At 70.8% G+C, this 56,064-nt stretch carries 55 protein-coding genes, 1 pseudogene and 1 riboswitch (1 of these 57 only partly in view); of the genes and pseudogenes, 34 read left to right on the forward strand and 22 right to left on the reverse strand.

Features of this window, described 5'->3' with window-relative positions; all coding sequences use genetic code 11:
* Positions 1-283: 283 nt before the first annotated feature.
* From ACIBHX_RS18595 to ACIBHX_RS18605, 3 genes are read left to right on the forward strand one after another with little or no spacing between them, the layout of a single operon-like run.
* Positions 284-2,320 (forward strand): N-acetylneuraminate synthase family protein, encoded by a 2,037-nt coding sequence (locus ACIBHX_RS18595; protein WP_397068341.1) that lies wholly within the window; start codon positions 284-286, stop codon positions 2,318-2,320.
* A complete protein-coding gene (locus ACIBHX_RS18600) occupies positions 2,317-3,297 on the forward strand; it encodes a glycosyltransferase family 2 protein (protein ID WP_397068342.1) in 981 nt (326 codons plus the stop codon). The genes ACIBHX_RS18595 and ACIBHX_RS18600 overlap by 4 nt, the downstream gene beginning before the upstream one ends.
* A 28-nt stretch (positions 3,298-3,325) precedes the next feature.
* On the forward strand, positions 3,326-4,567 hold the full coding sequence (locus tag ACIBHX_RS18605; protein ID WP_397068343.1) for an alpha-2,8-polysialyltransferase family protein: 1,242 nt from the start codon (positions 3,326-3,328) through the stop codon (positions 4,565-4,567).
* Positions 4,568-4,646: 79 nt separating this feature from the next.
* Here the strand turns inward: ACIBHX_RS18605 and ACIBHX_RS18610 are convergent, their stop codons facing one another.
* Entirely contained in the window at positions 4,647-5,807 is a 1,161-nt protein-coding gene (locus ACIBHX_RS18610) for a DUF6716 putative glycosyltransferase (protein ID WP_397068344.1), read from the reverse strand.
* Complete coding sequence (locus ACIBHX_RS18615) at positions 5,804-6,757, reverse strand: hypothetical protein (RefSeq protein ID WP_397068770.1); 954 nt, start codon at positions 6,755-6,757, stop codon at positions 5,804-5,806. The genes ACIBHX_RS18610 and ACIBHX_RS18615 overlap by 4 nt, the downstream gene beginning before the upstream one ends.
* 116 nt (positions 6,758-6,873) lie before the next feature.
* Here ACIBHX_RS18615 and ACIBHX_RS18620 point away from each other — a divergent pair.
* The 12 genes and pseudogenes from ACIBHX_RS18620 to ACIBHX_RS18675 all read left to right on the forward strand — a co-directional run.
* A pseudogene (locus ACIBHX_RS18620) lies at positions 6,874-7,359 on the forward strand (aldo/keto reductase); the annotation flags it as partial.
* 10 nt (positions 7,360-7,369) lie between these two features.
* Positions 7,370-8,326 carry a Gfo/Idh/MocA family protein gene (locus tag ACIBHX_RS18625; protein WP_397068345.1) on the forward strand — a complete coding sequence of 319 codons (957 nt, stop codon included), beginning with the start codon at positions 7,370-7,372 and terminating at the stop codon, positions 8,324-8,326.
* A gap of 76 nt (positions 8,327-8,402) precedes the next feature.
* A riboswitch (cyclic di-AMP (ydaO/yuaA leader) is annotated at positions 8,403-8,538 on the forward strand.
* Between the two features lie 13 nt (positions 8,539-8,551).
* Complete coding sequence (locus ACIBHX_RS18630; RefSeq protein WP_397068346.1) at positions 8,552-9,253, forward strand: CHAP domain-containing protein; 702 nt, start codon at positions 8,552-8,554, stop codon at positions 9,251-9,253.
* Positions 9,254-9,378: 125 nt separating this feature from the next.
* A complete protein-coding gene (locus tag ACIBHX_RS18635) occupies positions 9,379-10,617 on the forward strand; it encodes an RNA polymerase sigma factor (protein WP_397068347.1) in 1,239 nt (412 codons plus the stop codon).
* A gap of 324 nt (positions 10,618-10,941) precedes the next feature.
* Positions 10,942-12,258: an ABC transporter substrate-binding protein gene (locus tag ACIBHX_RS18640; RefSeq protein WP_397068348.1), complete on the forward strand. Its 1,317-nt coding sequence runs from the start codon at positions 10,942-10,944 to the stop codon at positions 12,256-12,258.
* A gap of 72 nt (positions 12,259-12,330) precedes the next feature.
* Positions 12,331-13,269, forward strand: coding sequence for a carbohydrate ABC transporter permease (locus ACIBHX_RS18645; protein ID WP_397068349.1), 939 nt, complete (start codon positions 12,331-12,333; stop codon positions 13,267-13,269).
* Positions 13,266-14,096: a carbohydrate ABC transporter permease gene (locus tag ACIBHX_RS18650; RefSeq protein ID WP_397068350.1), complete on the forward strand. Its 831-nt coding sequence runs from the start codon at positions 13,266-13,268 to the stop codon at positions 14,094-14,096. Before ACIBHX_RS18645 ends, ACIBHX_RS18650 begins: the two co-directional genes overlap by 4 nt.
* The gene (locus tag ACIBHX_RS18655) at positions 14,093-15,454 is read left to right on the forward strand and encodes a GH1 family beta-glucosidase (RefSeq protein WP_397068351.1); all 1,362 of its coding nucleotides are present in this window, start codon (positions 14,093-14,095) and stop codon (positions 15,452-15,454) included. Before ACIBHX_RS18650 ends, ACIBHX_RS18655 begins: the two co-directional genes overlap by 4 nt.
* On the forward strand, positions 15,426-16,433 hold the full coding sequence (locus ACIBHX_RS18660; protein ID WP_397068352.1) for a LacI family DNA-binding transcriptional regulator: 1,008 nt from the start codon (positions 15,426-15,428) through the stop codon (positions 16,431-16,433). The genes ACIBHX_RS18655 and ACIBHX_RS18660 overlap by 29 nt, the downstream gene beginning before the upstream one ends.
* Before the next feature lie 42 nt (positions 16,434-16,475).
* Entirely contained in the window at positions 16,476-17,318 is an 843-nt protein-coding gene (locus ACIBHX_RS18665; protein ID WP_397068353.1) for an aldose 1-epimerase family protein, read from the forward strand.
* A 17-nt stretch (positions 17,319-17,335) separates the two neighbouring features.
* Positions 17,336-18,295, forward strand: a complete 960-nt coding sequence (locus tag ACIBHX_RS18670) for a phosphotransferase family protein (protein WP_397068354.1) — start codon at positions 17,336-17,338, stop codon at positions 18,293-18,295.
* Positions 18,296-18,306: 11 nt separating this feature from the next.
* On the forward strand, positions 18,307-19,101 hold the full coding sequence (locus ACIBHX_RS18675; RefSeq protein ID WP_397068355.1) for a glycerophosphodiester phosphodiesterase: 795 nt from the start codon (positions 18,307-18,309) through the stop codon (positions 19,099-19,101).
* Here ACIBHX_RS18675 and ACIBHX_RS18680 read toward each other — a convergent pair.
* Entirely contained in the window at positions 19,082-21,262 is a 2,181-nt protein-coding gene (locus ACIBHX_RS18680; protein WP_397068356.1) for a M64 family metallopeptidase, read from the reverse strand. The two genes, ACIBHX_RS18675 and ACIBHX_RS18680, sit on opposite strands and share 20 nt — an antisense overlap.
* Before the next feature lie 77 nt (positions 21,263-21,339).
* Here ACIBHX_RS18680 and ACIBHX_RS18685 point away from each other — a divergent pair, with 77 nt between their 5' ends.
* Positions 21,340-22,311, forward strand: a complete 972-nt coding sequence (locus tag ACIBHX_RS18685; protein WP_397068357.1) for a LysR family transcriptional regulator — start codon at positions 21,340-21,342, stop codon at positions 22,309-22,311.
* On the opposite strand, the gene ACIBHX_RS18690 is transcribed toward ACIBHX_RS18685, so the two are convergent.
* The gene (locus ACIBHX_RS18690) at positions 22,258-23,082 is read right to left on the reverse strand and encodes an anti-sigma factor domain-containing protein (RefSeq protein WP_397068358.1); all 825 of its coding nucleotides are present in this window, start codon (positions 23,080-23,082) and stop codon (positions 22,258-22,260) included. The two genes, ACIBHX_RS18685 and ACIBHX_RS18690, sit on opposite strands and share 54 nt — an antisense overlap.
* A 171-nt stretch (positions 23,083-23,253) precedes the next feature.
* On the opposite strand from ACIBHX_RS18690, the gene ACIBHX_RS18695 reads away from it, so the two are divergent.
* The gene (locus ACIBHX_RS18695) at positions 23,254-24,459 is read left to right on the forward strand and encodes an FAD-dependent oxidoreductase (protein ID WP_397068359.1); all 1,206 of its coding nucleotides are present in this window, start codon (positions 23,254-23,256) and stop codon (positions 24,457-24,459) included.
* A 172-nt stretch (positions 24,460-24,631) separates the two neighbouring features.
* Here the strand turns inward: ACIBHX_RS18695 and ACIBHX_RS18700 are convergent, their stop codons facing one another.
* Together ACIBHX_RS18700 and ACIBHX_RS18705 are read right to left on the reverse strand one after the other, a co-directional pair.
* Entirely contained in the window at positions 24,632-25,873 is a 1,242-nt protein-coding gene (locus tag ACIBHX_RS18700; protein WP_397068360.1) for a S8 family serine peptidase, read from the reverse strand.
* 118 nt (positions 25,874-25,991) lie between these two features.
* The gene (locus tag ACIBHX_RS18705; protein WP_397068361.1) at positions 25,992-26,390 is read right to left on the reverse strand and encodes a carboxymuconolactone decarboxylase family protein; all 399 of its coding nucleotides are present in this window, start codon (positions 26,388-26,390) and stop codon (positions 25,992-25,994) included.
* A 92-nt stretch (positions 26,391-26,482) separates the two neighbouring features.
* Here ACIBHX_RS18705 and ACIBHX_RS18710 point away from each other — a divergent pair, with 92 nt between their 5' ends.
* Genes ACIBHX_RS18710 through ACIBHX_RS18720 form a run of 3 tightly spaced genes read left to right on the forward strand, consistent with a single transcriptional unit; the run spans position 26,483 to position 28,136 of the window.
* The gene (locus ACIBHX_RS18710; RefSeq protein WP_397068362.1) at positions 26,483-26,653 is read left to right on the forward strand and encodes a hypothetical protein; all 171 of its coding nucleotides are present in this window, start codon (positions 26,483-26,485) and stop codon (positions 26,651-26,653) included.
* Positions 26,654-26,683: 30 nt separating this feature from the next.
* Complete coding sequence (locus tag ACIBHX_RS18715) at positions 26,684-27,274, forward strand: TetR family transcriptional regulator (RefSeq protein WP_397068363.1); 591 nt, start codon at positions 26,684-26,686, stop codon at positions 27,272-27,274.
* Positions 27,207-28,136, forward strand: a complete 930-nt coding sequence (locus tag ACIBHX_RS18720) for an NAD(P)-dependent oxidoreductase (RefSeq protein ID WP_397068364.1) — start codon at positions 27,207-27,209, stop codon at positions 28,134-28,136. Before ACIBHX_RS18715 ends, ACIBHX_RS18720 begins: the two co-directional genes overlap by 68 nt.
* A gap of 19 nt (positions 28,137-28,155) precedes the next feature.
* Here ACIBHX_RS18720 and ACIBHX_RS18725 read toward each other — a convergent pair whose 3' ends face one another.
* Positions 28,156-29,538, reverse strand: a complete 1,383-nt coding sequence (locus ACIBHX_RS18725) for a pentapeptide repeat-containing protein (RefSeq protein ID WP_397068365.1) — start codon at positions 29,536-29,538, stop codon at positions 28,156-28,158.
* Positions 29,539-29,644: 106 nt separating this feature from the next.
* On the opposite strand from ACIBHX_RS18725, the gene ACIBHX_RS18730 reads away from it, so the two are divergent.
* Together ACIBHX_RS18730 and trxA are read left to right on the forward strand one after the other, a co-directional pair.
* Positions 29,645-31,294, forward strand: a complete 1,650-nt coding sequence (locus ACIBHX_RS18730; RefSeq protein ID WP_397068366.1) for an ExeM/NucH family extracellular endonuclease — start codon at positions 29,645-29,647, stop codon at positions 31,292-31,294.
* Between the two features lie 634 nt (positions 31,295-31,928).
* A complete protein-coding gene (gene trxA, locus ACIBHX_RS18735) occupies positions 31,929-32,312 on the forward strand; it encodes a thioredoxin (RefSeq protein WP_397068367.1) in 384 nt (127 codons plus the stop codon).
* A gap of 119 nt (positions 32,313-32,431) precedes the next feature.
* On the opposite strand, the gene ACIBHX_RS18740 is transcribed toward trxA, so the two are convergent.
* The 6 genes from ACIBHX_RS18740 to ACIBHX_RS18765 all read right to left on the reverse strand — a co-directional run bounded on the left by ACIBHX_RS18740 (position 32,432) and on the right by ACIBHX_RS18765 (position 35,680).
* Complete coding sequence (locus tag ACIBHX_RS18740) at positions 32,432-32,686, reverse strand: hypothetical protein (RefSeq protein WP_397068368.1); 255 nt, start codon at positions 32,684-32,686, stop codon at positions 32,432-32,434.
* Positions 32,644-33,042, reverse strand: coding sequence for a hypothetical protein (locus ACIBHX_RS18745; protein ID WP_397068369.1), 399 nt, complete (start codon positions 33,040-33,042; stop codon positions 32,644-32,646). Before ACIBHX_RS18745 ends, ACIBHX_RS18740 begins: the two co-directional genes overlap by 43 nt.
* Before the next feature lie 12 nt (positions 33,043-33,054).
* Positions 33,055-34,380 (reverse strand): class II 3-deoxy-7-phosphoheptulonate synthase, encoded by a 1,326-nt coding sequence (locus ACIBHX_RS18750; protein ID WP_397068370.1) that lies wholly within the window; start codon positions 34,378-34,380, stop codon positions 33,055-33,057.
* Positions 34,381-34,571: 191 nt separating this feature from the next.
* Complete coding sequence (locus ACIBHX_RS18755) at positions 34,572-35,006, reverse strand: SRPBCC domain-containing protein (RefSeq protein ID WP_397068371.1); 435 nt, start codon at positions 35,004-35,006, stop codon at positions 34,572-34,574.
* Positions 34,999-35,316: an ArsR/SmtB family transcription factor gene (locus ACIBHX_RS18760; RefSeq protein WP_397068372.1), complete on the reverse strand. Its 318-nt coding sequence runs from the start codon at positions 35,314-35,316 to the stop codon at positions 34,999-35,001. The genes ACIBHX_RS18755 and ACIBHX_RS18760 overlap by 8 nt, the downstream gene beginning before the upstream one ends.
* Positions 35,317-35,326: 10 nt before the next feature.
* The gene (locus ACIBHX_RS18765) at positions 35,327-35,680 is read right to left on the reverse strand and encodes a VOC family protein (RefSeq protein ID WP_397068373.1); all 354 of its coding nucleotides are present in this window, start codon (positions 35,678-35,680) and stop codon (positions 35,327-35,329) included.
* 94 nt (positions 35,681-35,774) lie between these two features.
* Here ACIBHX_RS18765 and ACIBHX_RS18770 point away from each other — a divergent pair, with 94 nt between their 5' ends.
* Positions 35,775-36,434 carry a permease prefix domain 1-containing protein gene (locus tag ACIBHX_RS18770; protein WP_397068374.1) on the forward strand — a complete coding sequence of 220 codons (660 nt, stop codon included), beginning with the start codon at positions 35,775-35,777 and terminating at the stop codon, positions 36,432-36,434.
* Here ACIBHX_RS18770 and ACIBHX_RS18775 read toward each other — a convergent pair.
* On the reverse strand, positions 36,418-36,753 hold the full coding sequence (locus tag ACIBHX_RS18775; RefSeq protein WP_397068375.1) for a PadR family transcriptional regulator: 336 nt from the start codon (positions 36,751-36,753) through the stop codon (positions 36,418-36,420). The genes ACIBHX_RS18770 and ACIBHX_RS18775 overlap by 17 nt on opposite strands.
* A gap of 73 nt (positions 36,754-36,826) precedes the next feature.
* Here ACIBHX_RS18775 and ACIBHX_RS18780 point away from each other — a divergent pair, with 73 nt between their 5' ends.
* From ACIBHX_RS18780 to ACIBHX_RS18815, 8 genes are all read left to right on the forward strand, one after another.
* Positions 36,827-37,993, forward strand: coding sequence for a cytochrome ubiquinol oxidase subunit I (locus ACIBHX_RS18780; protein ID WP_397068376.1), 1,167 nt, complete (start codon positions 36,827-36,829; stop codon positions 37,991-37,993).
* A 10-nt stretch (positions 37,994-38,003) separates the two neighbouring features.
* Positions 38,004-38,759 (forward strand): cytochrome d ubiquinol oxidase subunit II, encoded by a 756-nt coding sequence (locus tag ACIBHX_RS18785; RefSeq protein ID WP_397068377.1) that lies wholly within the window; start codon positions 38,004-38,006, stop codon positions 38,757-38,759.
* Positions 38,760-38,765: 6 nt separating this feature from the next.
* On the forward strand, positions 38,766-40,421 hold the full coding sequence (cydD, locus tag ACIBHX_RS18790) for a thiol reductant ABC exporter subunit CydD (RefSeq protein ID WP_397068378.1): 1,656 nt from the start codon (positions 38,766-38,768) through the stop codon (positions 40,419-40,421).
* Positions 40,418-42,100 carry a thiol reductant ABC exporter subunit CydC gene (gene cydC, locus ACIBHX_RS18795; RefSeq protein ID WP_397068379.1) on the forward strand — a complete coding sequence of 561 codons (1,683 nt, stop codon included), beginning with the start codon at positions 40,418-40,420 and terminating at the stop codon, positions 42,098-42,100. The genes cydD and cydC overlap by 4 nt, the downstream gene beginning before the upstream one ends.
* A 73-nt stretch (positions 42,101-42,173) precedes the next feature.
* Positions 42,174-42,776, forward strand: a complete 603-nt coding sequence (locus ACIBHX_RS18800) for a hypothetical protein (RefSeq protein WP_397068380.1) — start codon at positions 42,174-42,176, stop codon at positions 42,774-42,776.
* On the forward strand, positions 42,773-43,081 hold the full coding sequence (locus ACIBHX_RS18805) for a transcriptional regulator (protein WP_397068381.1): 309 nt from the start codon (positions 42,773-42,775) through the stop codon (positions 43,079-43,081). Before ACIBHX_RS18800 ends, ACIBHX_RS18805 begins: the two co-directional genes overlap by 4 nt.
* Positions 43,078-43,971: an ABC transporter ATP-binding protein gene (locus ACIBHX_RS18810; RefSeq protein WP_397068382.1), complete on the forward strand. Its 894-nt coding sequence runs from the start codon at positions 43,078-43,080 to the stop codon at positions 43,969-43,971. The genes ACIBHX_RS18805 and ACIBHX_RS18810 overlap by 4 nt, the downstream gene beginning before the upstream one ends.
* Positions 43,964-44,704, forward strand: coding sequence for an ABC transporter permease (locus ACIBHX_RS18815; protein WP_397068383.1), 741 nt, complete (start codon positions 43,964-43,966; stop codon positions 44,702-44,704). The genes ACIBHX_RS18810 and ACIBHX_RS18815 overlap by 8 nt, the downstream gene beginning before the upstream one ends.
* A gap of 72 nt (positions 44,705-44,776) precedes the next feature.
* On the opposite strand, the gene ACIBHX_RS18820 is transcribed toward ACIBHX_RS18815, so the two are convergent.
* From ACIBHX_RS18820 to ACIBHX_RS18855, 8 genes are all read right to left on the reverse strand, one after another.
* Positions 44,777-46,021, reverse strand: a complete 1,245-nt coding sequence (locus tag ACIBHX_RS18820) for a S1C family serine protease (protein WP_397068384.1) — start codon at positions 46,019-46,021, stop codon at positions 44,777-44,779.
* 147 nt (positions 46,022-46,168) lie between these two features.
* Entirely contained in the window at positions 46,169-47,698 is a 1,530-nt protein-coding gene (locus ACIBHX_RS18825) for an acyl-CoA synthetase (protein ID WP_397068385.1), read from the reverse strand.
* A gap of 114 nt (positions 47,699-47,812) precedes the next feature.
* On the reverse strand, positions 47,813-48,322 hold the full coding sequence (locus ACIBHX_RS18830; protein WP_397068386.1) for a hypothetical protein: 510 nt from the start codon (positions 48,320-48,322) through the stop codon (positions 47,813-47,815).
* A 184-nt stretch (positions 48,323-48,506) separates the two neighbouring features.
* Entirely contained in the window at positions 48,507-49,337 is an 831-nt protein-coding gene (locus ACIBHX_RS18835) for a MetQ/NlpA family ABC transporter substrate-binding protein (RefSeq protein WP_397068387.1), read from the reverse strand.
* Between the two features lie 9 nt (positions 49,338-49,346).
* Positions 49,347-50,003, reverse strand: a complete 657-nt coding sequence (locus tag ACIBHX_RS18840; RefSeq protein ID WP_397068388.1) for a methionine ABC transporter permease — start codon at positions 50,001-50,003, stop codon at positions 49,347-49,349.
* 37 nt (positions 50,004-50,040) lie between these two features.
* Positions 50,041-50,991: a methionine ABC transporter ATP-binding protein gene (locus ACIBHX_RS18845; RefSeq protein ID WP_397068389.1), complete on the reverse strand. Its 951-nt coding sequence runs from the start codon at positions 50,989-50,991 to the stop codon at positions 50,041-50,043.
* A gap of 263 nt (positions 50,992-51,254) precedes the next feature.
* Complete coding sequence (locus ACIBHX_RS18850; RefSeq protein WP_397068390.1) at positions 51,255-52,403, reverse strand: alpha-amylase family protein; 1,149 nt, start codon at positions 52,401-52,403, stop codon at positions 51,255-51,257.
* Positions 52,387-53,367, reverse strand: a complete 981-nt coding sequence (locus ACIBHX_RS18855) for an FUSC family protein (protein WP_397068391.1) — start codon at positions 53,365-53,367, stop codon at positions 52,387-52,389. The genes ACIBHX_RS18850 and ACIBHX_RS18855 overlap by 17 nt, the downstream gene beginning before the upstream one ends.
* A gap of 86 nt (positions 53,368-53,453) precedes the next feature.
* Here ACIBHX_RS18855 and ACIBHX_RS18860 point away from each other — a divergent pair, with 86 nt between their 5' ends.
* The 3 genes from ACIBHX_RS18860 to ACIBHX_RS18870 form a co-directional block, all read left to right on the forward strand.
* The gene (locus tag ACIBHX_RS18860) at positions 53,454-53,894 is read left to right on the forward strand and encodes a MarR family winged helix-turn-helix transcriptional regulator (protein ID WP_397068392.1); all 441 of its coding nucleotides are present in this window, start codon (positions 53,454-53,456) and stop codon (positions 53,892-53,894) included.
* A gap of 94 nt (positions 53,895-53,988) precedes the next feature.
* Entirely contained in the window at positions 53,989-54,681 is a 693-nt protein-coding gene (locus tag ACIBHX_RS18865; protein WP_397068393.1) for a hypothetical protein, read from the forward strand.
* Between the two features lie 88 nt (positions 54,682-54,769).
* A protein-coding gene (locus tag ACIBHX_RS18870; protein WP_397068394.1) for a histidine kinase crosses the window boundary here: on the forward strand, positions 54,770-56,064 show its start. It continues 1,594 nt past the right edge of the window; the window shows 1,295 of its 2,889 coding nt (coding positions 1-1,295); its start codon is at positions 54,770-54,772; its stop codon lies beyond the right edge, outside the window.

Raw genomic sequence — 56,064 nt, forward strand, 5'->3', positions numbered from 1 at the left:
CACCCCGAGCCCACTCCCGCAGACACTTACCGCTTAACCTGCAGAAACAGGATCACGCGAAGATCGACTCATACACCACGTCCGTGGACGTGACCCCTTTCCTGTACGAACGTGATCTACGGTAGCCCCGCGATCGCACGGACCGCCACGCATTTATCGCGCGGAGGTGGTGAGGTGTGCAGGACGGCCAGAACTGCTCTACCGGATGCCCACGCACAGTTAAGCCGCAGTTCAAGTCGGGCCGTTAGCTTCCCAGTGCACGTAACGCACTTGAGGAGTCACATTGCGAGTCCTGGCCGTAGTTCCCGCCCGCGGAGGTTCGGCGGGCGTACCCCTGAAGAACCTCGCCCCGGTCGGCGGGATCCCGCTGGTGGCCCGCGCGGTTCGGGCGTGCCTGCGGGCCGAGCTGATCGACCGGGTCGTCGTCTCGACCGACCACGCGGGGATCGCCGAGGTGGCCCGGGAGGCGGGGGCCGAAGTCGTGGAGCGGCCCGCGGAGCTGAGCGGCGCGACCGCCTCCAGCGAGTCCGCCGTGCTGCACGCGCTCGACGCGATGGACGAGGAGCCCGAGGTCGTCCTGCTGGTGCAGTGCACCAGCGCGTTCATCAACCCGGCCGACCTGTCGGCGGCCGTGCGCACCGTCCTGGACGGCGAGGCCGACTCCGTGGTGTCGGGGCTGCCGACGCACGAGTTCCTGTGGACCGCCGCGGGCGCCGGGATCAACCACGACCCGGCGTTCCGCCCGCGCAGGCAGGACCGGGAGGCCCAGTTCAGGGAGAACGGCGCCTTCTACGTGATGCGCACCGCCGGCCTGCGCGAGTCGGGTCACCGATTCTTCGGCAAGGTCGCCGTCCAGCCGGTGCCCGCCCAGCACGCCATCGAGGTGGACGACCCCGAGGACCTGGAGCTGGTGCGCGCCCTGGCGCCGTTCATCGACGAGCCCGAGCCCATCGACGTCGACGCCGTCATCACCGACTTCGACGGCGTGCACACCGACGACCGCGCCTACGTCGACTCCGACGGGCGCGAGATGGTGCTGGTCAGCCGCTCCGACGGGATGGGCATCGCGCTGCTGCGCCGCTCCGGCGTGAAGCTGCTGGTCATGTCGACCGAGCACAACCCGGTGGTGGCCGCGCGCGCCCGCAAGCTGGGCGTGCCCGTGCTGCAGGGCCTGGCCGAGAAGCGGACCGTGCTGCGCGACTGGCTGACCATCGAGGGCCTCGACCCCGCGCGGGTGGCCTACGTCGGCAACGACGTCAACGACCTGGGCCCGATGGCCGAGGTGGGCTGGCCGATCGCCGTGCCCGACGCGCACCCCAGGGTCCGGGCCGCCGCACGCGTGGTGCTGTCCAAGCCCGGCGGCGCGGGAGCCGTACGCGAGCTGTGCGACCGGGTGATCGCGGCGCGGCCCGAGCCGCCCGTGGCGGAGGTCAAGACGCGGCCCAGGCTGGGCCCGGTCGAGATCGGCGACGTGCGCGTCGGCGACGGCGAGCCCGTCTACATGATCGGCGAGATCGGCATCAACCACAACGGCGACCTGGACATCGCCCGCAGGCTGATCGACGTGGCAGCCGACGCCGGCTGCCAGGCGGTCAAGTTCCAGAAGCGCACCCCGGAGATCTGCGTGCCGCTGGAGCAGCGCGACCAGATCAGGCAGACGCCGTGGGGCGAGATGACCTACCTGGAGTACAAGAAGCGGACCGAGTTCGGCCGCGACGAGTACCGCCAGATCGCCAAGTACGCCGACGAGCGCGGGCTGCACTGGTTCGCCTCGCCCTGGGACGTGCCCTCGGTGGAGTTCCTGGAGGAGATGGACGTCCTGGTGCACAAGGTGGCCTCGGCCAGCGTCGCCGACCACGAGCTGCTCCGGGCGCTGGCCGCCACCGGCAAGCCGATCATCCTGTCGACCGGCATGTCCACGCTGTCGGAGATCGACGCGGCGGTCGAGATCCTCGGCACCGACAAGCTGATCATGATGCACTCGACCTCCACCTACCCACTGCCTCCCGAGGAGGCCAACCTGCGCACGATCACCACGCTCAAGGAGCGGTACGGCGTGCCGGTCGGCTACTCCGGGCACGAGCGCGGCCTGCAGATCTCGCTGGCCGCGGTCACGCTGGGCGCGGTGTGCGTCGAGCGGCACATCACGCTGGACAGGACCATGTGGGGCTCCGACCACGCGGCCTCGCTCGAGCCGGCCGGACTGGAGCACCTGGTGCGCGACGTCCGGATCATCGAGCAGGCGCTCGGTGACGGGGTGAAGCGGGTCTTCCCCGGCGAGGAGGCGCCCAAGGCCCGGCTGCGCAGGGTCACGGTGTGACCGCTCTGTCGGTCATCGTCCCGGTGCGGGACGGGGAGCGGTTCATCGCCGACGCGCTCGGCTCGCTCTGCCGCAACACGCGCCGGGACTTCGAGTTCATCGTGGTGGACGACGGGTCGGTCGACGCGACCCCGGCGATCGTGGAGGACTTCCGCGCCGACCTGCCGGGGCTGTCCCTGGTCCGCAACCCGGCCCCGGTGGGGCTGGCCGACGCCCGCAACGTGGGCCTGGCGGCCGCCACCGGCCGGTACGTGACGTTCATGGACGGCGACGACTGGCTCGCCCCCGGCTACCTGCACGAGCTGGTCGGGGCCATCGACGGCCTCGGGTGCGACTTCGTCCGCGCCGACCACGTGCAGGTGGAGGGCCGCAAGCGGGTCGTGCACCGCGCTCCGCTGGCGCGGCGGGGCGTGGTGCTCGACCCACGCGAGGCGATCCTGCCCGCCGGGGTGCGGACCATGGTCGACTACCCCTACGCCTGGGCGGGGGTCTACCGCCGCTCGCTGCGCGACCTGCTGCAGTTCCCCGGCTCGCTGCACACGGCCGAGGACCGGCCGTGGATCTGGCGGCTGCACAGGGAGGCGGCCACGTTCGCCGTGGTGTCGCTGGCCGGGGTGTTCTACCGCAGGCAGGTGGCCGGGTCGCTGACCCAGGTGGGCGACGAGCGGCAACTGCACTTCTTCGACGCGTTCGAGCTGGTGTTCAAGGACGTGGAGCCGGAGTTCCTGCCGAAGGCGGCACGGAACTTCCTGGCGCTGCTCGGCCACCACCTGGAGATCGCCGACCGGTTCGCACCGCCGCTGCGTGCCCGCTTCGCCGAGCGCGGCGCGGCGATGGTGCGCGACCTGCCGGTGGCGCTGGTGGTGGAGGCGGTCTCGCGGATGGCGGTGGAACGCGAGGAGGCGATCCGCGCGCTGGTCCCCGACCTGCCGCCGGGCCCGTCCGTGCGGGTGCGCCGCGACAAGGAGGAGCCGTGAGCGGCACGGCGACGACGAGGGGGGCCTCATGACGCAGGTGTTCTACGCCTCGACGCTGTTCGGGGCGATGTCGCTGGCGGCCGCGATCGACGCGGGCGAGTTCGGGCCGCCCGAGCGGCGGCTGCTGATCGTGTCGACGAACTCGTCGATCCCCGAGGTGACGGTTCCGCTGGACCACACGCCCGGCTTCGCGGTGCTGCGGTCCCGCTTCGCCGAGGTGCACTCGTGGAACGACCTGATCGCGCCGCTGCACCCGTCGGACTGGAAGGCGCGGATCATCGAGGTGCCGATGCTGGAGCGCCTGATCCGTTCCCATCTGAAGCTCGACGAGGTCGACGAGCTGGTCCTGGAGTCGATCGCGGTGCCTCCCGCCCGGACGATCGCCGGGCTGGTGCGCGACTGCCCGATCACGGTCTACTCCGACGGGCTGATGAGCTACGGCCCGACGCGCGATCCGCTGCCCGCCGAGATCTTCCGCCGCATCACCCGCCTGCTCCATCTGGACCTGGTGCCGGGGCTCAAGCCGCTGCTGCTCAGCGAGTACGGCGTGCCCGCCGCACCGCTTCCCGACCGGGCCTTCCTCGAGGTGGTCGGCCAGGTGACGGCGACGGCGCCGGACATGATGTCAGGCCAGGCGATGATCCTGGGCCAGTACCTGTCGGCGCTGGAGATCGTCACGCCGGAGGAGGAGGCAGGCCTGCACGAGGCGATGCTGCGCGGCCTGGCGGCCCGGGGGCACTCGAGCGTGGTGTTCAAGCCGCATCCGGCCGCCGGTCGCCGCCACGCCCAGCTGCTCCGTGGGGTGGCCGACGAGCTGCGCGTGAAGCTGGTCGTGGCGGGCGAGAGCGTACCCGCCGAGGTGTGCTTCGCCGCGCTGCGGCCCGAGCTGGTGGTGGGCTGCTTCTCGACCGCGCTGGTCACCGCCCGTCGGCTGTTCGGGCTCGAGGTGGCCTCGCTGGGCACGGAGATGGTGCTCGAGCGGCTCGCGCCGTACGAGAACAGCAACCGCGTACCGGTCACCATCGTGGACGCGACGCTGCCGCGGCTGGCGGACGACGGGTCGATCAAACAGCCGCCGCCCGTCGACCTGGCGCGGCTGGTACGCGCGGTCGGCTACTGCATGCAGGCCGAGGCGTATCCGGAGCTGCGTCCGGAGGGGATGGAGCTGGATCCCCGCTACTTCAAGCGTAAGCGGCTCGAAACGCTCGGCCTGGCGCCCAAGCCGTCAACGATCACCCGGCTGCGCAGGAAGCTCACCTCGACGCGCTGAGCAGCCGCGCACATGCCGACGGCGGCGACCGGATCGGTCGCCGCCGTCGGCATTGCCAGGCCACTGGCCCGGTGGGGGTTCAGCGCCTGACGATGTACCGCGTGAGCCTGCGCTTGGCCCGGTAGCCGACGCGCAGCAGATCCGGGCGAACCTCCACCCGCAGCCGGGCTCTGCGCCGGGCCGCGGCGTGCTCGGGGCCGTCCATGAGCGACCGCGCGGGCGAGAACGGCCCGATGACCAGCGCGGTCAGCAGCGCCACCCAGCTGTCGCGGCCGGCGGGGTGGAAGTAGTTGGCCGCGCACCAGGCCGGCGAGGCGGTCCTGAAGTCGCCCTGCTCCAGGTCGCCGAGCGTGCCGAGGACGCTGCTGCCCTCGAACACCAGGTTGATCATCTCGGCGCTGACGCCGAAGTCCTCCAGGACCAGCAGCGGCACGTCCTGGGCGATGGCCTCGAGCGCGGCCGTGGAGCTGACGGTGACGAAGCCCTCCGCCCTGGCCAGCTGCTCGTGCATGGGACCGGCCGCGAAGCTCAGCCTGCCCGGCTCGCCGAGCTCGCGCCAGAGCCGCTGGTAGTGGTGGCGCTCGTTGTGGGTCTGCCGCTCGTCCTCCAGGGCGCGCAGCTTCACCACGACCTCCAGGTCAGGCCTGCGCTCGGCCAGCGCCGCCAGCGACAGCAGGATGCGCTCGCGCTCCTCCCGCTCGCGCGGCACCTTCGCCTGGGTGGCGAAGACCACCCGCTCCTTGGTCCGGCCGCCGGCCGCGGCGCGCAGGAACGGCAGGCGGGCCAGCCCCACCGCCCCTCCCCCGCCGAGCCTGGCCGCGATCTCGCCGAACTCGGCCACCTCCCGCTCGCTGTGCACCACGAACAGGTCGCAGCCGCTGCGGTAGAGCCAGGCCTTCTCGGTGGCGGGCACGGAGATGCCGGGCAGCCCGGTCACGAACACCGGCCGCGGCCGCAGCCCGGCCAGCACGTCCGCGGCCAGCACGTCCACCACGGGTCCCGTGCAGGCCAGGATGATCACCTCGGGCTTGTCGCGCTCCGCCGCACGCCTGAGCGCGCGCGCCGACAGCACCGGCGGCACGGGCCTGTCGCCCACCGCGGCGGCCAGCTGGGCGGGCGAGGGCGCGATCGGGGTGCGCACGACGGCCAGGTCGGTCACGCACCCGTCGGGCAGATCGTCGAGCAGGCTGGCCACCCACTTCAGATACGAGTCCGAGTCGGCCACGGCCAGCACTTTCACCTGGGTACTCCTGTCAAATGCGAGCGGAGGGCCGGGGCGGCCCTGCTGGTCCACCATTCGTCGGGTACGTCCACCGGCTCGACGGCCACGCCGCGCGGTCCGAGCAGGACCCGCAGCGAGGTGATCGCGGTGGACGGCAGGCTCACCACCCGCTGGCCCGCCTCGAGCCCGCGCAGGGTCAGCTCGGCCGGGGCGCCCGCCTCGTGCACGGTGATGCCGGGCCGTTCGCGGATGATCGCCACGTCGCCGGGATCCTCGCGCCGGTGCGGGAAGTAGGCCAGCGGCTCGCTGTCGGCCAGCTCGGCCAGCCAGCGCAGGTAGTTCTCGCGGTGCACCAGGCCGTTGCGGACCAGCGAGGTACCCAGCACCACGGTCCGCTCGGGCGGCGTCGGCGTGCTCTGCGGCTGCTCGCGCAGCCAGCCGAAGTCGTGCCTGACCAGGTTCACCCCGGCGGCCGCGACGCCCTCGGCCAGCTGGGCGGGGACCGGCAGCGCGGTGAAGACGGACACCCGGCTGGCGTGCAGCCGGATCGCCGCGGCCAGGCCGAGCAGCTCGCGCAGCCGTCCCGGCTGGGCGCGCGCCCGCAGCAGCGGCTTGTACGGCCCGGCCGCCAGCAGCTCGAGCAGCCGCAGCGTGGCCAGCCCGTCGTCGACGATCACGATGGGACCCGGGCCGGAGACGAGCCAGCGCAGCTGCACCCGCCCGGAGAACGCGTCGCCCACCGCCTGCACCTTGCGCGGCATCCGCTCGCGCGGCTCGGCCAGCTCCAGCCCCTTGGGCAGGGCGAGCTTGGCCAGCTCCCGGCGGGTCACCCTGAGCGGGCGCAGCCCGGCGCGGGGCACCAGCCTGGTCTCCGGGCCGAGCAGTCCGGCGTGGTGGGCCTCGACGGCGCACAGCATTTGCAGCGGCGACTCCACCCAGGCCGAGGCCGCCTTGCCCCATTGGTTCATCACGACGGCCCCCAAGTTAGCCAGGTCACCTGAAGCGACAGGTAACGCCGCGTGAACAATGGATCGCATGAACTCGCTCATGCTCAACACCGACGGCGTGCAGATTCCGCAGCTGGGACAGATATGTGCAGGCTTGGCAAAGTCTCGAGAAGATCTACCGCGAGGGCCGGGTCAAGGCCATCGGTGTGTCGAATTTCACTCTCGACCATCTGGAGAGGCTCGACCGGGAGGCCGAGATCACCCCGTCGATCAACCAGATCGAGCTGCACCCGTACTTCCCGCAGAAGCAGCTGCGCGCCTATCACGCCGCCAACGGCATCCTCACCGAGGCGTGGAGCCCACTCGGCCAGGGCCGCGGCCTGCTGGAGGACCCCGCGCTGGCCGTGTTCGGCGACAAGCACGGCAAATCGCCCGCCCAGATCGTGCTGCGCTGGCACATCCAGCTCGGCAACGTGGTGATCCCCAAGTCCGTCACGCCGGCGCGGATACGGGAGAACATCGACGTCTTCGACTTCCTCCTCGACGCCGAGGACATGGCGGCCATCGGCGCGCTGAGCAGGGGCACGCGACTGGGCCCCGATCCGGCGACCTTCAACCGATAGGGTGATCGGCATGGCGGACTTAGGGTGGGGCATCGCGGCGACCGGCGGCATCGCCAGGACCGTCGCCGCGGTCATCGCGGCAGAGCCCGGGATGCGGGTCGCGGCTGTCGCATCGCGCTCTCCGGAGCGGGCGGCCGCCTTCGCGGCCGAGTTCGGCGGCACGCCGTACGGCTCCTACGACGAGCTGTGCGCCGACCCCGAGGTGGACGCCGTCTACGTGGCCACCCCGCACGCCCAGCACCTGGAGGTGGCCGAGGCCGCGTTCGCGCACGGTAAGGCGGTGCTGTGCGAGAAGCCGCTGACCGCCTCCGTCGCCGACACCGAGCGCATGGTCCGGCTGGCCCGCCAGACCGGGGTCTTCCTGATGGAGGCCATGTGGATGCGCTTCAACCCGCTGATCCGCATGGTCAAGGAGTCCGTGACGGACGTCCGGTCGGTGCAGGCGTCCTTCGGCTTCGCGCAGCCCTTCGATCCCGCCCATCGGCTCTTCGCCCCTGCGCTGGGCGGCGGAGGGCTGCTCGACCTGGGCATCTACCCGTTCGGGCTGGCCCAGCTGCTGCTCGGCCAGCCTGCGTCGTTGCACGTGACGGGCTCGCTCGCGCCCACCGGGGTGGACGCTGAAGCGGGCGGCGTGTTGATCTACCCGTCCGGCGCCCGGGCGCTCGTGGACGTCTCTTTACTCGCCGCCTACCCGAACACGGCCACCGTGGTGGGCTCCTCGCTGCGTGCCGACATCGACGCGCCCTTCTGGGCGCCGCGCCGGGTCGTGCTGTCAGGACCCGGTGTGAGCCCCTCCGAGCACCTGCTCGATCCGGCCGAAAACGGCTACGCGGGCGAGCTTCGTGAGGTGCGCGACGCCCTGGCCGAGGGGCGCACGGAAAGCCCTGTCATGCCGCTGGATGAGAGCCTCGCGATGGCCGGGTTGCTGGACGAAGCACGGGGGCAGATCACCAAACTTTACCTTTAGGGATTTGTCACCCTCTTGCCGCATGTATTACTTTCTCCATGTCCGGGCAACCTTTTCGTTGCCACATCACAGGAAAACCCTGTGACCGCTGAGTCCGCCTCGCGCGGAGCCGGGGACCCACGTCCTTGGGGTGAATCGGCACCACGGTGCCGTAGGGCAGCTTCCACGCCCGAACCCGTCAGCTAACTCGGTAAGCGGCATGGAAGCAAGGAGATCTCCCACCCGATGGTCAAGCATCGTCTTACTCGTGCGCCCAAGATCGGTTACGCTCACGCCGTCCTCGGATTGACGGTCCTCACCACCGCCTTCGGCTCCCACGCGGCCCAGGCCGCCACCGCCGACACCGCCTCGGTGAAGGCGCCCGCCGCGCAGGTGATCACCGACGAGACCTACACGAAGACGCACACCGTCAAGGCGCACACTGTCAAGGCGAGGGTCACCGCGGCCCAGGTCCTGACGCTGGCCGCCAGGCAGATCGGCACCAGGGAAGACGCCAGCGGCGGTGGGACCAAGTTCCAGAAGTGGTACATGAACTCCCCGCGCGCCACGGAGACCGTCAGGCGCGACGGCGGCAGCAAGGCGGAGTACCGGAACGCCGCGTGGTGCGCCATGTTCGTCTCCTGGGTGGGCGAGCAGACCGGCGCCCGCTCCACCGTCGGCTGGGACGCCTACACCGTCACTTACGCCAAGTGGTTCAAGAACAACAAGCGCTGGGGCAACACCCCCAAGCCCGGCGCGGTCGTCTACTACGCCTGGGACGGCAGCAAGAGCCTCGACGACATCGACCACGTCGGCTTCGTCGTCAAGGACAACCACAACGGGACCATCACCACGATCGAGGGCAACACCGGCAACGGTGAGGTCGAGAAGCGCGTCCGCCCCAAGTCCCAGGTCGTCGGCTACGGCTACCCCGAGTACGCCTCCTGACCCCTCCCCGCCGTTGCGTGTCCTGCCGGTCATGATCGATCCCCCATTCGTGAAGTTCACGATCGTGGACAAGACCGGCCGGGACACCGTTGTCAGCGGGACGGGTGAGCTGCTGTGATGGCCCGGTGACCGACGCTCATCGCACGGTTGAGACCGTCTGGCGGATCGAGGCGGCCCGGCTGATCGCCGGGCTGACGGGCCTCGTCCGCGACCTGGGCCTGGCCGAGGAGCTGGCGCAGGACGCCCTGGTAGCCGCGCTGGAGCAGTGGCCGGAGACGGGCGTGCCGCGCAACCCGGGCGCCTGGCTGATGACGGTGGCCAAGCGGCGGGCGATCGACCTGATCAGGCGCCAGCAGAACTACGAGCGCAAGCTCGCCGAGATCGGTCACGCTCTGGACGACACCGAGCACCTGCCCGAGGTCGACGAGATCGAGGACGACCTGCTGCGGCTGGTGTTCACCGCCTGCCATCCGGTGCTGTCCACCGAGGCAAGGGTGGCGCTCACGCTCAAGGTGCTCGGCGGGCTGACCACCGACGAGATCGCCCGGGCTTTCCTGGTGCCGGAGCCGACGGTGGCCCAGCGGATCGTCCGCGCGAAGCGGACGCTGGCCGACAAGGGCGTGCCGTTCGAGGTACCGCAGGGCGCGGAGCTGGCGGGACGGCTCACGTCCGTCCTCGAGGTCATCTACCTGATCTTCAACGAAGGCTACTCGGCGACCGCCGGTGACGACTGGATGCGCCCGGGGCTGTGCGAGGACGCGCTGCGCCTGGGCCGCGTCCTGGCCGGGCTGATGCCCGCGGAGCCCGAGGTGCACGGGCTGGTCGCGCTGATGGAGATCCAGCAGTCGCGCTCGGCCGCCCGGGTGGGCCCGTCGGGCGAGCCCGTGCTGCTGCTCGAGCAGGACCGCGCCCGCTGGGACCGGCCGCACATCACCCGCGGCCTGGAGTCGCTGGAGCGCGCCGGGACGCTCAGCGCCGCGCGCGGCCCCTACACGCTGCAGGCCGCCATCGCTGCCTGCCATGCCAGGGCGCTGACGCCGGAGTCGACCGACTGGCCGCGGATCGCCGCCCTCTACGAGGAGCTGGCCCACCTGTCGCCCTCCCCCGTCATCGAGCTGAACCGCGCCGTCGCGCTGTCGATGGCGTACGGCCCGGCGGTCGGGCTCGAGCTGATCGACCAGCTCGTCGACGACCCCTCGCTCAAGGCCTACCACCTGCTGCCGAGCGTCCGCGGCGACCTGCTGTTCAAGCTCGGCCGCCGGGAGGAGGCGCGCGCGGAGTTCGAGCGCGCCGCCACGCTCACGCGCAACGAGCGCGAGCGCGTCCTGCTCGCCGCCCGCGCCCAGGCCTGCGATCCCGCCTGACCCTGGCGCCAGGCCCACAGGGCGGCGTTACGGCGGGCACCACGCACGCGTTCAGCCCTGCCGCCGTGCACCCACGCGAGCCCGCGACGGTGAGAGGCGGTCCCCAGGCTTGCCGTAAAAGCGCGGAAACGACGTGGATGGGATGGGAGCGCTCCCAACAGCATGTTTGGGGCGTTCGTCCGTGAAAGTCCTGCTCGATGGCACGCCCGGTAACGGTTGCGTTTCGGTGGATTGACGGGAATGGGCGCTGCAGGCACTCTTGCTGGGAGCGCTCCCAACTCCTCCCACCTCCCACCCACGACCCACCCAGAGGGGCAAGGAATCATGACCAACAAGCGCTTTGCCGCGGCAGGAGCCGTGGTCGCCGTGCTGGCCACCACCGTCTCGTGCAGCAGCGGCTCCACCTCCGCTCCCAAGACGTCGGCGGCCGCGCAGCCGGTCACGATCCGGGTGCAGACCTTCGGCGGCGGCAGCAACTTCGGCTACAAGAACGCCATCACCAGGTGGAACGCCGAGCACAAGGACATCCAGATCAAGGAAGAGCACCTGACCGACCAGTTCGAGCAGCAGTACTGGCCGCAGATGATCCAGTGGCTGCAGGCCGGCAACGGCGCCGGCGACGTGATCGGCATCGACGAGGGCGGCATGGGCCTGGCCAAAGCGCACCCCGAGTGGTGGGCCGATCTGAAGCAGTACGGCCTGGACGGCCGCAAGGCCGACTTCCCCGCCTGGAAGTGGGAGAACGGCGTCACCGCCGACGGCAAGCTGTTCGGCCTGGGCACCGACATCGGCGGCATGAGCCTGTGCTATCGCGCCGACCTGTTCAAGAAGGCGGGCCTGCCCACCGACCGCGAGAAGGTGAGCGCGCTCTGGCCCACCTGGGACGACTTCATCAAGGTCGGCCAGCAGTTCCAGGCGAAGGTCAAGGACAGCAGGTTCACCGACGGCACCAACACCCTCTACCAGGTGGTGCTCTACCAGGAGGCCGCGAAGAACGGCAACGTCATGTACTTCGACACCTCCAACAACCTCATCGTCGACAAGAACCCGGCGGTCAAGACGGCCTTCGACTTCGCCACGAAGATGAGCAAGCTGGGCCTGACCGCCAAGCTGCGCAACTTCACCGACGAGTGGGCCGCGGGCACGCAGAAGGGCGCTTTCGCCACGCTCGGCTGCCCGTCCTGGATGCTCGGCGTGGTCAGCGGCAACGCCGGTGAGGGCGGCAAGGGCAAGTGGGACGTGGCCGCGGTCCCCGGCGGCGGCGGCAACTGGGGCGGCTCGTGGCTGGCCGTACCCAAGCAGTCCAAGCACCCGAAAGAGGCCGCGCAGGTCGCCGACTACCTGACCAGCGCGCAGACCGAGGCGAGCATCTTCAGCGACTTCGGCAACATGCCCAGCAACGTCAAGGCCCAGCAGGACCCGGCCGTGCAGAGCGCGAAGAACGAGTTCTTCAACAGCGCTCCCATGGGCGACATCTTCGCCAAGTCGGCGGCCTCGCTGCAGCCGGTGTTCCTCGGCGTCAAGCAGGCCCAGGTCAAGAACGCCATCGAGTCGGTGATCCAGGGCATGGACGACGGCTCGGTCGGCTACGACAAGGCCTGGCAGCAGCTCGTGGACGACGCGGTCAAGGCCGCGGGCTGACGGGTACGGCGGACCGCTCCCCATCGTGGGAGCGGTCCCACCCGGTTCCCACCCCGCACCGAAAGGTCTCCCATGAGCCTCGACACCCTTCCCGGGGTCGCACGGCAGCGCCGCCACACCCCGCCTCGCTCCTGGCGGTCGACGCTGGACCTCAAGGCCATGCCGTACGCCCTGGTATCCCCCTACTTCCTGCTGTTCGCCGCGTTCGGGCTGTTTCCACTGGCCTTCACGCTCTGGTACTCCCTCTACGACTACGACCTGGCGGGCACGGTCAAGTGGGCCGGGCTCGGCAACTACGCCAAGCTGCTCGCCGACGAGGACTTCTGGAACGCCGTGGCCAACACGGTCGGCATGTTCTTCCTGGCCACGGTGCCCCAGCTGCTGCTCGCGCTGCTGCTGGCCAACGCGCTGAACAAGCGGCTCAGGCTGCGCCTGGCCATCCGGATGAGCGTGCTGCTGCCGCTGGTCACCTCGGTGGTCGCGGTGGCGGTGGTGTTCACCCAGCTCTATGCCCGCGACTGGGGGCTGGCGAACTGGGTCCTGAGCTGGTTCGGCGTCGACAGGCTCAACTGGCGGGCCGAGCGGATCCCATCCTGGATCGCGATCGCCACGATGGTCGACTGGCGCTGGACCGGCTACAACGCGATCATCTTCCTGGCCGGGATGCAGACGATCCCGCGCGACCTGTACGAGGCGGCGGCCATCGACGGGGCCTCCCGGCGCAGGCAGTTCTGGCAGATCACGCTGCCGATGCTGCGCCCGACGATGATCTTCGTGGTGCTGAACTCGACCATCGGCGGGCTGACGCTCTTCTCCGAGCCGACCACGTTCTACAACGGCAACGTCGACGGCGGCTCGCAGGGCCAGTTCCAGACGGTCGCGATGTTCATCGTCAAGCAGGGCTTCCGCGAGTTCGACTACGGCTACGCGGCCGCGGCGGCGTGGCTGCTCTTCCTCCTCATCCTGATCGGCGCGCTGATCAACTTCCTTCTCGTCAGGGGCAGGCGATGAACACCTGGTCTCCCACGCTCATCACCCGGGTCATGCTGGCGGTCGCGGTCGTGCTGTCGGCGTTCCCGCTGTACTGGATGCTGGTGATCGCCTCGCGCGGCAACGCCGACGCGGTGGCGATGCCGCCGCCGCTCCTGCCGGGCGGCAACCTCGGCGAGAACATCGTGGCGGTGCTGAACAACGAGGACGCGCACTTCCTGCTCGGCCTGACGAACTCCTTCGTGGTCTCGTCGATCGTCACGGTCTCCGTGGTGGTCATCTCGACGCTGGCCGGGTTCTCCTTCGCCGCGCTGCGTTTCCGCGGGCGCAACGTGCTGCTGGTGGCGGTCCTGCTGACGATGGCGGTTCCGCTGCAGCAGATGGGCGTGGTGCCGCTCTACCGGCTGATGGTGGCGCTGGGCTGGACGGGCACGCTCAAGGCGGTCATCCTGCCGTTCCTGCTCAACGGGTTCGGCGTGTTCCTGATGACGCAGTACACGCGGCAGGCCGTACCGTCCGAACTGGTCGAGGCGGCCAGGGTGGACGGCGCGGCGACGCTGCGCATCTGGTGGAACGTGGTGCTGCCGGCGGTGCGGCCCGGCATGGCGGTGCTCGGGATCAACACGTTCATGCTCATGTGGAACGACTTCATGTGGCCGCTGATCGTGCTGACTCCGGACAACCCGACCGTGCAGCTCGCGATCACGTCGCTCAACGCCCGTTTCTCCACCAACTACACGCTGATCTTCGCGGGGACGGCGCTGTCGATCATCCCGCTCATCGCGGTTTTCATCGCATTCGGCCGCCAGATCGTCGGCGGACTCATGGAAGGTGCTGTCAAAGCGTGAGGACACAGTTTCCCGCCGGCTTCGTGCTCGGTGCGGCCACATCGGCCTACCAGATCGAGGGCGCGGTGGACGAGGACGGCAGGGGGCCGTCCATCTGGGACACGTTCGTCAGGCGGCCGGGACGGGTGGTCGGAGGGCACCACGGGGACGTGGCCATCGACCACTACCACCGTTTCGCGGAGGACGTCGCGATCATGGCCGATCTGGGGCTGACTGCCTACAGGTTCTCGGTGTCGTGGCCGCGCATCCAGCCGGACGGGTCAGGAAACATCAATCCGAAGGGGCTCGACTTCTACAAACGCCTGATGGATGAGCTGCTGTCGAAAGACATCCAGCCGTGGCTCACGCTCTACCACTGGGATCTGCCCCAGACGCTGGAGGACAGGGGCGGCTGGCCCGAGCGCGACACCGCCTACCGCTTCGCCGACTACGCGGCGGCCGTGCACGAGGCGCTGCACGACCGGGTGCACACGTGGGCGACGGTCAACGAGCCGTGGTGCGCGGCGTTCCTCGGGTACGCCTCGGGCGAGCACGCGCCGGGGCGCAGGGAGCCGGAGAACGCGCTGAAGGCCGCTCATCACCTCAACCTGGCGCACGGGCTGGCCGTCCAGGCGATCAGGCCGTCGCGGGTCGGCGGCTGCGTCAACCTCTACGCCATCACGCCCGCCACCGACGACCCCAGGGACGTCGCGGCCGCGAAGAAGATCGACGGCCTGCAGAACCGGCTCTTCCTGGATGCCCTCCTCAAAGGCACATATCCGGACGACATCCCGATAAATCCGGTGTCAGGCGATATGGAGGTCATCAGCGCGCCCATCGACGTGCTGCTGGTCAACTACTACAGCCGCTACATCGTCTCGGGCACCGAGCCGGGCAGGGCGTCGGCCTCCGCCGCCCCCACCGATTCGGGCTCCCCCTGGGTGGGAGCCGAGGACGTGGCGTTCCTCGACGGCGGGCGGCCCGTCACCGCGATGGGCTGGGAGATCGACGCCGACGGCCTGCGCGAGGTGCTGACCAGGGTGGCGCGCGACTATCCGCCGATCCCGCTGGTCGTCTCCGAGAACGGCGCCGCCTTCGACGACGTCCTCGACGACGGCCGGGTCCGCGACGCCGACCGCATCGCCTACCTGGACGCGCACCTCGAGGCCTGCCGCGCGGCGATCGACGAGGGCGTCCCGCTCGAGGGCTACTTCGCCTGGTCGCTGATGGACAACTTCGAGTGGGCCTGGGGGTACGGCAAGCGGTTCGGACTGGTACATGTGGACTTCGAAACCCAGCGGCGCCTGCCCAAGGACAGCGCCCTCTGGTATGCGGACATCATCCGGCAGAATGAGCGCCATGAACCGACCGACTCTTGAGGCCGTGGCCGCCCTGGCCGGGGTGGGCCGGGGGACCGTTTCGAGGGTCATCAACGGCTCGCCGAACGTCAGCCAGAAGGCCCGCCAAGCGGTCCAGCAGGCCATCGAGGAACTGGGCTACGTCCCCAACCGGGCGGCCAGAGCGCTGGTCACCCGCCGCACCGACACGGTCGCGCTGGTCGTGTCGGAGTCCGAGCTGCGCGTCTTCGACGAGCCGTACTTCGCGGGCACGATCCGCGGCATCGGCTCGGCGCTGTCGGAGACCGGGCTCCAGCTCATCCTGGCCATGGCGCAGTCGCGCGAGGAGCACGAGCGGCTGGAGCACTACCTGACCAGCCAGCACGTCGACGGGGTGCTGCTGCTGTCGCTGCACGGCGCCGACCCGCTGCCGGGCAGGCTGGAGGCGATGGGCGTGCCGACCGTGCTGGGCGGCCGCCCCGTCGGCCTCGACCCCTACAGCTACGTGGACATGGACAACAGGGCCGGCGCCCGGCAGGCGGTCAAGCACCTGGTGGGTCTGGGCCGCACCGGGATCGCCGCGATCGCCGGCCCGCAGGACATGGCCGCGGGTGTCGACCGGCTCGCGGGCTACCGCGACGTGGTGCTGCCCGCCGGCCTGCCGGAGATCGTGGCCTACGGCGACTTCTCCGAGGACAGCGGACTCGCCGCCACGCGGGAGCTGCTGGAGGCGCATCCCGGGCTGGACGCGGTGTTCGCCGCCTCCGACCCGATGGCGATGGGCGCGATGCGGGCGCTGCGGGCGGCGGGCCTGGCCATCCCCGGCGACGTGGCCGTGGTCGGCTTCGACGACTCCAAGGCCGCCGCGCACACCGAGCCGCCGCTGACCACGGTCCACCAGCCGACCGAGCTGATGGGCCGGCAGATGGCGCAGCTGCTCGTGGCCCGCATCAACGGCGAGGAGCTGCGCCAGCCCGTCGTCATCCTGGACACTCACCTGGTGCGCCGAGAGTCGGCTTGACCAGCGGATATGCTGGTCTTGACCTGTCGAAAGGATTCCCCCGTGCCCCAGCTCGTCGGCGGCGGCTACACCGCGCGCATCAGCGAGCGCGGCGCCGCGCTGAGCATGCTCAGGCACGGCGACCGTGACCTGATCACGTCCTGGCCCGATGACGGGCCGATCCCCTTCTTCGCCGGCACGATCCTGGCCCCCTGGCCCAACCGGGTGGCCCGGGCCCGCTACAGCTTCGACGGGCGGGCTCACGAGCTGGCCGTCTCCGAGCCGGCGCGCGGCCACGCCCTGCACGGGCTGGTCTCCTCGGCCGAGTGGCGGGTGGTGGAGTGGCTGGCCGCCGAGGACGACCACGCCTTCGTACGGCTGGCCCACACCCTCACCGGCGCTCCCGGCTACCCGTTCCCGCTGGCCCTGCAGGTCACCTACCGGCTCGACCGGCACGGCCTGACCACGACGGTCACCGCCGAGAACATCGGTGACCACCCCGCCCCCTACGGCTGCGGCCCGCACCCGTGGCTGCTGGGCGAGCTCGTCCAGGTGCCCGCCTCCAAGGTGCTGCTGACCGACGACGACCTGGTCCCGGCCGAGGTGGCCGACGCCGCGGGCACGCCGTACGACCTGCGGGAAGCCCGCCAGGTGGCGGGGCTGGAGGTCGACCATGCCTTCACCGGCCTGTCGGAGGGGTGGGCGCGGGTGGGCGACGTGCGGATCTCGTGGGATCCGCACGTGCTGCCGTGGGTGCAGGTGTGCGCCGGGGAACCGCTGGGATACCGCGGCGTGGCGGTGGAGCCGATGACGTGCCCGCCCGACGCGTTCAACTCCGGAGTCGATCTGGTGACGCTCAAGCCGGGCGGCCGCCACGAGGCCCGCTGGACGATCTCCGTCGACTGACGACAGAATGCCGTTCCGTGGATAGCAGGACGAAGCGCCGCTTATCGCCAGGGCAGCTGGACGACCTGGCGCGCCGCGCGCTCGGGACCGGCGTCGGGGCCATCGAGGAGCTGACCGACGGCTTCGCCAACGCGGTCTGGCGGCTCGAGCTGGACGACGGCCGGGCCGTGGTGCTGAAGCTGGCGCCGCCGCCGCAGCTGAAGCAGCTCAGCTATGAGCGCAACCTGCTGCGCACGGAGGCCGCCGCGCTCGAACTGGCCGGGCAGGCGGGCGTGCCGGTGCCGCGGCTGCTGCGTGCCGGGTTCGACGATCCGGTGCTGGGCGGCGACTACCTGGTGCTCGAGGCGCTCGACGGCGTGCCGTGGAACCGCGCCCAGCCCGCCGACCAGGACGCGCTGCGCAGGCAGCTGGGCGGGCTGCTGGCCGCGCTGCACTCGGTGACCGGCCCGACCTTCGGCTACCCGCACGCCGGGATCACCGGCTCCACCTGGCGCGAGGCCTACCTGGCGATGGTGGGCGCGCTGCTGGACGACACCGAGCGCTATCCCACGCCGCTCCCCCGGCCGGCGGACGAGATCCGCGCCGTCATCGAGGCCGCCTCCCCCGTGCTCGACGAGGTGGCCGAGCCGCGACTGGTGCACTTCGACGTGTGGCCGGGCAACGTGTTCCTCGATCTGTCGGGCACGCCGAGGATCCAGGCGGTCATCGACCACGAGCGGGCCTTCTGGGGAGATCCGCTGGCCGAGCTGATCACGCCCACCATCTTCGGGGAGCTGACGGAGGACGACCCGCTGCTCGCCGGGTACCGGGAGGTGCGGCCGCTGGAGCTCTCCCCCGTGCGGCTCGACCTCTACCGGGCCTACCTGTATCTGATCCTGCTTGTGGAGAACGGTCCCCGGCAGTATCCGGAAGACGACTACGCCCCCTTGCGCGACCTCGCCACGGCTTCGCTGGTGAAGGCGCTCGACCAACTCTGAAAGGCCGGCTCTTGGCTCTCCCCCACGCGGTGGCCGCGATGGCCCTGCTGACCTCGCTCGCCCCCGCGACGTCCGCCCAGCTGCCGAGCTGCCCGCAGATCTTCGGGCACGGCGGCTACCCCACCGGCCCGGACGGCTGGCAGCGCGACCAGGTGCGCCAGACCAACAACCCCACCGCGATCAGCCGGTACCGGGGGTGGGGCGCGGCGGGCGTCGAGGCCGACCTGCAGCTGACCAAGGACGGGACCAAGGCCGTCATGTGGCACAACACCTCGACCTGGGGACTGAGCGGCCCCAAGCGGGACGTCACCGCCATCTGGTGGGCCGCAGGCGCCGACCAGCTCAAGGGCCGCACGATCACCAGAGGGATCTTCAAGGGCGAAACCGTCTACACCTTCCGCGACTGGCTGACCGCGATGAAGGCGGACGGCATGGCCGGTCTGGTGGAGATCAAGCCGGAGACGCGGCAGTCGCTGCTCAACGCGGACGCCTCGATCAAGTCGCGCGCCTGGTCGGAGGTGCTCGGCCCGGTCAAGGAGCACTACCAGGGCCAGGAGATCATCCTCTACTCGCACGACGCGGGCATCGCCGCCGAGCTCAGGCGGCAGGTGCAGGCTGCGGGCCTGCCGTCCAAGCTGCTGACCGGTGGGCCCGTCTGGCCCGAGGTGACCAAGTGGGAGGAGCCGCCGCCCTCGTGGACCCTCAACAAGGGCGCGTGGGCGACGGCTCTCAACAGCGGCGCCAAGCGGATCGCGACCGACTACACGCCGCAGCTCGCCGCCTGGCTCAAGGGGAAGTGCCGCTGACCACGGCCGCGTAGTCCTGCTGCTTCTTCTCGGCCTTCGGTACGGCGCAGCCGCCCGTGCCGGCCGTGTTCGGCACACCGAGGTCGTCGGCCCCGGCGGTGCACGACAGGGCGCCGCTGACCGCTGTGCCCGACAGGATCCCCGGACCGGTGAAGGCCGCCGCGCCCTGGATCCTGGCGCCGACCACGGTGTAGGAGCCGCCGGCGAGCAGGGCGCCGGTGACCGTGGCCTGGAGCAGCTGCACCTCGCCCTGGGCCGTCAGCGCACCGGAGATCGAGCCGCCCTTCACCACCAGGGTTCCGCCCTTCTTGACCGTGACAGCGCCGCGGACCTGGGCGTTGTCCAGGCAGGTGACCCCGTTCGCCACGGTCAGAGGTCCCGCGTGCGCGCCGGTGACGGTCTGCGAGCAGGCCGGCGGGGGCGCGATGGTCGTGACCTTGAACGTGCCCGCCTCTCCGCGGTTGCCCGCGGCGTCGATCGAGCGGTACTCGATGGCGTGGCGGCCGCGGGGCAGCTTGCCGTACACGAGATGGTCGATCTCGGTGCCGCTCTCGCTGAACGTCCAGGGCAGGGCGGAGGAGGTCGGCCAGCCGAAGTAGTCGAACCAGCCGTCGCCGTCTACCCGCGACTCGGAGACGACGTAGCCGGGACGGTCGTCGGTGCCGGTCAGGCGCATGGTGAACGGGCCGTTGTAGACGTAGGTGTCGCCGGAGCGGGCCAGCGGCTCGGACAGCTCGTATCCGGTCCTGGGCGGTGCGCCGTCGATCGTCCACGTGAGCGTCCTGCCGCCGAGCGAAGCGGTCAGCGTGGTGCCGGTGAGCGTGGACAGGTCCAGGTCGCTGCCGGTGTCGCCGACCTGCTTGCCGTCCAGCCGCCAGGTGACCGCGGGGATGCTCGCGGCCGGGTGGGTGGTCTCCACGTAGACGACGCCGCCCCTGCCGACGGGCCGGTCGGCCGGGGTCGAGGAGACGAACCCCTCGGTGACGCCGTCGGGCGGCGTGGTGAGCGAGGTGTCGACCGTCCACGTGCGGGTCCTGGTCATCGCCGCGCGGACCGCCGGGTCCCTGACGAAGTCCGTCGGGTCGGTGACCGTGGCCGTCACGGTGTGCGTGCCGGGTGCCAGGCCCAGGGTGCGCAGGTCGAGTGCCTGCTCGTGGCCGGCTTCCCTGCCGTCGACGCTCCAGGTGACCGTCAGCGCGTGGTCGACGGGGCGCATCGGCTCCACCCAGAGCACCCGGTCGGCGCCGACCGGAGCGCCGGTGGGCGTGGAGTCCTGCACGACGTCGGTCTTGGCGGTGATACGGCGGGCCATCACCTCGCGGCCGACCTGGTCGTAGTAGTAGCCCAGCGTCTTCATCATCGAGTGCCTGCTCGGGCGCCAGACGCCGGTCTGGTAGTACATGCCGCCCTCGTAGCGGCCGATCGGGCCGCCGGCCTCGCTGGGCTCGCCGAGCCAGCGCCACCACTTCTTCTGCTGGTCGCGCATCTGCTGCTCGGTCAGCAGCGTGTGGTGGGCGCTCGACGGCTCGGGTCCGGTGTAGGCGCCGCCGGGCACGCCGCGCTGGTAGTAGTCGTACTCGTCCTGCAGGCCGCCGAGCGAGTGGCCCAGCTCGTGCGGGCTGATCAGGGCCGACATCGCGTTGCTGCCGGAGGCGGTGGCGTAGGAGCCGCCCGCCCCGCCGTACGTGCCGCTGTTGGCCAGGGCCAGGATCTGCCTGTTGGCGCCGGTGGTGCCGGTGACCAGGTTGGCGTACTTGGTGGCGGCCGTGTTGTCCATCGTGATGAGGCGCTGGACGCTGCCGGGGTTGCACTGGCCCCAGAAGCCCATGCTGAGCGGGGTCGTCTTCTTCGGGCTGGTGAGGTCGGGGTCGCAGCTGATGCCGGACTCGCCGGAGACGATGTCCACCCGGTAGACGTTGATGTAGTTCCGGTAGGTCTTGAACGGCTCCAGTGACCACATCACGTTCAGGTGCCGGTCCACGTCGGCCTGGAACTTGGCCTGGTCGGCCTGGGTGTACCCGTCTCCCATGATGATCAGGTTGAACCGCTTCGCGGGCGCTCCCGTGACCTGCACCGGCGTGACCGTGGCGGTGCCGGGGTCTGTGGCGGCGGGTGTCTGTAAGAGGCTCGCGACGAGCGTGAGGGCGGCGATACTTCGCATGTCATGCACTATCGGCTGGTTCGTGCCGCCGGTCTCATCTCATCTGGGTATAACTCGGGCGTGATACCTTCGGCGGCGTGCAGCTGGAGCTGAGGCACCTGAGGACGCTGCGGGCCATCGCCGACCAGGGCAGCGTCACCAAGGCCGCAGCCGCGCTCGGCGTCTCCCAGCCCGCGCTCACCGCCCAGCTGCGCCGGATCGAGCGTCTGCTCGGCGGCGCCGTCTTCACCCGGGACCACCGCGGCGTGGCGGCGACCGCGTTCGGCGAGTTCGTGCTGGCCAGGGCTCGCGTGGTGCTGGCCGGGGTGGACGACCTGCTGGCGGCGGGGCCCGACGAGCTGGCGGGCAAGCAGATCAGGGCGGGCAGCTTCGAGCATCCCGTCGTGGTGCCGCTGGTCGACCGGCTGGCCGCCGCGCTGCCCGAGGCGCGGATCACGCTGCAGACCGAGCACTTCGTCCGGGTGCTGGTGGACATGGTGGCCAACGGGCGGCTCGACGTGGCGCTGGTGGCCGACTATCCGGATCACGAGCTGCGGCCCAACCCGTCCTTCGGCATGGGGGTGGTGGCGGTCGAGCCGGTGTTCGTCGCCGTGCCCGCCTCCCATCCGCTCGCCGTACGGGAGGAGCTGGAGCTGGCCGATCTGGCGAGCGAGCCGTGGGTGGTGCCGCCGTCGGACGGGATGGGGTGGCCCGAGCACCTGCTGGAGGCCTGCGAGCGGGCCGGGTTCGCGCCGCGGGCGCGCTACCAGCTGGTGGAGGCCGGGGTACGCAGGGAGCTGATCGGATCGGGGCACGCCGTGTCGGCCTGCCAGGCGCACTACGAGCCGGGCGAGCGGGTGGCGGTGCTGCCGTTGCGCGGGGATCCGCTGTGGATGCGGCAGGTGCTCATCTGGCGGCCCTCGCTCGCCGCCCACGCGCCCGCGCTGCTCGAGGCCGCCCGCGCGGCGCACGCCTCGGTCGCCCGGCGCAGCCCCGCCTACGCCGCGTGGCTGGGCTCACGCGGCGGGCAGGTCGGCGAGCATGACGGGCTGGGTGGTCGGCCGCTTTGACCCGCCCGCGGGTTCGACGGTGAGGCCGATCCTGGCGTCGTCTCCCGCCGGGCGCAGGATCAGCACGTCGCCCGCCGCGACCAGCCCGGCCGGCCTGGCTCCCGCCGGGCCCATCAGCCACAGTTCGTAGACCCTCGAGGCGGGCGGCCTGGGCAGGTTCGCGGCGGTGAAGACCATGCCGCCCCGCGTCCTGGACAGCAGGACCGACGCGGTGCCGCCGCCGGTGACGGGCTGGGTGATCGTCTCGGCGTCCGGGGCTGCCAGCAGGGCGAGCATCGTGTCGTCGCGTCTGGCCAGGTCGCTCAGCTCGTGCCTGGCCTGGACGGCGAGGACGCCGAGCAGCACCGCCGCCGCCGCTGACACCGCCGCCAGTCCTGCCAGCACCCGGGTACGGCGGCGCGGTCGCAGCGTGGCCACGCCGGGTTCCGGGGTCACCGGGATCTCGGGGAGCAGGACGACCGTGCCCCCGCCACCGCCGTGCCAGACCGTGACGTCCCCCGGCTCAGGATCCCCGGCCGCCTGCCGTACCTCTCGATCGGCGGACTCGCGGGTGGTGATTTCGCGGGCGGCTGCGAGCAGGCGTGCGCGGAGGGTGGGGGGTGGGGGCTGGGCGGTGGGCAGGGCGAGGCGGGCGGCGGTCTCGCGCAGCGCACGGACCTCGGCCGCGCAGGCGGGACAGCTCGCCAGGTGGCGCTCGAACGCCTTGCCCTCGGCGGCGGGCAGGGCGTGCACGGCGTAGGCGCCGGAGAGAGCGTGAGGTTCGTCGGTCATGGGACGGCTCCCGGGAGGCGGTTCGGAGCGTCGGGAGCACCCGGGTTCGGCGGCGCCTGCTGGGGTATCCGGAGGGTGCTCACGTCTGTACTTCGGTGCGTCGGACTCGCCGGATGCCGGGGACTTTGCTCATTTCCCCACATGTGCGAGAATCTCATCAGGTGATGAATTATGACTTGTGTGATCGCGGGCGGTGGGCCCGCAGGCGCCGTGCTGGCGCTGCTGCTTGCCAGGGCGGGCGTCGAGGTGACGCTGCTGGAGAAGCACGCGGACTTCCTGCGCGACTTCCGTGGGGACACGATCCATCCCTCGACACTGCAGGTGCTCGACGAGATCGGGCTGGCCGAGGAGTTCATGAAGATCCCGCACAGGAAGGCCTACCAGGTGGATCTGGTGGCCGACCAGGGCAAGGTGACGCTCGCCGACCTGCGGCCGCTGCCGGGGCGCTACAACTACATCGCGTTCGCGCCGCAGTGGGACTTCCTCACCCTGGTCACGTCGGCCGCTTCCAAGTACCCGACATTCCGCCTTCTGATGGAGGCGGAGGCGTACGACCTGATTCGCTCGGACGGCGCGGTCAAGGGCGTCAGGTATCGCGACAAGTCGGGAGAGCATGAGATCCGGGCGGACCTGACCGTGGCGGCCGACGGGCGGCACTCCACGCTGCGGGCCGCCGCCGGGCTCGTGCCCCAGGAGCTGGGTGCGCCGATGGACGCGCTGTGGTTCCGGCTGCCGCGCGAGGACTCCGACCCTGACGAGACGTTCCTGCGGCTGTCGACCGGGCACCTCATGGTGGCGATCAACCGGGAGACGTACTGGCAGCTGGCCTACGTGATCCCCAAGGGCGGCTACTCGCGGCTGCGGGACCAGGGCATCGAGGCGTTCAGGCAGCCGGTGGCGGAGCTGCTGCCGTTCCTCGCGGGACGCATCGACGAGATCAGGTCCTACGACGACGTCAGCATGCTGACGGTCGCGCTCAACCGGCTGCGGCGCTGGCACAGGCCCGGATTCCTGTGCATCGGGGACGCGGCGCACGCCATGTCGCCGGTGTTCGGGGTCGGCATCAACCTCGCCGTCCAGGACGCGGTCGCCACCGCCAACCTGCTCGCCGGGTCACTGCGGTCGGGCGCGCCGATCCCCGAGTCGACGCTCCACCTGCTGCAGAAACGCCGCATGCTTCCCACGCGGGTGACGCAGTTCGCGCAGCGCACGGTCCAGAACCGGGTCATCAGCCCCGCCCTGGAGAACAAACTCAAAACCCCCCGCATCCCGCCCAACCTGTCCCGCATCCCCATCCTCAGCCCCCTGGTCCGCCGCTTCGTAGGCACCGGCATCCGCCCCGAACACGTCACCACCCCACCTCCCCGCCCAACCTGACCCCGCCGCCGGTACGACAACGAAGGCGGCGGAGGCTGGGGTGGTGCTTGGGAGGGAGCGCGGGGCTGGGGGGAGGCGTGCGGAGGAGGCGAGGTTTGGGGGGTGGGTGGGCGTACGGCGGGGCGCTGGTGTGGATCGTGGTTGGTGCCGTGCCGTACGCCCGTGGCGGGGCCTAGCCGGAGTAGGTGGCGAGGGCGGGGACGAGGGTGGCGGCGTTCACCGTGCCCAGGCCCGAGGCGAGGTCGTATCCGGGCCGGGCCGGATGCCCGTGCTTGCCGTTCGTCCCCGTGGTGATGTCGACGATCCCGGCGTTGTGCGCGTTGGCCAGGTCGTACAGGGCTGGGTTGATCGAGCCGAGCCGCTTGCCCGCGTGCTGGGCGGCCAGCGCGACGACACCGGCGAACATGGGCGTCGCCAGGCTCGTGCCGTACACCGGCCACCAGGAAGCGGCCTTGTCATCGGTGAGGTAGGCCATCGTGCTGCGGTCCCCGGCCGCGCTGAGCGAGACGTCGGGCACGGCGCGCCGGCCCGTGGCGACGGCGGCGACGGTGTGCTGGTAGGCGGGCCGGGTGAAGACGGACGACAGGCCGCCGCCGGAGGCGCCGCCGTCGTCGCTCCACACGGTGTCGGGCTTGAGCCGCTTGCCGGCGTCGTCGAGTTCGAGACGGGTCCCGCCGACCGCGGTGACGAGGGGGTCGCTGGCCGGCCAGTCGACGGAGCGCACCTGCTTGCCGGAGCTGTTGTCGTACACGCCGCTGTCGCCGGCCGCCGCGACCACCGTGATGCCGCGGTGGGCCGCGTCGACCAGCACGCTGTGTCCCCGCTTGATCCTGGCGGCGGCATCCTTGGCGCCGCCTTCGGGGAGCCCGAAGCTGATCGACACGACGTCGGCCATGCGCTTGTCGATGATCCGCTTCAGGCCTCTGAGGATGTCGTCGAAGTCGTCCGCCTCGGCGGTGGTGTCCACCTGGTAGAGGAGCAGGCCGGCCTCGGGGGCCATGGCGTGCGCGGCCTGCACGTCCACGGTGGCCTCGCGGGCCATGCCCGCCATCTCCTCGTCCTTCCAGTTCATCTTCGGCGCCTTGCCGTGCGCCGGCTTCTGCTCGACGATCTTCAGGTTGGGCTTGGGCAGGCCCAGCTGGGTGCTCGCGGTCTCCAGGTCGGCCCGCAGGTGCGGCGCGCCGAGCGGCGCCAGGATCGCGATGGTCTTGCCCTTGCCGGTGATGCCCTGGCGCTGGAGCGCGTCGATGCCGTAGGCGGCGCGCACCTGGCCGAAGGTGTAGCAGGCCGTGTGCGTCTCGCTCTGGCAGGACTTCCGGTCCGGGGCTGCTGCCTGCTGTTGTCCGGGCTGGTCTGCGGGCTTCCCGCTCGATGAGCACCCGGCCGCCAGCGCCAAGGCGACGACCACGAGCATGTGATGACGACGTACCAAGAGAATTCTCCCCCCACTCAAAAGGGGGGACTTTCCGCAGCTTAGGCCGTGCGCGCCCGCGATCTCGGCACAACCGTGGGCGTGTCGCCAAACGACGGGGTCATGACGGGGTGCTCGCGGCCAGGATGCCGTCGAGGACGTGCAGGGCGCGCCACGCCTTGGTCATGCCGAAGCGGGCCGAGAAGCGGACGACCGCGCGGACCGCCTCCGGCGAGGCACCGGCCGACAGGGCGGGCGCGACGTGCACCCGCAGGCTCTCCTCCAGCGTCTGGAACAGCACGTCCACCGTGATCGTGGCGAACGCCCGCTCCCTGACGGCGAGCAGGCTCATGCCCGCCCGCATCCGCGGCTGCAGGTCCATGTAGTCGCCGAAGCGCTCGTCGAGCGCGCGCACCTCGTCCCTGACCTGCGCCGGGATCGGGCTGCCCGTCCCCGCGAGGTTCAGGTCGCGTCCCTGGCCGGTCGGCTGCGGCAGGCCGTACTCCTTCTCGATCTCCACCAGCCTGGCCAGCGCCGCCCGCGCGGCCGGGTAGCCGCTGTCGTAGGCGATGAAGCGCAGCAGCTCCCGCAGGTCGTCGGCACCAGCGCTGCATGGACGCCGGGCTCGCTGGGAAGGGCGACGCCGCCACGGCCTCGCTCGACCTGCGGGTGGCCGTGCACGGCGCGGTTTCGATGCGGCTCAACCGGCCCGATCGCCCGTGGGAGCCGCTGGAGGAGCAGGTCGAGCGCTTCCTGGTCAAGCTCGTAGGCATACCTGACTGAGCGTTCCAGATAACTTGGTAGAGTGGTCGCATGGCCAGGACGAGGGAGTTCGACACCGAGGCGGCCGTCGAGGCCGCGATGGGCGTCTTCTGGCGCAAGGGCTACGCGGCGACCTCCATCCACGACCTGGTGGAGGCGACCGGGGTCGGGCGCGGCTCGCTGTATGCCGCCTTCGGCAGCAAGCAGGGCCTGTACGAGGCCGCGCTGACCCGCTACGCCGAGCGCTCGGGCGCGGCCAACACGGCGCGGCTCGAGCGCGTCGCACCGGTCCGCGAGATCCTGCGCGGCCTGCTGCTCGCCCTGGTGGACGCCACCGTGCTGGATCCGGAACGGCGCGGCTGCCTGATCACCAACACCGCGACCGAGCGGCTGCCGCATGATCCGATGGCCGCGCGGGTAGTGGGACAGGCACTGGACCGGCAGGCCGAATCGGTCACCGCGGTGCTGCGCCGCGCCCGCGACGAGGGCGAGCTGCCGCCGGGCACGGACGTGACCTCGCTGGCCGACCTGGTCGTCACGACCGTGCAGGGTGTGCGCGTCCTCGGCAAGGCGGGTGCTGACAGGCGCCGCCTGGTCGCGGTCGTCGACCTGGCCCTATCTGTACTGCCCGTTAAAGATTAGGAGTTTCGAGATGACCACCGTCGCACTGCTCGGCACCGGGATCATGGGCGCCGCCATGGGCCGCAACCTGCTCAAGGCCGGCCACGACCTGCGGGTGTGGAACCGTACCAAGGAGAAGGCGCAGTCGCTGGAGGCCGACGGCGCCACGCTGGCCGGCGACCCCGCGGAGGCCGTGGCGGGCGCCGACGTCGTGATCACCATGCTGAACGACGGCGACGCCGTCCGGCGCGCCATTGAAGCCGCCGCTCCCGGGCTGCGAGCCGGGCAGGTGTGGGCGCAGATGAGCACGGTCGGCGTGGTCGCCATCGAACGGCTCGCCGAGTTCGCGCGCGAGCACGGCCTGGTGTTCGTGGACGCGCCCGTGCAGGGCACCCGTCAGCCCGCCGAGGCGGGGACGCTGGTCGTCCTGGCCGGCGGGCCGGCCGACCCGCGGCTCGACTCGGTCTTCTCCGCGGTCGGCAGCAAGACGCTGTGGGTGGGCGACGTCGGCGCGGCCACCCGGCTCAAACTCACCACGGTCGGCTTCGGCATCGCGCTCACCTCGGTGCTGGCGGAGGTTCTCGGGCTGGCCAAGGGCCTCGGGGTCGACCTCGCGCAGTTCCGCGAGGTGATCACCGGCGGGCCGATGGACAGCCCCTACCTGCAGGCCAAGCTCAAGGCCGTCAGCGAGGGCGACTTCACGCCGTCCTTCTCGGTCAGCAACGCCGAGAAGGACACGCGACTCATCGCCGAGGCCGCCGAGCAGGCGGGCGTCGTGGTGGACCTGGCCCGCGCCGCCGGCGACCGCTTCCGCCGCGCCGAGGCCCTGGGCCACGGCGAGGAGGACATGGTGGACGGCTACTTCGCCAGCTTCCCCGGCTGACCCCTTACGGCCGGCCTGGTCAGCTGTGGATGGCGGATCGCGGGTGGGAGGCCCGGGGCGCGGCGTGGGAGGTGGAGGTCCACAGGAGCGCTCCCCCGGTGATCGCCGCAATGAGGGCGGCCCACCCCGCCGCCCTCCCCAGGCGCATGCCGTACCCCCACAGCAGCCAGGACAGGGACAGCCACCAGCGGCGGCTCGCCTGGCGGCGCATCTCCATCGCGGCGAAGGCGAAGTCGGCCGAAGTGCCCGAGTCGTCGACGTGGGGCCGTAACTCGGCGTAGAGGGTGGCCAGCCGGTCGGCGGTGGCCTGGCGGTCGGCCGCGGCGGCGGAGTCGGCGGCGCTCCAGCCGCGCAGGCCGTGCTCGTCGGCCAGCGCGCGGCGCCGGGAGAACCAGCGCAGCATCGGCCAGCGCAAGCTGACCCGCACACCGCGCGGCGTGAGAGCGAACGTGCAGTCGCGCAGCCGCACCCCGGCCGGATGCGCCAGCCCGGCGAAGCGGCAGGCCGACAGGTCGAGGGCGACGAGTTCCATGCTGGGCGCCTCGACGTGGCGCAGCGAGCTCACCATGGCCCGCCCGCGTCCCTTCACGACGGCGTGGCCGCGCAGCACCGCGCCCTCCAGGTCGGCGTGCGAGTCGGCGAGCCTGATCGTGGTCGTCCCGGTCACGTCGATCCTGCGCAGGTCGACGCCGCAATCCTGGACGGACAGGTCCAGGACGCCGTCCGCGCGGCACCGGGCGGCCGAGAAGCGTCCGGTGCCCGACAGGTAGGCGTCGGCGGCGAAGTGAGCGCCGTCGAACCAGGCCGACCCGGCGACCTTGCGGAAGGAAACGGTACGCCCGAACCGGGCGCCGCGGAAGGCGGCCCCGCCGAGCCGCGCCCCGTCGAAGGTGGCGTAGCCGTCGAAGCGCGCCCGCTCGCACGACAGCCCGTGGCCGAACACGGCCTGGCTGAACAGCGCGTCGCGGGCCATCACCGCCCGGTCCAGCCGCACGTGGCCGCGCACCCGCACCCCGTGGAAGGACAGCTCGCGGGCGAAGCGGGCTCCGGCCAGCGACACGTTCCCCTCGAAGCGGGCGCCGAAGAACGAGGCGAGCCGGTCGAACCTGGCCTCGTCCAGGGTGACGTCACCGGCGAACGTCACTCCCGCTAACCGGACGTCGCCGGTAAAGCGCACCCGGTCGAGCCTGGCCCGGCCAGGGCGATTGCCGGTGGCCTCGAGCACGCGGGCCAGCAGGTCGCCGGTCAGCGTGGTCCCGCGCAGATCGAGCAGGCGGCCGGAGGACATCTCCGCGAGCTCCTGGTCGAGGTGCTCGGGCGGAAGGTGTGACAGGCAGAGACCGTACGGCTGGCGAGCGATTCCTGTGCAGGCAGCCGAATGCGCGCAGGTGACCCAGTCCATGCTGTCGTCATACCCGCAAAGCCGCGCTGTCAAGGTTCGATAATTTAATGCTCTATCCACTTTTATAGCGAAAAATGCACGCACTAAAACCTCTAAAGTGCCCGTCATGCGCGTTTTACCCCGGGCAACCATTGCCGCACTCGTCCTGTCCGCCCTCGCCGCCACCCCGGCCCACGCGGCCCCCGCGACCTCCTGCGACACCCCGCCCACCCAGCGGATCTCGCAGGTCCAGGGCAGCGGCGAGGCCAGCCCGCTGGCCGGGCAGACCGTCAGGGTCGAGGGCGTGGTCACCGGTGACTTCCAGAAGAGCGACCAGCTGAGCGGATTCTTCCTGCAGGATCCGAAACCCGATTCCGACCCGAAGACCTCGGAGGGGCTGTTCGCCTTCGCCCGCGAGTCGGTCAAGGACGTGAAGGCGGGCGACCGGGTCCTCGTCACGGGGAAGGTGACGGAGTTCAACGGGCTGACCGAGCTGTCGCCCGTCTCCGCGGTCGACGTGTGCGGCACCGGTGCCGTAGCGGCCCTGCCGTACAAGCTGCCCGTGGAGGAGTCGGTGGAGGACATGCTGCTGACCTTCCCGCAGCCGCTGACCGTCACCGAGCACTACAACCTGGGCCGCTTCGGCGAGGTCACGCTCTCGGAGGGCGGGCGGCTGTTCCAGCCGACGGACCGGCCAGGCGTGCCGGCCCACCAGGGCAGCCTGCTCGTCGACGACGGATCGACCAGGGAGAACCCGGCGACGCTGCCGCCGATCGTGCGGACCGGCGACTCGGCGACCGCGATCACCGGCGTGCTCGGCTACGGGTTCGGCAGCTACCGGCTGGAGCCCACCAGGCCGATCGACTACCAGAAGACGAACCCGCGTCCCGACAAGCCCGCCGCGGTCGGCGGGAACGTCCGGGTGGCCAGCATGAACACGCTGAACTGGTTCACCACGCTCGGCTCGCGCGGCGCGAGCAACGCCGAGGAGCTGAAGCGGCAGCTGGCCAAGCTGGTGGCCGCGCTCAAGGGGCTGGACGCCGACGCGGTCGCGCTCATGGAGGTCGAGAACAACGGCGGCGCCTCGGTGCAGGCCCTGCTCGACGCGCTCGGCTCAGGCTACGCCGCGATCAAGCACCCGTACCCGGGCACGGACGCCATCCAGGTCTCGATCATCTACAAGAAGGCCGTCCTGTCGCCCGTCGGCGAGGCCAGGTCGTCGCAGGACGCGGTCTTCAGCCGGCCGCCGCTGATCCAGACGTTCCGCAGGTCGGGGGGCGGCCAGCCGTTCACCATGGTGGTCAACCACTTCAAGTCCAAGGGCAGCTGCCCCTCCAGCGGCCCCGACGCCGACCAGGGCGACGGGCAGAGCTGCTGGAACCCCACCCGCGTCAAGCAGGCCCAGGCCGTGCTCGGGCTGCTCGCCGACCTGCCCAACCCGCTCGTGCTCGGCGACCTGAACGCCTACGGCGAGGAGGACCCCATCCACACGCTGGAGCAGGGCGGCCTGGCCAGCCTCACCAAGCGCTTCGTGCCGGCGCCGCAGCGCTACAGCTTCCTGTTCGACGGGCTGGCGGGTGAGCTCGACCACGCCCTCGCGGGCCACCAGCTGTCCAAGCGCGTGACGGGCGCCACGATCTGGCACATCAACTCCGACGAGCCCCGCATCCTCGACTACAACACCGAGTACAACCCGCCCGCCCTCTACCAGCCCGACGCCTTCCGCGCCTCCGACCACGACCCGCTCCTGATCGGCCTCAACCTCCCCGGCCGATGAGTCTTCCTCGTACGGTGTCTATCTCTTGTTCGTTAGGGTCTTTCTCTTGTACGGCAGGCCGCCCTTGCGCCACCCGCCGCACTTCGGCTGGGCCCTGTCCGGGGAGACGCTCCTCCGGTGATGCGTGGCGGGCCGCCGCTACGACGCACGGGATCCACGTCCCGCGGTCCGAGGTTTCCCGCCGCACAGGGCGCCGCCCTTCGCCGACCCGGCGCCGGGGAAAGCCGGAGCTGGGAGCACGAGAGCCGTGGGGCCCGCGTGCTTACCGCGCCGGGGTCGGCGAGAGGGCGTGCGGCGGTCGGCCGGCGCCTTGTGCGGCGGGCCAGGGGGACCGTGGTGCCTGGGTCAGGAATCGCCGTGACGGCGGGTGAGCGTCCTCGACTCGCCGGAAGCGCCGGGCGCGGGCCCTCGGCCGGAGTGCGGCGGGCGGCCGGTGGCGGCGGCCTCGCCGTACAGCAGAAGACTCGCCGTATGGCAGCAGGGTCGCCGTAACAAATCATCACGGAGGTCGCCGCAAGAGGAACGTTCTGTTGCGCCGCACGTGAGGACGCGTCCAGAGCGGGAACGTGGAATGCTGTGGCGGGGTAGCTGGTTGACACCGTTGCAACTTCAACGACGATATGAGGAGCCACTTGTGGCGACCATCGAAGTAACCGAGAAGAACTTCAACGACATCGCCGACAAGGGGATCGTCCTGCTCGACTTCTGGGCCGAATGGTGTGGCCCGTGCCGGATGTTCGGGCCGATCTTCGAGAAGGCGTCGGAGACGCACCAGGACGTCACGTTCGGCAAGATCGACACCGATGCTGAGCAGGCGCTGGCTCAGGGGTTCGACATCAACTCGATCCCGACGCTGATGGCCATCCGCGACGGCATCGTGGTTTATGCCCAGCCGGGAGCGATTCCCGCGCCGGCGCTCGAGGACCTGATCAGCCAGGTCAAGGCACTCGACATGGACTCTATTCGTGCCGAGCTGGCCGAAGAGCTGAAGCAGGCCGAGCAGCAGAGCAACAACTGACCTGGTTTCCGGGCCCCGCTCGCTCCGCGGGGCTTTCGACTGTCACGGGGATGGCGCCGGGCCGTCGCGAGACACACCGAGCCTGACACGGCCGTGGTCCGCTCGGCCCTGGGTCCGCTTCACTCCATCGCCTCGGGTACAGCATCTGCGGCGCCTCCCGGCACCCGCGCCCGCCGCAGCTCCCGGCTCCCCAGCGCCACCACGGCGGTCAGCGCCACCAGGCCACCCGCCGCCGTCATCGTCGCCGCCAGGCCCAGCCCGTCGATGAGCACCCCGGTCACCGCGAACGAGAACGCCACGAGCCCCTGCAGCGCGATCGACATCAGGCTCATCACCCGCCCGAGATACTCCCGCTCGGCATTGGCCTGCAACACCGGTATGAAGATCGACCCCAGCATCCCGGCGACCGCCCCCGCCACGACGACCAGCAGCGCCGAGCCCGCCAGCCGGGTCCCGAACCCGAGACCGCCAGGCCCGCGGCCAGCGCGGTCCTGACGGCGTCGCTGCCGACCATGAGCAGCCGTGGCCCGAGGCGGTCCACGAAGGCGCCGCCGAAGAGCATCAGGACGATCTTCGGCAGGGTTCCCACGGTCAGCACCAGGGCGGCGCCGCGGGCACCGGCTGTCAGGGTGGCGAAATAGGTGACCGCGACGAGGTAGAACTGGTCGCCGAGGTTCGACAGGAACTCGCCGCTCAGCCAGCCGATGACTCGTTTGTCACGTAAGCCCACCGGCCGATTGGATCACCCCCGGTAGAGCTCTGCCACCCGGAATGCCAGATCGAGCGACTGTCCGCGGTTGAGTCGCGGGTCGCAGGCGGTCTCGTAGCGCAGCGCCAGGTCGTCCTCGGCGATCTCCTGCCCGCCGCCCACGCACTCCGTGACGTCGTCGCCGGTGAACTCGATGTGGATCCCGCCGGGGTGCGTGCCGAGCGAGCGGTGCACCTCGAAGAAGCCCGCCACCTCGTCGAGCACGTCGTCAAGCCGCCGCGTCTTGTGGCCGCTGGGCGCCTCGAAGGTGTTGCCGTGCATCGGGTCGCACACCCACGCGATCTGCGCGCCCGACGCGGTGACCTCCTTGACCAGCGTCGGCAGGTGCTCACGGATCTTGGAGGCGCCCATCCGGGTGATGAACGTCAGCCGCCCAGGCTCGTTGTCGGGGTTGAGCTTGTCGATGAGGGCCAGCGCCTCGTCCGTCGTGGTCGTGGGGCCCAGCTTGACGCCGATCGGGTTGCGGATGCGCGAGAAGAACTCGACGTGCGCCCCGTCCAACTGCCGCGTGCGCTCGCCGATCCACACCATATGGGCGGACACATCGTACGGCCGGCCGGTGCGGGAGTCGATGCGCGTGAGCGCCCGGTCGTAGTCCAGGATCAGCGCCTCGTGCGAGGAGTAGAACTCCACCGTGTGGAACTCCTCGGGGTCGGCCCCGCAGGCCCGCATGAAAGCGAGCGCCTGGTCGATCTCCCTGGCCAGCTGCTCGTAGCGGCGCCCGGCGGGCGACTCGGCCACGAAGTCCTGGTTCCAGGCGTGGACCTGGCGCAGGTCGGCGTAGCCGCCCTTGGTGAAGGCCCTGGCCAGGTTGAGCGTGACAGCCGAGGAGTGGTATGCCTTCAGCAGCCGCCACGGGTCGGGCCTGCGCGACTCGGGGGTGAAGTCGAACCCGTTGACCATGTCGCCCCGGTAGGCGGGCAGCTCGATCCCCTCGCGGGTCTCCGACGGCTTGGAGCGCGGCTTGGCGAACTGGCCGGCCAGCCGTCCGATCTTCACCACCGGCACCCGGCCGGCGTAGGTGAGCACGATCGCCATCTGCAGCAGCGTCTTCAGCTTGTTGCGCACGTTGTCGGCGGTCGCCCCGGCGAACGTCTCGGCGCAGTCGCCGCCCTGCAGCACGAAGGCCTCGCCCCGGGCCACGGCGGCCAGTTGCTCCTTCAGCTGGTCGCACTCGCCCGCGAAGACGAGAGGAGGCAGGCCGCCGAGCTCGGCGACGACCTTCTCGAGCTCACCCGGGTCGGGCCACGTGGGCTGCTGTGCCGTCGGGAGGGTACGCCAGGAATCGAGGTTGCTCACGGCATACGAGGGTATGCCACCGCGGGCCGAACAACCTCTTCGGTGTCCACGGATTGAGAACGCACTTTTCCCTTGACACTCCCGGAGTTGACCAGAACCTCACCGCGTCACACGAACAGCCCACACCGGGCCGCTGGCCAGAGCCGGAGAGGCGGCGACAGCGCAAAAGCCTGGCAAAAGAAACCGCGCGGTCAGAGATCGGTGAGGATGCGCTCGATGGCGCGGAAGTGGCGGGAGCGCCAGCCGCCGCCCATGATGCGCCGCGACATCTGCTGCAGCGGGTCGTCCGGGTCGAAACCCTCGTGGTCGAGGAAGAGCCGGGTCCCCTTGCCCTCCGGCTCGAGGCGCCAGGTGACCGTCCAGTCGGCCTTCCCGCCGTCATGCCAGCTGATCTTGAGCAGCTTCTCCGGGACCAGCTCGAGCACCTGGCAGTACACGATCCCGTCGAATCCCACACCGGGCCGCGGATGGGTGGTGAAGGTGAAGCGGTGACCGACCTCGGCCCTGAAGTCGTTGGGCATCAGCCAGCGCGCCATGAGCTCGGGCTCGGTGAGCGCCCGCCACACCTTGGCGGGCGGGTGCGCCAGGTACTGGTCGAGCCGGATGGCGCGCGGATCGTCAGTCATCCAGCGAGTCCAGCAGGCTGTCGAGGTCGGCCAGCTTCTCGCGCCAGAAGCGCTCGTAGGGCGTGAGCCAGTCGCGGATCTCCAGGAGGGGCGCCGCCTCCAGCCGGTAGTGCCGCTCCCTGCCGTGCCGGGTCTCGGCGACCAGCCCGGCGTCCTTGAGCACCTTGAGGTGCTCGGAGACGCTGGGCCGGCTCATGTCGAAGCGCTCGGCCAGGCGCCCGGCGGGCTGGGCTCCCTCCTCGCGCAGCAGGCGCAGGAGTTCCCGCCGCGCTGGGCTGGCCAGCGCGGTGAACACGTGATCAGCGGTCACACCGCAGATCCTACGTCTGGGAGACCGCGTACCCGTTGCCGAACGGGTCGTGGAAGAGCAGCTGGCGGCCCCAGGCCTCGTCGGTGGGCCCCTCGAAGTCCACTCCGTTGTCGCGGAGCCTGGCGGCGAGCCCGTCGATGTCGGAGGAGAACAGGACGGTCCCGCCGAGCGGCTGCTTGTCGGGGAACCAGGAGGCCAGCAGCAAGGTGGTCTCGCACCCCTTGGGCGCGACGGTGAGCCAGCGGCCGTGCGGGAACGGGTTGTCTGTCCGTACCTCGAACCCGAGCACGTCGGTGTAGAAGGCCAGAGCCTGATCCTGGTCGGCCACGGGCACGGTCAGCGCGGCGATGGAAGAGATGTACATGCCGGACACTATACGTAGGAAAATTCCTACACATCAAGCACCTCGGGGAAATCCCGGATAGATCCCGGAGCCCGCTCTCCGTAGACTTGTTCGCATGTTGATCGACGACTACGTGACCGATCTCGGGCGCGCCCTTTCAGGACCGGAGGGCCCCAAGCGCGACCTGGTCGTCGAGGCCCGCGACAGCCTGGCCGACGCCGCCGAGGCGCTGGAGGCCGAGGGGCTCGACCGGCCGGAGGCCGAGCGCCTCGCGGTCGAAGAGTTCGGCGCCGTGGCCGAGATCGCGCCCGGCTACCAGAACGAGCTGACCGCCTGCGCAGGGCGGCGCCTGGGGCTGCTGCTGTTCATCAGCGTGCCGATCACCGTGATCATGTGGTCGGTGGTCTGGCGCATCTTCCCTGCCGACCCGGTGGCGTGGGCGCACAAGCCGAGCTGGTACACACTGGTCTCCCGCCTGGTCGACGTCCTGCAACTGGCCACCGGCCTGTACGGCGGGCTGGCCCTGCTGGCCCTGGCCAGGGGCGCCCGCTGGATCCGCAGGCCGCATCTGGTGACGCGGTCACTGGGGGTCCTGGTGTGGGTGATGATGCCGACCATCGGCGGGCTCAGCTACCTGCTGTCGAACGGCCCCGGCGTGCCGCCGAACGTCTCGACCTTCCTGCCCGCGCTGCTGGCGAACCTGATCACGTGCGCCTTCTGGGGCATGCAGCTCTACGGCGCTGTGCGCTGCATGCGCATCAGCCGGACGGCGTGACCTCCGGCCCCAGCACGTTCCCGATCACCGCGGCGAATTCGGCCCAGGCCGACCGCTCGCCCGCCAGGTGCTTCCTGCCGGAGTCGGTCAGCCGGTAGGTGCGCCGCCTGCGCCCGCCCACCGTGGCCCACTCGCTGGCCAGGAACCCAATCCGCTCCAGCCTGCGCAGCGCGGGATACACCGTGCCCGTCGGCACGCTCAGCGCTCCCCCGCTGCGCTCCTGCAACGCCTCGATGATGGCGTAGCCGTGCAGCGGCGCGTGCTCCACCACCGACAGCAGCAGGGCGTCCATGTGCCCGCGGAGCGCATCCGAATTCATGTGTGCATCCTATAGCGCCCCTACATGTAGGCTACCTACATGTAGGCAGACACACTAAAGACGGGGTGACGCGATGGACGTACTCGACCTGGCGCGGTTGCAGTTCGCGGCGACGGGAAGCCTGCACTTCCTGTTCGTCGTGCTCACGCTGGGCCTGGCGCCGATGGTGGCGTTACTGAACACCCGCTGGGTGCTCACGGGCAGCCGGCTCCACCAGGGCCTGACACGGTTCTGGGGGCAGATCTACGTCGTCAACTACGCGATGGGCATCGTCACGGGGCTGGTGATGGAGTTCCAGTTCGGCCTGTCGTGGTCGGGCCTGTCGCACTACGCGGGCGACGTGTTCGGCGCGCCGCTGGCGATGGAGACGATGGTGGCCTTCTTCCTGGAATCCACGTTCCTGGGATTGTGGATCTTCGGCTGGGGGCGGCTGCCCAAGTGGCTGCACCTGGCGTGCATCTGGCTGGTGACGCTGACGGCCTACGCCAGCGCCTTCTACGTCATGGTCGCCAACTCCTTCCTGCAGAATCCGGTGGGCGCCGTGCAGGTGGGCGACCGGCTCCAGCTGACCGACTTCGGCGCGCTGCTGACGAACTCGACGCTGGTGGCCTCCTTCCCGCACGTGATCGGGGCGGCCGTCTTCACCGGCGGGATGGTGATGGTGGGCGCGAGCGCGTACCAGCTGCGCCGCCGTACCCGGGAGACGGTCTTCTTCACCAAGTCCATGCGGACGGGCGTGCTCACCGCGGCGATCGGCCTCTTCGTGGCCGTGGGCGCCGGATTCGCGCAGTTCGGCGGGCTACAGGAGGGCAAGTTCAAGAAGGGCTCGCTCGGTGTCGTGCCGCTGGAGATCATGACGACCGTGGGCGAGCTGCTCATACTCGTGGTGATCCTGTTCATGCTGCCGCTGGTGTACTTCCTGCCGCGCTGGCGTTGGACGCACCCGATGCTGATCGCGCTGACGCCGGTGCCGTTCGCGCTGTCGATCCTCGGCTGGCTGGCCAGGGAGCTGGGGCGGCAGCCGTGGATGGTGTGGAAGAAGCTCTCCGTGGCCGACGCGATGACGCCGGGGCTCACCCCGGGCATGGTCATGGTCTCGCTGGTCGGCTTCGTGGGCGTGCTCGGGCTCCTCGCGGTCGTCGACTACCTGCTCATCGCGCGGCTGGTACGGCGCGGCCCCGCGAACCTCGCGCTGGGCGCCGCCGCCGACGAGCCGCGCTCCCCCGCGCTGAGCTACTAGGAGGTTCACGATGCAAGCGGTGTGGTTCATCCTGTTCGCGGTGCTGCTCGGCGGATACTTCGCGCTGGAGGGGTTCGACCTGGGGGTGGGGCTGCTGCTGCCGTTCCTGGGCGAGACGAAGGCCGACAAGGACCGCATGATCGCCTCGATCGCGCCGTTCGTGCTGGCCAACGAGGTGTGGCTGGTCGCGACGGCGGGCGCGTTGTTCGGCGTCTACCCGATGCTCGAGGGCAAGGTGCTGTTCGGGCTCTACCCGGTCGTGGTGGGCATGCTGGTCGGCTGGATCCTGCGCGACGCCGGGCTGTGGTTCCGCCGTAGGATCGACGGGCCCGGCTGGCAGCGGTTCTGGACCTGGATGATCGCGCTCGGCTCGCTGGGGCTGGCCTTCGGCTGGGGCGTGGCGCTGTACGGCGTGGCCACCGGGTTGGCCGCCTGGCCCGTCGCGTTGATGAGCGGGCTGGTCACGACCGGGCTGTTCGCCTTCCACGGGTGGACGTTCCTGGGCTGGCGGCTGCCCGGCTTCCTCGGCCTGGGAGCCGACCGGTCCCGCAAGGCCCTGCTGGTCTCCGCGGTGCTGGCGGCGGCTCCCGCGCTGGTGGTGCTCGCCGCGGCCGCGCCGTACCTGATGGGCCACAGCGCGCCGGCGGCGACGCTGAATGTGCTCAGTGTCATGGTGTTGCCGTTCGCGCCCATCGTGCTCATCGCGCAAGTATGGGTATGGCGCACCTTCGGAAGGGGCGCCGTCCGGACACCGTCGTTCTTCTGAGGGCACGTGCATAAAGATCTTCTGCGGCTCATGCGGGCCGAGCAGTCGGTGCGACGCCACCTGATGGTGACGCTGGCCGCGGCCGTGCTGGCGGGCCTGCTGATCCTGGTGCAGGCGGAACTGCTTGCCGGGGTGCTGTCCGGCAGGTTCACCGCCGTGGCGCTGGCGGGGCTGGCGGCCGTGGTGGGCGTGCGGGCGCTGCTGGCCTGGACGCAGGGGGTGTTCGCGGGACGCACCGCCACCGGCGTGAAGTCGGCGCTGCGCGGGCGGCTGCTCGGCAGGCTCGGCGAGCTGGGTCCGGCCCGATTGGCAGGGCACCGCTCCGGCGAGCTGGTCACGCTCGCCGGGCGGGGCCTGGACCGGCTGGATGCGTACCTGACCGGCTACCTGCCCTCGATCGCGGTGGCCGCGGTGGTGCCGCTCGCCGTGCTGATCAGGCTGTTCGCCGCGGACCTGACCAGCGCGCTGATCGTGCTGGTCACGCTGCCGCTGATCCCGGTCTTCGGCGCGCTGGTGGGCATGACCACCAAGACCGTGACCGAGCGGCAGTTCCGCGCGCTGTCACGGCTCGGCGGGCACTTCCTCGACGTGGTGCGCGGGCTGCCCACGCTGCGCGCCTTCGGCCGGGCCCGCTTCCAGGCCGAGGTGATCAGGCAGGTGGCCGACGCGCACCGCTCGGCCACGATGCGCACGCTGCGGGTGGCGTTCCTGTCGTCGCTGGTGCTCGAGCTGTGCGCGTCGCTGTCGCTGGCGCTGGTGGCGGTGCCGATCGGGCTGCGGCTGCTGAGCGGCTCGCTCGACCTGACCACCGGGCTGCTGGTGCTGCTGCTCGCCCCGGAGGCCTACCTGCCGCTGCGCATGATGGGCACCCGCTTCCACGCCTCGATGGAGGGCGTGGCCGCGGCCGACGCCGCCTTCGCCGTCCTGGACGCCTCCGCGCCGCGGGAGGAGGGGACGCTGCCGAGCCCCGCGGGCACGCCCGAGATCCGGCTGGAGAACGTGACCGTCCAGTACCCCGACCGCGACTCCCCCGCCCTGGAGGACGTCTCGCTGACGATCTCGCCCGGCGAGCGGGTGGCGCTGGTGGGCGAGAGCGGTGGCGGCAAGAGCACGCTCCTGCACCTGATCCTCGGCTTCGTCACGCCGTCGCGGGGCCGGGTGCTGGTCGACGGCGTCGACCTGACCACGCTCGACCTGGACTCCTGGCGGGCCAGGCTGGCGTTCGTCCCGCAGCGGCCGCACCTGTTCACCACGTCCGTCCTGGACAACATCCGCCTCGGCGACCCCTCAGCCTCCCTGGAGTCGGTACGGCAGGCCTCCGCGGCCGCCCACGCCGACGGCTTCATCCAGGCCCTGCCCGGCGGCTACGACACCGTGGTCGGCGAGCGCGGCGCGAACCTGTCGGCGGGCCAGCGCCAGCGCATCGCCCTGGCCAGGGCGTTCTGCCGCCCGGACACCTCGGTGCTGCTGCTCGACGAGCCCACCGCGCGCCTGGACGGCCGCAGCGAAGCCGCCGTCGTCGAAGCCACCAAGGCCCTGGCCAACGGCCGCACCGCCGTCATCGTGGCCCACCGGCCCGCCATGATCGACCTGGCGGACCGCGTGATCCGCATCCATGAGGGCCGTGTGGTCTCCGGCACGACCGCGGGGAGGACGGCATGAAGGGCCTGCTGAAGGGGATGGGGCGGCGGCTGGTCTGGGCCGTGCTGGCCGGGGCGGCCGCCGATCTGGCCGGGCTCGGCCTGATCGCTGCGGCCGCGTGGCTGATCACGCGGGCCGCCGAGCAGCCGCCGCTGGCCGCGCTGAGCGTGGCGATCGTGGCGACCAGGGCGTTCGCCACCAGCAAGGGCGTCTTCCGCTACGCCGAGCGCCTCACCGGCCACGACGTCGCGCTGCGCGCACAGGCCGGCACCCGCGAACGCCTCTACCAGGCGCTCATCCCGCCCAGGCAGCCCCGCGAAGGCGGCGCCGACCTGCTCAGCCGGATGGTCGACGACACCGAGGCGGCCCAGGACCTGCTGGTGCGGTGCCTGCTGCCCGCCTCGGCCGCGCTGATCGCGGGACTGGCCGCGGTCGGGATCGCCCTGTCGGTGCTGCCGGCCGCCGCGCTGGTGCTGCTGGCCGGGCTGACCCTGGCCGGGTTGCTGCTGCCCGCGCTCACCGCGGCCGCCGCGCGCCGCTGGGCGTCCAGGATCGCGCCCGCCCGCGCCGCGCTGGCCGCCCGGGTGGCCGACCTGGTGCACGGCTCGGCCGACCTGACCGCCTACGGCGCCACCGACCGGGCCGAGGCCCAGGCCATGGACGCCGACGCCGCGCTGGCCGCGCTGGAGAAGCGCCAGGCCCGCGTGCACGCGCTCGCCCTCGGCGGCGGCACCCTGCTCCAGGGCCTCACCGTGGCCGCGATCGTGCTGCTCGCCCAGACCATGAAGGCCGACACCGTGGCCACCGCGGTGCTGGCGCTGACCGCGCTGGTCTCCTTCGAGCCGGTGCTGCCGCTGGCCGCCGCGGGCGAGCGGCTGGCCGGGATCACCGCCGCGCTGCGCCGCCTGCGCGAGATCGGCTCCGTCCCCGCCGCTGTCACCGAGCCCGCCGCCCCGGCCGCCGTTCCCGCCGCGCCGCTCACGGTCGAGGTCCAGGACCTGGTCGTACGGCACGCCGAGACGCTCGCCGTGGACGGGGTGTCGCTCACGCTGACGCCGGGCAAGCGGGTGGCGATCGTCGGGCCGAGCGGAGCGGGGAAGAGCACGATCCTGGCCGCCCTGATGCGCCTCGTCGAGCCCGAGTCCGGAAATATCCGGATCAATGGGGTCGATGCCCGGGCGCTCGACTCGGACGACGTCCGGACGCTGATGACCGGGCTCACGCAGGACCCGTACATCTTCCAGACCACGCTCAAGGACAACCTGCGCCTGGCGGGGCCCGAGGCCGGCGACGGCGGGCTGGCGGCAGCCGTACGGGATGCCCGCCTGGACAGGTGGGTCGAGCGGACCGGATGGGACGCGCAGTTGGGCGAGGACGGCAGGACCGTGTCCGGCGGGCAGCTGCAGCGGCTGGCGCTGGCCCGCGCGCTGCTGTACGACCCGCCGGTCCTGCTGCTCGACGAGCCCGCCGAGGCGCTGGACGAGCAGACCGCCGACGCGCTGATGGCCGACCTGCTCGACGTGACGCACGACCGCACGACGCTGCTGGTCACGCACCGGCTCAAGGGGCTGGAGCAGGTCGACGAGATCATCGTGCTGGAGGACGGTCAGGTGATCCAGCGCGGGCGGCACGACGAGCTCGTGGCCGTCCCCGGCTACTACCGCGACCTGTGGGAATCCGAGGTCCTGACCCGGCGGTGACCTCCCGGTACCTCCCGGTTTGAGTTTGCGATGCAGTCAGGTTTATATTGCAAACCAGTTTGAGGAGGTTGGGATGAACGACCCGGCTGAGATGATGCGGATCATCGAACAGCAGCAGGCCGAAGCCGTACGGCGGCTGTCGCCCGACCCGCTGCTGACGTATGTGCCGTGGGGCGTGGCGTGGCTGCTCGGCTACGCCGCGTTCTTCCTGACCTACGGATTCGACGGGCACGGGCTGGCTCCGATCGGCTGGCAGCTCGCACTGACGGTGCTGATGGGCCTGCAGGTCGTGGCGCTGATCGTGATGATCTTCTCGATCCGCCGCTCGACCGGCCGCATCCGCGGCGAGTCCTCCAGAGGCTGGGCGATGTGGGGCTCAACCTGGATGGCGGGCTTCTTCGTCGTCGGCTTCGTCGACCTCCGCCTGGGCCCCATGCTCACCGATGCCCAGATGGGCCAGATCTCCACCGCGCTGGCCATGCTGGTCGTCGGGATCCTCTACATGACGGGCGGCGCGCTCGGCCGCGAGTGGCCGATGTTCCTGCTCGGCTGCTGGGTCCTGCTGGTCGACGGGGTGGCCGTCGGCTTCACGCCGGGCGTGCAGGCGCTGCTGCTGTCGCTCCTGGCGGGCGGCGGCACGATCGTGGCGGGCTGCCTGATGCGGTGGCGGGCGTGATCCCGGAGCTCGACCCGGTCATCCACGCGCAGGCCAGGCTGCGCGTGGTGGCCACGCTCAACACGCTCCCCGAAGGGGACCGTCTGGCCTTCCCCGGGCTGAAGGACGTGCTCGGCATGACCGCGGGCAACCTCTCGGTGCACCTGACCAAGCTGGAAGAGGCCGGCTACATCGAGATCACCAAGACGCACAAGGGCCGCACCCCCGTCACCTACATCGCGCTCACCCGCCGCGGCCGGCTGGCCTTCGAGGAGTACACGATGGCCATCCGCGCCCTGCTCGACACCGCTGGAGGTACCCCTTGACCACGTTGGCCAGGACCGTCGAGGTCAGCCGCCGCTACGGCGACGTGCTCGCGCTCGACCGGGTCTCGCTCGACATCAGCGAGGGCGAGCTGGTCGGACTGCTCGGGCCCAACGGCGCGGGCAAGTCCACGCTGATCAACCTGTTCGTCGGCCTGCGCAAGCCCACGTCCGGGCTGGTCGAGCTGCTCGGCGGCGCTCCGTCCGATCCCGCGGTACGGCGGGGCATGGGCGTGACGCCGCAGGAGACCGGCCTGCCCGAGGCGCTGCGCGTGGGCGAGCTGGTGGACTTCGTGGCCGCCCACTTCCCCCGCGGCAGCCGTACCCCGCAGGCCAGGGCGGCGCTGCTGGCCAGGTTCGGGCTGGAGGACCTGGCCAAGCGGCAGATCGGCGGGCTGTCCGGCGGGCAGAAGCGGCGCCTGGCCGTGGCGCTGGCCTTCGCGGGTGAGCCCAGGATCGTCTTCCTCGACGAGCCCACCACCGGCCTGGACGTCGAGGCCCGCCGGGCCCTGTGGGACGGCATCAGGGCCTTCCACGCCGACGGCGGCACCGTGGTGCTGACCAGCCACTACCTGGAGGAGATCGAGGCGCTCGCGCACCGGGTGGTGGTCGTCGGGCACGGCCGGCTCCTGGTGGACGACACCGTGCAGGCGGTGCGCGACATGGCCGGGGTCCGGCGGGTCACGCTGAGCGCCGAGAGTCTGCCCGCGCTGCCCGGCGTGCTCGGCTCCTCCCGCGAGGACGGCCGCTTCCACCTGGTCACCGGCGACTCCGACCGGCTGGTGGTCGACCTGGTGCGCAGCGGCGTGCCGTTCACGGGGCTGGAGATCCAGCCGACCACGCTCGAGGACGCCTTCCTCGCCATCACCGCCAAGGAGACCGCCGATGCCTAGCCTGGTCCTCACTCACACCCGCTACCAGTTCATGGAGCAGCTCAGGGTGCCGATCGGGATCGTGGCCAGCGCGTTCTTCCCCGCGGCCGCGATGCTGGCGTTCGTGGTGCCGTTCGCGGCCGACGATCCGCTCGCCTCGACGATGGCCACCGGGTCGATGATGGCCTTCGGCGCGATGTCGTCGTCGCTGATCGGGCTGGGCATCTCGGTGGCGCAGGACCGCTCGCAGCCGTGGGACGCCTACCTGCGGACGCTGCCCGCCGGGCCGTTCCCGCGCTTCGCCGGGCGGATCCTGACGACGATGGCGATCTCGCTGCTGTCGGTCATCCCGGTGCTGGTGATCGCCGGGCTGCTGACCTCGGCGCGGATCACCGTGCCGGGCCTGGCCGCCGGGGTGGTGGCGCTGCTGGCCGGGTCGGTGCCGTTCATGCTGCTGGGGCTGCTGGTGGGCTACCTGCTGCCGCCCAAGGCCGCCATCGCGGTCTCGCAGATCCTCTTCTTCCCCATCGCGATCCTGGGCGGGCTGCTCGGCAACCCGATGGCCATGCCGTCGCTGATCGCGACCGTGTCGCCGTACGTGCCCAGCCGCGGGATGGTCGAGCTGATCTGGGCGGTCACCACCGACCAGCCGGTCAAGGTGGTGCCCATCGTGATGCTGGGCGTGTGGACCGTGGCCGCCGGAGCGGCCGCCGCCTGGGCGTATCGCCGTGACGAGGGCCGCCGCTTCTCGTGAGACCGCGTACGGGGGGGTGCGTCGCCGAGTCCGCAGCGATCTCGACGACGCACCCGTCCATGAGGGGGTCTGTTATTTCTTCTCTTCGAGGGTGACGGTCACCTCGTTGGGCTTGCCGTCCCTCATATATGTGATCTTGACCTGTTGGCCCGGTTTGAAACCTCTGACCTGGCCCACAACGGTATCGCCACCGTCTACCGCCTTGTCGCCAATTTTGGTAATCAGGTCGCCCTGCTTGAGTCCTGCCTTGGCGGCCGGGCTTCCCGAGCTGACCTGACGGATCAGCGCTCCCGGCACGTCGCCCGTGGCGTCGGTGACGCTCACGCCGAGGAAGGCGTGCGTGGCCTTGCCGTCCTTGACCAGCTGGTCGGCGACCTGCTTGGCGGTGTTGACGGGGATGGCGAAGCCGACGCCGATGTTGCCGCTGCTGCCCTGCGTGGCGATCGCGGTGTTGATCCCGACGAGCTGCCCGGCGGCGTTGACCAGGGCGCCGCCCGAGTTGCCCGGGTTGATGGCGGCGTCGGTCTGGATGGCGTCGCCGATCGTGGTCGGCTGCGCCTGGTCCTGCTCCTGCTGCTGCTGGAGCTGCCCCCAGCCCGGCGGCACCTGCTGCTGCTGCTCGTCGCTTCCCTCCCTGAGGGTGCGGTTGAGCGCGCTGACGATGCCCGCGGTGACCGATCCGTCCAGGCCGAGCGGGCTGCCGATGGCCAGCACCGCGTCGCCGACCTTGAGGTTGTCGCTGTTGCCCAGCGGCAGCGGGGTCAAGTCGGAGACGTCCTGCGCCTTGATGACCGCCAGGTCCGTGGCCGCGTCGGTGCCGATGACCGTCGCCTTGGCGGTCTTGCCGTCGCTGAACTTGACGGTGATGGGGCCGCCGTTGCCCGCCGAGGCCACGACGTGGTTGTTGGTGAGGATCAGACCGTCCGGGGACAGCACGACGCCCGAGCCACCCACGTTGGACAGCTGGATCGCCACGACCGACGGCTGCACCTTGGCCGCCACCTGCGCCACGGTGAACTGGTTCGACGCCGACTTGAACACCGGGCTCGGCGCCGCGGCCACCACGGGCTCGCTGCGGAAGGAGTTGGCGACGACGGCCCCTGCGACGCCGCCGCCGAATGCCATGGCCGCGAGCGCGAGCCCGGCGACCGCCTTCTGGGCGGTGGTGAAGCCCGGCTTCTTCGGCGGCGCGGGAGGTGGCGGCGGCGTGTCCATGATCACCGTGTCCCGCCGGGGGAAGCCCCCGGCCGAGGGCGGCGTGGCGCCGAACTGGCTCCAGCCGCCCGTCCCCTGCTCGTGAGGCTCGTTCGCGTTCATCTCATCTCCTCAAGTCCCGATGACCCAAGGGTGTCAAGAGTCGCGTAAGTGCAGGCTAAGGGGTTGATCAGAGGTTCCTCAGAGCCCTGACGGGATTCTTATCGGTGCTGCTCAGGGACACGCCGGCCGGGGCCGCCGGGCGGAAATTCATGCGGTTCCCGCGGGCCAGTACTCCTCGCGCAGGAGCCGCTTGTAGAGCTTGCCCGTCGGATGCCGCGGGAGCTCCTCCCTGAAGTCCACCGACTTGGGGCACTTGAAGTGGGCCAGCCGGGCTCGGCAGTGGGCGATGAGCTCCTCCTCCAGCTCCGGGCCCGCCTCCGCCATGTCGGCGGGCTGGACGACGGCCTTGACCTGCTCGCCCATCTCCTCGTCCGGCACCCCGAACACGGCCACGTCGGCGACCTTGGGGTGCAGGGCCAGCAGGTTCTCCGCCTCCTGCGGGTAGATGTTCACCCCACCCGAGATGATCATGTAGGAGCGGCGGTCGGTGAGGTAGAGGAAGCCGTCGGCGTCGAGGTAGCCGATGTCGCCGAGCGTGGTCCAGCCGCGCCCCTGCGGGTCCTGGACGGACCTGGTCTTGTCGGGGTCGCCGTGGTACTCGAAGCGGGCGCTGTCGGCGAAGTAGATCGTGCCGTGCTCGCCGGTCGGCACGTCGTTGCCGTCCTCGTCGCACACGTGCACGGTGCCGAGCAGCGACCGGCCGACCGTGCCCTTGTGCGCGAGCCAGTCCTGGGAGTTGGTGTACAGGAAGCCGTTGCCCTCGGTGCCCGCGTAGTACTCGTGGATGATCGGGCCCCACCACTCGATCATCGCCTCCTTGGCCGGGATCGGGCAGGGCGCGGCCGCGTGGATGGCGCACCGCAGCGACGAGACGTCGTACTTGGCGCGGGTCTCCTCGGGGAGCTTGAGCATCTTGATGAACATCGTGGGCACGAGCTGCGAGTGCGTGACCTGGAAGCGTTCGACCGCCTCCAGGTAGCGCTCGGGATCGAAGCGTTCCATCACCACGACCGTGCAGCCCAGCCGCTGGAACTGCATGCTGTAGCGCAGCGGCGCGGCGTGGTAGAGCGGCGCGGGCGAGAGGTAGACGCTGTCGCAGGTGGGCGCGAACAGCCCCTGGATCAGCCTGAGCAGGACGGTGGGCTCGCCGAGAGGCGCACCGCTGAGGGCGGGTTTGACCCCCTTGGGCCGCCCGGTGGTGCCGGAGGAGTAGAGCATGTCGCCGCCCTGGACCTCGTCCTCGATCGGCGTGACCGGCATCCCTGCCACGGCCTCCTCGTAGGACTCGAAGCCCGCCGTGACGCCGTCGAGCATCAGCCTGCGCTCCACCCGGGGCCCGATCGCGTCGATCGACGGGGAGACCGCTGCGGAGGTGATGAAGATCCTGGCCTCGCAGTTGCCGACGATGTAGGCCAGCTCGTCGGTCTGCAGGCGGGAGCTGATCGCGGTGTAGTACAGGCCCGACCGGTGCGCGGCCCAGGCCACGGCCAGGAAGAGCGGATGGTTCTCCAGCATGAACGCCACGTGGTCGCCGGGCCGCAGCCCGGCCGCGCGGAACAGGTGGGCCAGCCGGTTCGACTCCTCATCCAGCCGGCGGTAGGTGACAACCTGCCCGGAGCCCGCCATGATCACAGCGGGCTTGTCGGGGGTGACTGCTGCGATGGCTCCCGGATGCATGAACCGAACACTATTCTGTTATTTGTCGCCCCGAAAGGTCTCCGAGTACGGCGAAGCCGCGGCCCCCCTCCGAGGCCGCGGCTTGCCCGATCACTTGCCCAGTCACTTGCGCCGTCAGGCGTGGTACACGTCCATCCAGCCCGAGTGGTACCCGGTCGGGTGGAACTTGTTGCCCCTGCTGACGTCCACCCAGATGTGGGCGGCGTTCTTACCGGAGAAGGAGTAGTCCTGCGGGTCCGGCGAGCAGTTGTAGAAGCTCTTGAAGTAGGAGGAGCCGTCGTAGTTCACGACCTTGAACGTCTCCCACGCGCACCTGTTGTACCCCCACCACTTGTAGTCGGTGAGCGTGCTGTCGACGGTGTAGAAGTAGTTGTACTTCCACACCCACACGTGCTTCTTGATCTTCTTGATCACGATCTTGCAGTGCTTGTTTCCGTGGCTGTCGAACCAGCAGAACTTCTGCTTGACGTAGAACGTCTTCCAGTACCAGTACTTGTAGGCCTGCTTGTCCACGGTGACGTGGCCCTCGGCACTGGCCTTGTGGTTACTGGAGTAGTACGGCCCCCAGTCGGCCTCGTAGAAGTGGGACGAGGTCGTGGAAGCGGGCGCCGCGTTCGCGGCCACTGGAGCACTTACCGCCATCGCTGTGACGGCTGCGACACCGATGAGGATTCGTGAAACGAATCGCACTTTGGGGCCTCCTCGGGAGAGGTGGGTTTGTCCCCGTATTCGTACGCCTCACGGATTGCCGCCCGCTTACAAAACGCTTGATAAGACCGTTTTCCCGATTTTTCCCGCTATTTCAATATCATTCGGCGGGAATCACGGAACCTCCATACTTCTTGTTGATGAAGTCCTTGACTTTCGGGTCCTGAAGGAGCCTGCCCAGGGTCACGATGTTCGGGTCCTTCTCGTGTCCCGCCTGCACCACGAGCCCGTTGGCGTACGGGTTGCCCTGGCTCTTCTCCAGCAGCAGCGCCTGGGAGGCGGGCTTGAACCCGGCCTCGATGGCGTAGTTGCCGTTGATCACGGCGGCGTCCACGTCGTCGAGCGAGCGCGGCAGCTGGGCGCCCTCGAGCGGCTTGAACTCCAGCTTCTTCGGGTTCCCGGTCACGTCTCGCTCGGTGGCGGCGGTACCGGCGCCCTCCTTGAGGGTGATGATCCCGTTGTCGGCCAGCAGCTTCAGTGAGCGGCCGAGGTTGGTGGCGTCGTTGGGCACGGCCACGGTGGCGCCGCTGGGCAGCGCGGCCACGCTGGTGATCTTCTTGGAGTACAGGCCGAGCGGCTCCAGGTGCACCGGGGTCACGAAGCTGAGCTTGGTGCCCTTGGAGGCGTTGAAGTCGTCCAGGTACGGCTTGTGCTGGAAGAAGTTGGCGTCCAGCTGGCCCTCGTTGAGCTGCACGTTGGGCTGCACGTAGTCGGTGAACTCCACGACCTCGAGCTTCAGCCCGGCCGCCGGGGCCAGGTTCTGCTTGACGAAGTTCAGGATCTCCGCATGCGGCACCGGGCTCGCGCCCACCTTCAGCACGGCGTCCGCGGGTTTCTCCGGCGCGGCGCCGTTCGTCGCGGACTGCGACGTTCCGCATGCGGCGAGCAACAACGACAGGCCAATAGCGCCCACAAGGCTACGAAACTTCATGATTTTTCCTTACTTGTGCGATAGCCGCCGGGCGACGAGGTCGCCCAGGCTCTGGATGAGCTGCACGATCACGATGAGCAGCACCACTGTGACGATCATGACCAGCGTCTCGAAACGCTGGTAGCCGTAGCGCACGGCCAGGTCTCCGAGCCCGCCGCCGCCGACGGTCCCCGCCATCGCGGAGTACCCGATCAGCGCCACGACGGTCACGGTCAGCCCCGCCACCAGCCCCGGTAGGGCCTCGGGCAGCAGCACCTTCCGCACGATCGTGGTACGGCCGGCCCCCATGGCCTGGGCCGCCTGGACCACGTCGGTGCCGACCTCCCGCAGCGCGGTCTCCACCAGGCGGGCGAAGAACGGCACGGCGCCCACGGTCAGCGGCACGACCACGGCGGCGGTGCCGATGGTGGTCCCGACGACGAGCCGGGTGAACGGGATGATCGCGATCATCAGCACGATGAACGGCAGGGATCGGCCGACGTTGACGATCACGCCGAGCACCGACTTGACCGCCGGCGCGGGCGCCAGGCCGCCGCGGTCGAGCACGACCAGGGCGACGCCGAGGGGCAACCCGAAGGCGACGGTGAACAGGGTGGACCAGCCGACCATCACCGCGGTGTCGCCCGCCGCCTCGATGAGCAGGGGCCAGATCTCGTCCCAGGTCATGCGCCCTCCCTCGAGGCCTGCCGTACCGGATGGGTGGTCATGCGGCGACCTCCACCAGGAGGCCGCGGTCGCGGAAGTGGGACAGGGCGGCGTCCGCGTCGCCGGTCAGGGCGACGCGCAGGCGGCCGACCGGGCCGGCCGGGAGCTCCTCGATGGCGCCGCCGAGGATGCTCAGCTCCACGTCGAACTTCCTGACCACCTCCGACACGACCGGCTGGCGCGGGTCGCCGGTGAAGGTGAGCGTGATCGAGCCGGCCGGGGCGGGCTCGGGCAGCGGGAAGATCTCGCGGGTGAGCCGCGCTCCTGGGGTCCTGATCAGGTCGGCGATGGTGCCCGACTCCTCGACGCGGCCGCCCGCCATGATGGCCACCGAGTCGCAGACCGCCTTGACGACGCTCATCTCGTGCGTGATGAGCAGGATCGTCACGCCGAGCTCGGTGTTGAGCCGCTTGAGCAGGGCCAGGATCGACTGGGTGGTGGCCGGGTCGAGGGCGGAGGTGGCCTCGTCCGACAGCAGCACCGACGGGTTGCCGGCCAGGGCACGGGCGATGCCGACGCGCTGCTTCTGGCCGCCGGACAGCTGGCGGGGATGGTCCTTGCCGCGTCCTGCCAGGCCGACGAGGTCGAGCAGCTCGGCGACGCGGCGTTCACGCTCGGCCCTGGGCACGCCCATGACCTCGAGCGGGAAGGCCACGTTGCCCGCGACCGTGCGCGAGGACAGCAGCGCGAAGTGCTGGTGGATCATGCCGATGCGCTGGCGAGCGCGGTTGAGCTCGCGGCCGCGCAGCGCGGTCAGGTCCTGGCCGGCCACGGTCACGGTGCCGGCGGTGGGCCGTTCGAGCAGGTTGACGCAGCGCAGGAGCGTGCTCTTGCCGGCGCCGCTCTGGCCGAGCACGCCGTGGATCTCGCCCTCGCGCACGTGCAGGTCGACGCCGTCGAGCGCGACGGTGTCGCCGTACAGCTTGCGCAGGCCGGAAGCCTGGATCACGGAAGAATCCCCACAAAATAGCCGTTAGCTGGAAATTTCGGGCTTTGTGGGGTGGGTTAGTGCGTGCCGGGATGGAAGGGCAGGTGTGACAGCCTTCGCAGCACGAAGCTGGGAACGATCATGGTCTACCTATCGACGATGGGCGGGCAGATGGCTCAGCGGGCTCGACAGCCCGTGGCGCGCATTCGTCGACACATCTCGTTCACGTGCGTGCTAACGATCCCTTTACCCACCGATATTCCCGGGATTTCGTGTGAGCTGAGTCACGCCAGGTGCCAGGCGTGCGGCGGCACCTCGACCCTGCCGATCAGCTGGGGCTCGTCGTCGAGGTTGAGCAGCAGCGTCACGTCGGCGGTCGTGAGCGCGGCGGTCCTGTTGGTCAGGTGGTCGACCTTGGTGCGGGCCCTGACGACGCCCGGATGCCGGCGCCGGTTGCCGATGAGGCGCTGGTGCAGGCGGTAGACCGGTCCCCGCTCGCCAGGAGTGCCGGGGAAGGCGGGTCTGATCGCGTCGTCGCCACCCTCGCGTTCCTCCTTGAGCCCGGTCAGGGCCTGCTCGTCGCCGTAGTAAACGCTCGGGATGCCGGCCACGGTGAACAGGATCGCCAGCGCGTGCCCGAGGTGGCGGGGGTCCTCCAGGCGGGTGGCGAGCCTGGTGACGTCGTGGTTGCCGACGAACGTCTGTGGCACGAAGGTGTCGAGCATCCCGTTGTGCCGGTCGAGCGCCCAGGCCAGCTCGAACAGGTTCCCGTCGTTGAGCGAGCTCCAGATGGCCTTCCACAGTTCGTACTGGGTGACGGAGTCGAGCCCGGAACGCTCGACGTATCCGGCGTAGTCGCCGTGGATCATCTCCCCGACGAACCAGCTCTCCGGATGCCGGGCCCTGACCCCCGGCAGCACTCCCGCCCAGAACTCCGCGGGCATGGCGTAGGCCGCGTCCAGCCGCCACCCCGCCGCCCCCCTGCCGAGCCAGTGGTCCATCACCTCGGCGACATAGTCCTGTACGGCGGGCCGCCCGTGATCCAGCACCACCAGCCGATCGTGCCCCTCGAAGGTCCGTTCCGTCAGGAAGTCCCGCGGACCGGCGAACGAGCGGCCGACGTGGTTGAACACGCCGTCGAGCAGGATCCTCAGCCCGCGCCCGCGGGCCTGTTCGACCAGGGAGTCGAAGTCCCGCTCGTCGCCGAGGCGGGGGTCGATGCGGAAGTGGTCGACGGTGTCGTACCCGTGGGTCTCGGCGGCGAAGATCGGCCCCAGCATGAGGCCGGAGCAGCCGAGTTCGACGGCGTAGTCCAGCCACGGCTCCAGTTGCCTCAGCCGGTGCACGATCCGCGGCTCGGCCCGCTTCGGCGCGCCGGTGAAGCCGAGCGGGTAGACGTGCCACCAGATCGCGTGGTCAGTCCACGACGGCATGTGCGTTCCTCCCGGCTTTCTTTCTGATCGTCCAGGGGAGATACCCGATCGCGAGGGCTACCGCGCATCCGATGACGGTGTCGGCCAGCCGGTATCCGATCGTGGCGGGCGTGATGGGCGCGCCGCCCTGCATCAGCAGCAGCACCAGCGGGGTCATGACCATCGCGTACAGCGTGTAGTTCCGCTCCTTGAGCAGCGGCCTGACGCCCGCGAGCACGGCCACGACGGGCACCAGCGCCCAGGGAGGCGGGACCCACAGCAGCATCGCCGACCCGGCCGTCACCCCCGCCGCGGTCCCCGCCGCACGCTCGAGCGGCCGCCGCAGCGCGCCGTCGGCGCGCCTGCCGACCACGATGACCACGGTGACGGCGATCCAGGCCGGGCTCGGCTGCGCCCACACGGCGCCGATCCCCTCGGCCACGGCCAGGCAGAGGGCCAGCCGTACCGCGTACTGCCACCCTGTCCACGTCCCCAGCCGCCCCCACCACAGCCGCACGATCCCCCGCCACCGCGCGACCCGCGTCCCCACCGAAGCGGGCCCGTCATTGCGTGTCCCGGCGAGCAGGCCGGTGAGTGCTCCCCACCCGGCTCCACCGCCGGCCAGCACCGCGACACCCAGCGGGTCGCCGCGGAGACCGGTGGCGATCACCATGAGCGTCACGAAGCGGACGCTCAGCTCCGCCGTCGACTTGCTCATCCCGCCGAGCAGCACGGCGAGCCCGACGACGGCGACCACGGCCCAGCCGTGACCCGCCAGCGCGACCCCGAGCCCGCCCGCCACGGCCGCGCAGGCCACCCGCCCCACCGTGGTCCCCAGGCCGGTCCGCGCGGAGCCCGCCGACATGGCGCCGATCGCGGCCAGGGCGCCCAGCGCCGGGTGACCCACCAGGACGCCCCAGGCGACGGGCACGCCCATGCCGAGGGCCGCCACGCCCATCCCGCGAGCCTCCCGTAGAACAGCCATGGCATCAGATCGTACGCTATGCGTAGTTAATTTCGCCTGAACAGCAGGAGATAGAGCAGAAGTCAGTAAGTGTTAGCGTAGTAAATGTGAACGACGAGCAGACGGCAGTAGACCTGCGCAGAGCGGCCACCGCCCTGGGCAGGCGCCTCAGGGAGGAGCGCACCGCCGAAGGCCCGGGCAGGCTGGGCCTGGCCCTGCTCGGCCACCTGCACAGGCGGGGCGCGATGACGGCGGGTGAGCTGGCCGCCGCCGAGCACCTGCAGCCCCAGTCGGTGACCCGGGTCCTCGCCTCGCTCGAGGCACACGGGCTGATCAGCCGCTCCCGCAATCCCGACGACCGGCGGCAGCACCACATCGTGCTCAGCGACCAGGGCTCCGCCGTACTGCTCGAGCAGGTGGCCGACTCCGACCGGTGGCTGGCCCGCCGGATGGCCGAGTCACTCACGCCCGCGGAGCGGCAGATCCTCCAGATCGCCGCCGACCTGCTCGGCAAGCTCCTCGACCGGCCGGGTCAGCCGGGAGGGTGAGGGCCGGTCGGCCACGCGGGGGACGCGGCGGACCTGGGTGCGCGCCTAGCTTCCAGGCTGACGAAAGAAAAGCCGCTCGTGTGAGGACCCTGCCATGCTCGACAACCCGGCCACCTCTCGGCCGACCCTGCTCCGCTCCCCCGCCAGATTCCGGCGGATCGCCACGGGATCGCTGCTCATCCTGGCGCCGCTGCTGGCGGTGATCGCCGCCGCCGTCGACCCCGGCACCTGGGGCGACGACCGTGAGGCCGTGAGCTACGGTGCCAACCCGGCGCTGGCTCAGGTCGAGTCGGTGCTCTACCACTGGAGCTGGCTGCTCATGGCCCTGGCCATGGTGGGAATGCTCCGGCTCCTGGCCCGCAAGGGCGTGATCTTCGGTCACGTGGTCGGCACGCTGACCGTGCTGGGCGCGATCAACCTGTCCGCGCTGATGCTGACCGACCCGGTCGAATGGTGGTTCGGGCAGCACTACCCGGCGGAGGCCGAGCGGCTGACCCACGAGATGCTCGGCCTGCCCTCGACCACGTTCGGCTACCAGATGCCGTGGATGTTCTTCGCCGTCTTCGGGGTGCCGCTGCTGGTGGCGGCGGTGTGGCGGGCCGGGTTCGCGCACTGGTGGGTCCCGCTCGCGGCGGCCGCCGGGTACCTGGGCTTCATGTTCGTCCCCTACGGCCCGGCGAGCCTGGCGCTCAGTGCGCTGTCGGCGCTCGCCCTGGGCACGATCGGTCTGCGGGTGCTGCGGATGTCCGAGCTGGAGTGGGAGTCGCTCGCAGCCGGATCGAAGTGAGCATGCCGGCCAGACGTGACCGGCTGAAGAAGTGAGTGCACCCTACCCTGCCATCAAGGCACCCGCGGCCCCTATTATCTCGCCTGAAATGGGGCGAAAACTCTTACTGGGGGCGACGGCTGCCGCCAGCGTGATCATCAGCCGGACGCTGGTCTACACGGTGCTGACCGCGGTCATCGGCGCGGTCTACTTCGGGCTGATCGCCGTGGGCCGGCTGGCCGCCGACGGGCTCGGCTCGGACGAGGGCCTGGTGGCCGCGCTCGCGGCGGGCGCACTGTTCCATCCGGTACGGCGGCGCCTCCAGCTGCTCGTGGACCGCCTGTTCAAGGTGGAGCGCGATCCGTACAAGCTGGTGGACGCCGTCAGCCAGACCGTGCAGACGGCCGGCGGGCCCGCCGAGGCGCTGGCCTCCGGCGCGGCCGCGATCAGGCAGGCGCTGCGGGTGCCGGGGGTGCGGGTCGAGGTCGACGGCGCCGACGCTGTCACCGACGGCGCCCTCGACGGCGAGCCGGTCATGACACCGCTGGTGTGGCACGGCCGGACCGTCGGGCGCCTGCTGGTGTCCGGATCCCCGCGGCGCGCGGCGGCCGGGCTGCCCGACATGCTGGCCAGGCACCTGGCCGAGGTGGCGCACGCCGTACAGCTCACCGAGGAGCTGCGGCAGTCGCGCGAGAAGCTGCTGGCCGCGCGCGAGCAGGAACGCGCCCGCTTGCTGCGCGTCCTCGGCGACGGGCTCGGCTCGACGCTCGCGACCCTGGCCACCGAGGTCGGCACCGCCCGCGCCCTGGTCCTCGACCCCGCCACCGCGCCCTCGCGCGCGGGTGGCGAGCTGGAGCGGGTCGACGGGGTGCTGGTGCGGGTGCGCGAGGAGCTCGCCGGGGCGGTCACCGACGTTCGCGACCTGGTGTACGGGCTCCATCCGCCCGCTCCCGGCGACCGGGAGCCACGGCTGGAGTCGCGGCCCTCGCGGCCCGCACAGCCGGCGCCCGAGCCGGAGCAGCCCGCGGACGAGGAGCCGGGGCGGCCGTGGGTGCGGCGGCTGGTGGTGGGGATCGCGTGGGCCGGAGGTGTGCTGTCGCCGCTGGCCGTGTTCGTCGCCACCTGGATGGCGTGGAAGACGAACTGGGCGGGCGGGCTGCAGCCGCTCGACCCGCTGGGGACGCTGTTCCCCGCGGGGGGCGCGTTCGTCATCACCTTCCGCAGGGGCCTGCTGGTCCCCTGGCTCATGTGGAGCGTGGGCGTGACCTGGTCCTTCTACGAGCTGGTCTACACGCTGGCCCACCTGATGTACCAGGAGATGCCGGGCAACCCGCTGCTCCCCTACCTCAACTGGGCCTCGATCTTCGGCTGGATCTACCCGTTCATGACCTTCAGCGGGATCAT

Origin of the sequence: Nonomuraea sp. NPDC050536 (genome assembly GCF_044457685.1) — a bacterium.
Classification (GTDB): domain Bacteria; phylum Actinomycetota; class Actinomycetes; order Streptosporangiales; family Streptosporangiaceae; genus Nonomuraea.

Coding starts and splice junctions, on each gene's coding strand:
- ACIBHX_RS18775 (WP_397068375.1), bottom strand. CDS start 36,753: ATGAATTCGGATGCGCTCCGCGGGCACATGGACGCCCTGCTGCTGTCG.
- ACIBHX_RS18785 (WP_397068377.1), top strand. CDS start 38,004: ATGCAAGCGGTGTGGTTCATCCTGTTCGCGGTGCTGCTCGGCGGATAC.
- ACIBHX_RS18725 (WP_397068365.1), bottom strand. CDS start 29,538: ATGGACTGGGTCACCTGCGCGCATTCGGCTGCCTGCACAGGAATCGCT.
- cydC (WP_397068379.1), top strand. CDS start 40,418: ATGAAGGGCCTGCTGAAGGGGATGGGGCGGCGGCTGGTCTGGGCCGTG.
- ACIBHX_RS18680 (WP_397068356.1), bottom strand. CDS start 21,262: ATGCGAAGTATCGCCGCCCTCACGCTCGTCGCGAGCCTCTTACAGACA.
- ACIBHX_RS18715 (WP_397068363.1), top strand. CDS start 26,684: ATGGCCAGGACGAGGGAGTTCGACACCGAGGCGGCCGTCGAGGCCGCG.
- ACIBHX_RS18660 (WP_397068352.1), top strand. CDS start 15,426: ATGAGCGCCATGAACCGACCGACTCTTGAGGCCGTGGCCGCCCTGGCC.
- ACIBHX_RS18865 (WP_397068393.1), top strand. CDS start 53,989: ATGCTCGACAACCCGGCCACCTCTCGGCCGACCCTGCTCCGCTCCCCC.
- ACIBHX_RS18615 (WP_397068770.1), bottom strand. CDS start 6,757: ATGAACCAATGGGGCAAGGCGGCCTCGGCCTGGGTGGAGTCGCCGCTG.
- ACIBHX_RS18710 (WP_397068362.1), top strand. CDS start 26,483: ATGGACGCCGGGCTCGCTGGGAAGGGCGACGCCGCCACGGCCTCGCTC.
- ACIBHX_RS18765 (WP_397068373.1), bottom strand. CDS start 35,680: ATGTACATCTCTTCCATCGCCGCGCTGACCGTGCCCGTGGCCGACCAG.
- ACIBHX_RS18815 (WP_397068383.1), top strand. CDS start 43,964: ATGCCTAGCCTGGTCCTCACTCACACCCGCTACCAGTTCATGGAGCAG.
- ACIBHX_RS18825 (WP_397068385.1), bottom strand. CDS start 47,698: ATGCATCCGGGAGCCATCGCAGCAGTCACCCCCGACAAGCCCGCTGTG.
- ACIBHX_RS18700 (WP_397068360.1), bottom strand. CDS start 25,873: ATGCTCGTGGTCGTCGCCTTGGCGCTGGCGGCCGGGTGCTCATCGAGC.
- ACIBHX_RS18645 (WP_397068349.1), top strand. CDS start 12,331: ATGAGCCTCGACACCCTTCCCGGGGTCGCACGGCAGCGCCGCCACACC.
- ACIBHX_RS18770 (WP_397068374.1), top strand. CDS start 35,775: ATGTTGATCGACGACTACGTGACCGATCTCGGGCGCGCCCTTTCAGGA.
- ACIBHX_RS18755 (WP_397068371.1), bottom strand. CDS start 35,006: ATGACTGACGATCCGCGCGCCATCCGGCTCGACCAGTACCTGGCGCAC.
- ACIBHX_RS18855 (WP_397068391.1), bottom strand. CDS start 53,367: ATGGCTGTTCTACGGGAGGCTCGCGGGATGGGCGTGGCGGCCCTCGGC.
- ACIBHX_RS18820 (WP_397068384.1), bottom strand. CDS start 46,021: ATGAACGCGAACGAGCCTCACGAGCAGGGGACGGGCGGCTGGAGCCAG.
- ACIBHX_RS18850 (WP_397068390.1), bottom strand. CDS start 52,403: ATGCCGTCGTGGACTGACCACGCGATCTGGTGGCACGTCTACCCGCTC.
- ACIBHX_RS18730 (WP_397068366.1), top strand. CDS start 29,645: ATGCGCGTTTTACCCCGGGCAACCATTGCCGCACTCGTCCTGTCCGCC.
- ACIBHX_RS18650 (WP_397068350.1), top strand. CDS start 13,266: ATGAACACCTGGTCTCCCACGCTCATCACCCGGGTCATGCTGGCGGTC.
- ACIBHX_RS18835 (WP_397068387.1), bottom strand. CDS start 49,337: ATGAAGTTTCGTAGCCTTGTGGGCGCTATTGGCCTGTCGTTGTTGCTC.
- ACIBHX_RS18690 (WP_397068358.1), bottom strand. CDS start 23,082: ATGACCGACGAACCTCACGCTCTCTCCGGCGCCTACGCCGTGCACGCC.
- ACIBHX_RS18780 (WP_397068376.1), top strand. CDS start 36,827: ATGGACGTACTCGACCTGGCGCGGTTGCAGTTCGCGGCGACGGGAAGC.
- ACIBHX_RS18605 (WP_397068343.1), top strand. CDS start 3,326: ATGACGCAGGTGTTCTACGCCTCGACGCTGTTCGGGGCGATGTCGCTG.
- ACIBHX_RS18840 (WP_397068388.1), bottom strand. CDS start 50,003: ATGACCTGGGACGAGATCTGGCCCCTGCTCATCGAGGCGGCGGGCGAC.
- ACIBHX_RS18630 (WP_397068346.1), top strand. CDS start 8,552: ATGGTCAAGCATCGTCTTACTCGTGCGCCCAAGATCGGTTACGCTCAC.
- ACIBHX_RS18640 (WP_397068348.1), top strand. CDS start 10,942: ATGACCAACAAGCGCTTTGCCGCGGCAGGAGCCGTGGTCGCCGTGCTG.
- ACIBHX_RS18800 (WP_397068380.1), top strand. CDS start 42,174: ATGAACGACCCGGCTGAGATGATGCGGATCATCGAACAGCAGCAGGCC.
- ACIBHX_RS18625 (WP_397068345.1), top strand. CDS start 7,370: ATGGCGGACTTAGGGTGGGGCATCGCGGCGACCGGCGGCATCGCCAGG.
- ACIBHX_RS18695 (WP_397068359.1), top strand. CDS start 23,254: ATGACTTGTGTGATCGCGGGCGGTGGGCCCGCAGGCGCCGTGCTGGCG.